Raw genomic sequence first — 57,671 nt, forward strand, 5'->3', positions numbered from 1 at the left:
GCACCTGGTCCTGCGTCGACACGTCCAACGCGGAGACCGGCTCGTCGCAGATCACCAGCTTGGGCCGCAGGATCAGCGCCCGCGCGATCGCGATCCGCTGCCGCTGACCCCCTGAGAACGCGTGCGGGAACCGGTTGTAGTGCGCCGCCTCCAGCCCCACCCGCTCCAGCAGCTCCTGCACCCGGCGCTGGATCTCCTTGGTGTTGCGCTCGCCCTGCACCCGCAGCGCCGACCCGATGGTGTCGCCGATGGTGACCCGGGGGTTGAGCGAGGAGTAGGGGTTCTGGAAGATCATCTGGATGTCGCGGCGCAGCGGGCGCAGGTGGCGCTCGGGCAGCCGGGTGATGTCGCGCCCCTCGAACACGATCTCGCCGGAGGTCGGGCTGAGCAGCCGGGTGATCATCCGCGACAGGGTGCTCTTGCCGGAGCCGGACTCCCCCACGATGCCCAGCGTCTCGCCCTGGTGCAGGTCGAAGGAGACGTCGTCCACCGCGTAGAAGTCGGTGGCCCGGCCCAGCAGGCCGCCGCGCACCTTGAACCGCATGCGGGCGTTGCGCACCGAAAGCAGCGGAGCGTCGCTGCCGTCGGCGGACTTCTCGGGCTTGGCGGTGGCGCCGGTGCGCTGCGGCGCGGGCGCCGGCGCGGCCGCGGCGGCGGAGCGCTCGGCGCGGACCTGGGCGCGGCGCTGGGCGCGGGAGACGTCCACGCGCGGCACGGCCGCCAGCAGTTCGCGGGTGTAGGGGTGCTCGGGGGAGGACAGCACCGTGCGGACGTCGCCGCGTTCCACGATCTTCCCGTGCTGCATGACCAGCACGTCGTCCACCGACCCCGCCACCACCGCCAGGTCGTGGCTGACCAGGATGAGCGACATCCCCAGGTCGCGGCGCAGGTCGTCCAGCAGGTCCAAAATCTGGGCCTGAACCGTCACGTCCAGCGCGGTGGTGGGCTCGTCGGCCAGCAGCACCTTGGGGTCGCACATCAGCCCCATGGCGATGAGCGCGCGCTGGCGCATGCCGCCGCTGAACTCGTGCGGGAAGGAGTTGACGCGTTTGGCGGCGTTGGGGATGCCCACCCGCTCCAGCGACTCCACCGCCCGCGCACGCGCCTGCGCCGCCGAGGCGTCCGGGCGGTGGATGCGGTAGGCCTCCACCAGTTGGTTGCCGATGGTGTACTGCGGGTGCAGCGAGGACATGGGGTCCTGGAACACCATCGCGATGTCGTTGCCGCGCATGGCCCGGACTTCGCGGTCGGGCGCGGTGGTGAGGTCCTTGCCGGCCACGCGGATCTGGCCGGTGACGTTGGCGGTGGTGCCCCGGTGCAGCCCCATGAGGGCCAGCGAGGTGGCGCTCTTGCCGGAGCCGGACTCCCCCACGATCCCCAGCGCGCCCCCGGCCGGGACCTCGAAGGAGATCCCGTCCACGGCGGTGATGCGCCCCTCCAGGGTGGGGAACGTGATGCGCAGGTCGCTGACGCTGACGACCGGGTCGGTCATGGCCGTTTCACCTTCGGTTGGGTTCGCCGCCGGGGGCGGCGTTGCGGAGCTGGGCGTGTCCATCGCGGTGCCTCCCGTGCCTCGTCAGGCGCCGACACGGACGCGCGGGTCCGCCCAGGCGTAGAGCAGGTCCACCACCAGGTTGGCGATCACCACGAACAGGGCGGTGAACATGGTGACGCCCAGGACCACCGGCAGGTCGTTGCCGCGGATGGCGTCCACCGCGAACTTGCCCAGGCCGGGCAGCGAGAACGTGCTCTCGGTGAGCACCGCCCCGCCCAGCATCAGCCCGAAGTCCAGCCCGAAGATGGTGATGATCGGGGTCAGCGCGGCGCGCAGGCCGTGCTTGGCGACCACGGTGCGCTCGGGCAGGCCCTTGGCGCGGGCGGTGCGGATGAAGTCCTCGCCCATGGTGTCGAGCATGCCCGCCCGGGTGAGCCGGGCGTACATCGCGGCGTAGAGGAACGCCAGGGTCACCCAGGGCAGGACCAGGCTGTGCGCCCAGGCCAGCGGGTTCTCCGTGAACGGCGTGTAGGAGCCGCCCGGCGGGAAGATCGGCAGGTAGTAGCTGAACAGCGCGAGCGAGACCAGGCCGGTGAAGAAGATCGGCAGCGACACCCCGGCCAGCGCGGTGATCATGGCGGCCCGGTCCAGGACGCTGCCCCGGCGCAGGGCCGACAGCACGCCGATGGACACGCCGACCACCAGCCAGATCACGGCCGCGCCGATCGCGAGTGAGGCGGTGACCGGCAGCCGCTCCAGCAACTGGGGCCACACCTCGGTGTTGGTCTTGAACGAGTAGCCGAAGCAGGGGGCGTCGCAGCGGATGACGTCGGTGCCGCTGTCGTAGTCCTGGCCCATCACGAGCCCGGACACGAACTCGTAGTACTGGACGGTGATGGGCTCGTCCAGGTTCAGCCGCTCCTTCACCGCGGCGATCGCCTCGGGGCTGGGCGACTTGCCGATGTAGCGGGCCGCCAGGCCGTCGGCGTCGACACCGGCCACCCGCGGCAGCAGGAAGAAGATCGCGAACACCACCATGCTGACGACCAGCAGCAGCACGGCGCCCGCGAGCAGGCGGCGGAAAATGTATGTGATCACAGCGGGCGGCCGGAGCCTTCACCTGCCTTGCTAAGCACGAGTAGGTCAGAGCCGGGGCGCGGGCGGCTTGTGGCCGGCCCGCGCCCGTGTCGAGCGCCGGCCGCCGCGCGTGCGCGGCGGCCGGCTTCGGCGGCTAGTTCTGCGCGCCGGACTCCAGGCCGAGGGCGGAGTAGTCGTACATCTTGTACGCCTCGCTGAAGTACACGTTGGTCAGGTCCTGGGGACGGAACAGCAGCGCCTTCTGGTTCAGGTAGGGCAGGAAGGTCGCGGATTCCATGGCCAGGGCGTCGACCTGGGCGTACATCTCCTCGCGCTCCTCGGCGGACTCGGTCTGGGCCGCGTCGTCGAGCAACTGGTTGACCTCGGGGTCGTCCAGCTCGGAGAGGTTGGAGTTGCCGGCCGGCTTGATGGCGTCGCCGTGCATGATCTGCTGGAGGAAGCCGTAGCCGGAGGGCCAGTCGGCACCCCAGCCGTAGGCCATGATGCCCAGTTCCTCGCGCTTGACGAACTCCGGGGAGCCCGCCTGCTCGCTGGTGTAGCTGCCGGCGGGGTAGCCCTTGAGCTGGGTCTCGATGCCGTACTGCTGGAGCGCTTGCTGGAGGGCCTCGGCCGCCTTCTTCTCCTTGTCGCGGTCGGAGCGGTAGGCGATGTTGGTGGAGAAGCCGTCGGGCATCCCGCACTCCTCCAGGGCCCGGTTGACGTCCTCCTCGCTGCCGGACTGGCCGGGGGTGCCGTAGGGGTCGATCTCCTGGTAGCCCGGGATGGAGGGCGGCAGCATGCTGGTGGCGATGTCGCCGGCCACGGAGCCGCCCCAGGCGCCCTGGAGGGCGTTCTTGTCGGCGCCGTAGAGGATGGCCTCGCGGCAGGCCTTGTTGTCGAACGGCTTCACGTTGGGGTTGATCGCGAAGTAGAGCAGGAAGCCGGTCTGCGGGTTGTCCGCGTTGGCGCTCAGCTCCTCGTCGCGCAGGATGTTCTGCCGGGCCGAGGCCTCGACGCCCAGGCCGGCGATGTCGGTGTGCAGGTCACCGTTGATGAGCCGGTTGTCCCGGTCGTTCTCCTCCTGCTTCCACTGCACCTCGATGCGGTCGGGACGGTTGCGGGTCAGGGGGTCGGTCTCGGGGTCGTACTCCTCGTTGCGGACGAGGTTGAGCTGCTGGCCGGGGTTCCAGGCCTCTTCGAACTTGTAGGGCCCGGACGACACGACCTCGGTCTGGTACTGGTCGCCGGTGTCGGCGTCGGCGGGGACCGGCGCGGTCTGGGGCATGGCCGCCAGGTAGTCGAACTCGGCGAAGGGCTCCTTGAGGTGGAACTCGATGGTGCGCTCGTCGGGGGTGCTGACGCCCTCGAAGTTGCCCAGGTCGTCGTCCTCGTAGGGGCCGGCGTAGTCCCCGGCCTCCAGGTGGAGGTTGAAGTAGGTCGGGCCCTTGTTGATGATGTCGGGCGCGTAGTTGCTGCGCGCGACCGCGTAGGCGATGTCCTCGGAGGTGATGGGGCTGCCGTCCTCGAACTTCAGCCCCTCCTTGAGGGTGTAGGTCCAGGTCAGGCCGTCCTCGCTGACCTCGCCGAGGTCTTCGGCGAGGTCGGGCACCAGCTCCAGGCCCTCCTCGCCGGGCGCCTGGGCGTAGGTCACCAGGGTGCGCGCGTAGAGCCGGGTGAAGTCCCAGTTGGCGGCGTAGTAGGTGTTGCCCGGGTCCAGCGAGTCGAACTGGTCGGAGTGGGCGAACTTGAGGGTGCCGCCCTGCTCGCTGCTCTCGTCGACGATGCTGGTGATGGCGGAGTCGTCGACGGAGACGTCGGCGCCGCCCTGGTCGCCTCCACCGCCACCGCAGGCGGTGAGGAGCATCGCCACCGATGTGCCGGCGGCGGCGAAGCCCAGCCATTTCTTGCTCACTGGCCTATGCCTTTCTCTACGCGAATCCGGTGGGGGCACCGATCGGGTGCCCCGCACCGATGTGGGCCGTTCGGGGTCAGGATTGGGTGCGGGGGTCAAGCGCATCGCGCAGGCCGTCGCCGAAGAGGTTGAACGCCAGGACGGTCAGGAAGATCGCCAGACCGGGGGCGAGCATGAAGTTGGGGGCCGAGTCGTAGTAGTCGACGGCCTCCGACAGCATTCCGCCCCAGGTGGGGGTGGGGGGCTCGACGCCGACGCCCAGGAAGGAGAGCGCGGCCTCGAAGAGGATGTTGGTCGGGATCAGCAGCGTGGCGTAGACCAGGATCGGTGCGACGAGGTTGGGCAGCAGCTCCTTGCGCAGGATGTAGAAGTTGCCGGCGCCCAGGCTGCGCGACGCCTCCACGAACTCCCGCTCGCGCAGGCTCAGCGTCTGGCCGCGGATGATGCGGCCGATGTAGGGCCAGTTGAAGAACCCGATGATGAACACCAGGATGGCGATCCGCAGGCCGTTGCCGCTCAGGCCGAAGGCGGCGTCGGGCAGGACGCCCACCATGGCCATGGCGAACAGCAGCAGCGGGAACGCCAGGAAGATGTCCATGAGCCGGCTGATGAGGGCGTCGACCCAGCCGCCGAAGTAGCCGGCGATGATGCCCATGACGGTGCCGATGACCACCGAGACCAGCGTGGCGAGGAAGCCGATGAGCATGGAGATCTGGGCGCCGTAGACGATGCGGCTGAAGATGTCGCGCCCGGTCACGGGCTCGACGCCGAGCAGGTGCTCGCCGCTGATGCCGCCCATCCCGCCCACGGGGGTGCCCAGGGCGGGGTCGATCATGTCCTGGTTCCAGGCGTCGGGCGGGTGCCCGAGCAGGTTCACGATCACCGGGGCGAGCGCGGCGATCAGGGCCATGAAGACGACGAACCCGCCGCCGAACATGGCGATCTTGTCCTTGCGGAGCCGCATCCACGCGATCTGGCCGAGGGACCGGCCGCGGTCGCGCGCACCGGCGGCCTGGGCGATCGCCTCGGGCTGGGCCTCTTCGGCCTTTCCGGGCACGTCCAACGGCGCGGTCATGGCACCACTACTCCCCCACTCGGCCCGCCCGGTGCGGCGGCACACTTTTCCGGTCGGGACGCCAGGGGTTGACCCCGGCGCCCAGGCGGTGGCGCGTTCGTCCGGCGCGCCGGCTCCCCCCGCCCGGGCGTGCGGCGGGACGGTCTCCCACCGCCCGCGAGGGCGGAGACGGGCGTGCGCGTCGGCGAACGGTGGACAGATGCACCGTTACCACGCGTCCAACGCGGCACGGCGATCAATGTACGCCGCAGTAACCCACCGATCGTCCAATTCACGGTGATGTATCCCAATCGTGACGCGAGCACCACAGTTCCGTCACCTACCGTCACGTGACACAGGGCACCCACGACACGACAGAGTGTGCACCACATGGGAAGACGGCGTTCAGCGGCACGCCCAGACCAACCTGCATCGGTTGCAGTCCGTACACATAATAAGCGGATAAAACAGACCAAACCGCGCAAAACACATTAAAAAACGCCCGCCCTGTTCAGGGGGGCGCTGGAGAGGCGCTCACGCGGCGGCCGCGCGGCCGCGGACCCGCGCCGGAAACCCCGGCGCGGGCCCGGCCCGGGCGGCGGCGCTACTCGATCCCGTGCTTGCGCAGCAGAGCCTCGATCTCGTCCAGTTCGGGGTCGGCGCCGCCCTTGCCGCCGCCCTTGGCGCCGCCCTTGGCGCCGGCGGGCTTGGCGCGGCCCTGGGGCGCGGGGGCGCTCTGGCCGGTGGGCGCGGCCGCCCCGCCGCCCAGGCTGCCGGCGGCCGCGCGGCCCTTGCCGGCGGCCGGCGGCTCGGCGGCCTTGCGCACGCCCACCCCGCGCGAGCGCATCACGCCCGAGGCCACCCACAGCACCACGGCCAGGCCGGCCACCGCCACGCCCGCCCACACCACCGGGTTGAAGACCAGCGAGGCGAAGAAGCCGGCCAGGTCGGCGACCAGCCGCCAGGCGATCGTCATCAGCCCCATCAGGCCGGCCGCCAGCGGCAGCAGCGACCAGGCGATCCCGCGCAGCCCGGCCGCGGCCCCCCTGCGGCGCCACACCACCCACGAGACGAGCAGTCCCACCAGGGTGAGGGCTGCTCCCAGCATCGGACCCGCGATCGGCAACTGTTCCTGCATGTCCCCAGTCTCGCACCGCAGGGCCGCCCCGCACATCCGGCGCGTCCCCTAGGGATGCGGGCCGGGGACGCGGGCGCGCCGGGCGCCGCTCAGTCGCCCCGCGCCAGCCGGTGGCGGTCGGCGCGCAGCCGGCGCGCCTCGTCGGGGTCGAGCACGGGCGCCGAGGCCAGCAGGCGGCGGGTGTAGGGGTGGGCGGGCGCGGTGTAGACGGCGTCGCCGGCGCCGGACTCCACCACCGCGCCCTCCTTCATCACCAGCACCCGGTCGCTGACCTGGCGCACCACCGCCAGGTCGTGGGCCACGAAGATGTAGGTCAGGTTGAAGTCGTCCTGCAACTCGTCCAGCAGCCGCAGCACCTGGTCCTGCGTCGACACGTCCAACGCGGAGACCGGCTCGTCGCAGATCACCAGCTTGGGCCGCAGGATCAGCGCCCGCGCGATCGCGATCCGCTGCCGCTGACCCCCTGAGAACGCGTGCGGAAACCGGTTGTAGTGCCCCGGCTCCAGCCCCACCCGCTCCAGGAGGTCGCCCACGCGGCGGCGGATCTCGGCGGGCGGGATCCCGCCGCCCTGGACGCGCAGCCCCGCGCCGATGGCCTCGCCGATGGGGCGGCGGGGGTTCAGCGAGGAGTAGGGGTTCTGGAACACGATCTGCATGTCGCGGCGCAGCGGGCGCAGGTGGCGCTCGGGCAGCCGGGTGATGTCGCGGCCCTGGAACACGACGCTGCCCTCGGTGGGGCGCAGCAGCCGCAGGACGACGCGGGCCAGGGTGCTCTTGCCCGACCCCGACTCCCCCACGATGCCCAGCGTCTCGCCCTGGTGGAGGTCGAAGGAGACGTCGTCCACCGCGTAGAAGTCGGTGCCGCGCCCCAGCAGCCCGCCGCGCACCGTGAAGCGCATGCGCACGTTGCGCACCGACAGCAGCGGCGCGTCGGGCGGGGCCGCCACGCCCGAGGAGGTGGCGGGATCGGCGGCCGGTCCGCCGGCGGGTGGGGAGGCCGGCGGCCGGGAGGCAGGAGGTTCGGGGGCGGGCGGAGCGGGTGCCGGGTCGGCGGCGGGTGCGGGCGGCGCGGCGGCGGGGGCGCCGGTGCCGTCGGCGGCTCCGGCGCGCGCCTCAGGGCGGGCGGCGCCGGCGCCTTCGGCCCGCTGTGCCCGTTCGGCGCGCATGCGGGCGCGGCGCTGGGCGCGGGAGACGTCCACGCGCGGCACCGCCGCCAGCAGCGCCCGGGTGTAGGGGTGCTCGGGCGCGGACAGCACCGTGCGGACGCCGCCGCGCTCGACGATCTTCCCGTGCTGCATGACCAGCACGTCGTCCACCGACCCCGCCACCACCGCCAGGTCGTGGCTGACCAGGATGAGCGACATCCCCAGGTCGCGGCGCAGGTCGTCCAGCAGGTCCAAAATCTGGGCCTGAACCGTCACGTCCAGCGCGGTGGTGGGCTCGTCGGCCAGCAGCACCTTGGGGTCGCACATCAGCCCCATCGCGATCAGCGCCCGCTGGCGCATCCCGCCGCTGAACTCGTGCGGGAAGGCGTTCACCCGCCGCGCGGCGTCGGGGATGCCCACCCGCTCCAGCGACTCCACCGCCCGCGCCCGCGCCTGCGCCGCCGAGGCGTCCGGGCGGTGGATGCGGTAGGCCTCCACCAACTGGTTGCCGATCGTGTACTGCGGGTGCAGCGACGTCATCGGGTCCTGGAACACCATCGCGATGTCGTTGCCGCGCATCGCGCGCAGCCGCCGGTCGGTGGCCGCGTTCACCGCCACGCCGGCGACCTCCACCTCGCCGCTGACCCGGGCCGTGGTGCCCCGGTGCAGCCCCAGCAGCGCCAGCGCCGCCGCGCTCTTGCCCGAGCCCGACTCCCCCACGATCCCCAGCGCGCCCCCGGCCGGGACCTCGAAGGAGATCCCGTCCACGGCGGTGACCTCGCCGTCGAGGGTGGGGAACACGATGCGCAGGTCGCGCACCGCCACCACGGGCGCCTCGGTTGCGGTGCTCATGCGCGGCCTCCCGTTCGCACCCGGGGGTCGGCCCAGGCGTAGAGCAGGTCCACCACCAGGTTGGCGAGGACCACGAAGAACGCGGTCAGCAGGGTGACGCCGAGCACGGCGGGCAGGTCGTTGCCGCGGATGGCGTCCACGGCGAACTTGCCCAGGCCGGGCAGCGAGAACGTGCTCTCGGTGAGCACCGCCCCGCCCAGCATCAGCCCGAAGTCCAGCCCGAAGATCGTGATGATGGGCGTGATGGCGGCGCGCAGGCCGTGCTTGGCCACCACGGTGCGCTCGGGCAGCCCCTTGGCGCGGGCGGTGCGGATGAAGTCCTCGCCCATGGTGTCGAGCATCCCGGCGCGCGTGAGCCGGGCGTACATCGCGGCGTAGAGGAACGCCAGCGTGATCCAGGGCAGCACCAGGCCGTGCGCCCAGGCCAGCGGGTTCTCCGTGAACGGCGTGTAGGAGCCGCCCGGCGGGAAGATCGGCAGGTAGTAGGCGAACAGGGCCAGCGACACCAGGCCGGTGAAGAAGATCGGCAGCGACACCCCGGCCAGGGCGGTCATCATGGCGGCCCGGTCCAGCAGCGAGCCGCGGCGCAGGGCCGACAGCACCCCCACCGCCACCCCGGCCACCAGCCAGATCACGGCGGCGCCGACCGCCAGCGAGGCGGTGACCGGCAGCCGGTCCAGCAGTTGCGGCCAGATCTCGCTGTTGGTGACGAAGGAGTAGCCGAAGCAGGGGGCGTCGCAGTGGATGACGTCGGTGCCGCTGTCGTAGTCGTAGCCGACGAACAGGCCGCGCACGAACCGGCCGTACTGCACGATGATCGGGTCGTCCAGGTTGAGCCGGTCGCGCACGGCGGCGACCGCCTCGGGCGTGGGCGCGCGGCCCACGTAGCGGGTGGCCAGGGAGTCGGGTGTGGCCCCGGCCAGGCGCGGGACCAGGAAGAAGATCGCGAAGACGACCAGGCTGACCACCAGCAGCAGTCCCGCGCCGGCGATGATGCGCCGGATGATGTAGTTCAGCACGTCGCGACGGCCGGAGCCTTCACCTGCCTTCGTGGGGCGTGGGCGGGGGATGCGGCGCGGGGGGGGGGCGGGGGGGCCCCCCCCCCCCCCGGGGGGCAACAGGGGCCCACCCCGGGGGGGGTGGTCGTACATTTCCCAGGCGGGGGTGACGTAGACGTTGGTCAGGCTCTCGGGCCGGTAGAGCAGCGCCTTGATGGTGACGGTGGGCAGCATGGTGGCGGTGTCCATGGCCAGCCGGTCGACCTCGCGGTAGATCTCCTCGCGCGCGGCGGGGTCCTCGGTGCGGATCGCCTCGTCGATGAGGTCGTTGATCTCGGGCTCGTCCAGCTCGGCGAGGTTGGAGTTGCCCGACTCGGCGATGGCGTCGCCGTGCAGGATCTGGGAGAAGAACCCGAACCCGCTGTTCCAGTCGGGGCCCCAGGCGTAGATCATGATGCCCAGCTCCTCCTCGGCGACGAAGTCGGGCGAGCCCGCCTGCTCACTGGTGTAGCTGCCGGCCGGGTAGCCCTTGATCTCGGTCTCGATGCCGTACTCGCGCAGGGTCTGCTGGAGGGCCTCGCCGGCGGCCACCTCGTAGTCACGGTCGGAGCGCACCGAGATGTTGGTGGAGAAGCCGTCGGGGTGCCCGCACTCCTCCAGCTTCTGGCGCACCAGGTCGGGGTCGCCCTCGTGGTCGGGGGTGCCGTAGGGGTCGATCTGCTCGTAGCCGGGCACGGTGGGCGGGTAGAGGCTGGTGGCGATCTCGCCGGCGGTGGGGCCGCCGTAGCCGGTCTGGATGGCGACCTTGTCGGCGGCGTACATGATCGCCTCGCGGCACGCCTTGTCGTCGAAGGGCTCCACCGAGGGCGAGATGACGAAGTAGCGGGTGAAGGCGGTCAGCGGGTTGTCGGAGTTGGCCAGGTGCTGCTCGTTCTGGAGGATGGTGGCCCGCGCGGCGGTCTGCACGCCCGCGCCGGCGGCGTCCACGTGCACCTCGCCCGACAGCAGCCGCTGGTCGAGGTCGTTGGCCTCCTGCTTGACCTGGAACTCGATCCGGTCGGGGCGGTTGCGGGTGAGCGGGTCGGTGTCGGGGTCGTACTCCTCGTTGCGCACCAGGGTGCCGCCCTGGCCGGCGGTGTAGCCGTCCTCCCAGCGGTAGGGGCCCGAGGACACCACCTGGGTGAAGTACTGGTCGCCGGTGTCGGCGTCGGCGGGGACCGGCGCGGTCTGGGGCATGGCCGCCAGGTAGTCGAACTCGGCGAAGGGCTCCTTGAGGTGGAACTCGATGGTGCGCTCGTCGGGGGTGGTGATGCCCTCGAAGTTGTCGAGGTTGTCGTCCTCGTAGGGCCCGGCGTAGTCGCCGGCGTCCAGGTACTGGTTGAAGTACTTGGGCCCCTTGGACAGCACGTCCAGGGCGTAGTTGCTGCGCGCCACCGCGTACTTGACGTCCTCGGAGGTGATGGGGGTGCCGTCCTCGAACCGCAGCCCCTCCTTGAGGGTGTAGGTCCAGGTCAGGCCGTCCTCGCTGACCTGGCCGAGGTCCTCGGCGAGGTCGGGCACGAGTTCCTGGCCCGCCTCGCCGGGCGCCTGGGCGTAGGTCACCAGGGTGCGCGCGTAGAACCGGGAGAAGTTGAGCGAGGCTGCGTAGTAGGTGTCGCCGGGGTCCACGGAGTCGAACTCGTCGGAGTGGGCGAAGCGCAGCGTGCCGCCCTGCTCGTCGCTGGGCCGGACGATCTCCTCCACGCCCATGTCGCGGGCGGCCTCTCCGCCGCCGCCGTCGTCTCCGCCGCCGCCGGAGCACGCCGAGAGCACGAGCACGGCGGCGGCGCCGGCGGCCGCGGCACCTTTGAGGCGGCTTCGCCCTGGCTGTGTCATGGTGGGGGCCTTTCTCGTGTGTCCGGGGGGTGTCCCCGGAGGGGGGATCGGGCGGCGGGGTGTGCGCCCGGGGGGTGCGGTGCGGGGCGGGGTGGGTCGCCCGGGGGCGACCGCGCGCGGGGGGTCGGCCCGGCGGGGCGGTCAGTGGGTGCGGGGGTCGAAGGCGTCGCGCAGGCCGTCGCCGAAGAGGTTGAACGCCAGGACGGTCACGAAGATCGCCAGTCCGGGGGCGAGCATGAAATTGGGCGCCACGCTGTAGAACTGCACGGCCGAGGAGAGCATCTGTCCCCAGGCGGCGGTGGGCGGATTGATTCCCACGCCCAGGAACGACAGCGCGGCCTCGAAGAGGATGTTCACCGGAATGAGCAGGGTGGAGTACACCAGAATGGGCGCCACCAGGTTGGGCAGCAGTTCCCGGAAGAGGATGTAGGCGTTGGACCCGCCGAGGCTGCGCGCGGCCTCGACGAATTCGCGTTCGCGCAGGCTGAGTGTCTGGCCGCGGATGATGCGCCCGATATAGGGCCAGTTGAAGAATCCGATGACGAACACCAGGATCGCCACCCGCAGGTTGTTGCCCTCCAGGCCGAACGCGGCGTCGGGGATCACCCCGGCCAGCGCCATGGCGAACAGCAGCAGCGGGAACGCCAGGAACACGTCCATGAGCCGGCTGATGAGGGCGTCGACCCAGCCGCCGAAGTAGCCGGCGACGATGCCCATGACGGTGCCGATGACCACCGACACCAGGGTCGCCAGGAAGCCGATGAGGATGGAGATCCGGGCGCCGTAGACGACCCGGCTGAACAGGTCTCGGCCGTTGACGGGCTCGACGCCGAAGGGGTGCTCGGCGCTGATTCCGCCCCAGGGGGTGTTGGCGGTGCCCAGCACGGGGTCGATGAGGTCGGAGTTGAACTGGTTGGGCGGGGTGCCCACGAACCGCACGATCAGCGGGGCGAGCACCGCGACGGCGATGACCAGGACCACCACCGCTCCCCCGGCCATGGCGACCCGGTCGCGGCGCAGCCGGTCCCAGGCGATGCGGCTCAGGGAGCGGGTGCGCGCGGCGGGCGGCGCCGCCGCGGCGGGGTCGGCCCCCACGGGGCCGGAGGGGTGTGCGGGGTCGGGGACGTCCAGCGGCGCGGTCATGGCAGACCCCCTGAGGGCGGCACGGTGCGGGGGAAACGGCACAGGGGTCGTGCCGTCACACGGGACACAGCGCAAATTTACGCCCCACGTGATCGCACAATGGCGGGGAGTTGGGGTTGTCGCCGAATTGTGACGCCATTCCTATGCGAATGTCATATTCACGCGCGCCGCATTTTTCGCACCATTATCAATTTCCCCGGAATTCCCGGTGGCCCCGAATTGGGCGTTGCCCGCCAGAGCGCAGCAGAAGGCCCCAAACCACGCGCACGCGCGGTCCGGGGCAGAGATCGCCGAACAGGGGTTTCGCCCGCCGTGTTTCTACCGGATGAACGGCGCGCTGATCAAATTGTTTTCGCGGAGACGAGGGAGTCGAGCCAGTCCAGCTCGATTCCGACCAGGGAGTCGCGCACGACGAGCCCGGGTGCTGAGGGCAGCTCCACCTGGTCGGGCACGGCCACCGTCACACACCCCGCCGCCATGGCCGAGGCCACCCCCACCGCGGAGTCCTCGAACGCCACGCACGCCCGCGGGTCCACGCCCAGCAGCCGGGCGGCCTTGAGGTAGGGGGCGGGGTCGGGCTTGTTGGCCTCGACCTCGTCGCCGGCCACCGACACGTCGAAGCTGTCCAGGCCGATGGCGTCGATGGCCCGCTCCACCAGCGCGCGGCGGGTGGAGGTGACCAGGGCGCTGGGCAGCGGGGAGGCCGCCACCAGCGCCACCAGCTCCTTGGCGCCGGGCCGCAGGTCGGCGCCGTCGTCCAGCGCGCGGGCGAACTCCGCCTGCATGCGCGCGGCGACCTCCTCGGGCGCGGCGTCGGCGCCGGTGAGGTCGAGGATGTAGCGCGCCACCTGCCCGGAGGCGCCGCCGATGTTGCGGCGGTGGTCCTCGTGGGTCCACACCCCGCCGAGGTCGGCCACCGTGGCGGACTCGGCCCGCCCCCACAGGCCCTCGCTGTCGATCAGGGTGCCGTCCATGTCGAAGAGGACGGCCTGGAGGGACGAGCCGGTACGGGTCATACGTTGAAGTATTTCGCCTCAGGGTGATGAATGACGATCGCGTCGGTGGCCTGTTCGGGAACGAGCTGGAACTCCTCGGACAACGTGACGCCCACCCGCTCGGGCTCCAGCAACTGCATGATCTTGGCCCGGTCCTCCAGGTCGGGGCAGGCGCCGTAGCCCAGGGAGAAGCGGGCGCCGCGGTAGCCCAGCTTGAAGAACGCGTCGAGGTCGGCGGGGTCCTCGCCGGCGAAGCCCAGCTCGGCGCGCACCCGGGTGTGCCAGTACTCGGCCAGCGCCTCGGTGAGCTGCACCGAGAGCCCGTGCAGCTCCAGGTAGTCGCGGTAGGCGTTCTGCTCGAAGAGCTTCTGGGTGGCGCGGCTGATCGCCGAGCCCACGGTCACGACCTGCAACGCCACCACGTCGGTCTCGCCGGACTCCTTGGGCCGGAAGAAGTCGGCCAGGCACAGGTGGCGGTCGCGGCGCTGGCGCGGGAAGGTGAAGCGGGTGCGCTCGCTGCCGTCGTCGTCCAGCACCACCAGGTCGTCGCCGTCGCTGTGGCAGGGGAAGTAGCCGTAGACCACGGCGGCCTCCAGCAGGCCGTCGGTCTGGATGCGGTCCAGCCACATCCGCAGCCGGGGGCGGCCCTCGGTCTCGACCAGCTCCTCGTAGGTGGGGCCGTCGCCCTTGGCGCCCTTGAGCCCCCACTGGCCCATGAAGGTGGCGCGCTCGTCGAGGTAGGCGGCGTAGTCGGCCAGCGGCACGCCCTTGCTGATGCGGTCGCCCCAGAACGGCGGGGTGGGCACCGGGTTGTCGGTGGCGACGTCGCTGCGGGCGGGCATGTCCTCGGGCTCGGTGACCTTGAGGCGGGCGCCGCCGGTGACGCGGCGCCGGCGCAGCGCGGGCAGCTCGGCGCCCTCCACACCGCGCTTGACGGCCATGAACGCGTCCATCAGCCGCAGCCCCTCGAACGCGTCGCGGGCGTAGCGGACGTCGCCCTCGAACACCTCGGCGAGGTCCTGCTCGACGTAGGAGCGGGTGAGCGCGGCGCCGCCCAGCAGCACCGGGTAGCGGCGGGCGATGCCCCGGGAGTTCATCTCCTCCAGGTTCTCGCGCATCACCACGGTGGACTTCACCAGCAGCCCCGACATGCCGATGACGTCGGCGCGGTTCTCCTCGGCGGCCTCCAGGATGGCCGACACCGGCTGCTTGATGCCGAGGTTGACCACGTCGTAGCCGTTGTTGGACAGGATGATGTCCACGAGGTTCTTGCCGATGTCGTGGACGTCGCCCTTGACGGTGGCCAGCACGATGCGGCCCTTGCCGTCGTCGTCGGTCTTCTCCATGTGGGGTTCGAGGTAGGCCACGGCGGCCTTCATGACCTCGGCCGACTTCAGCACGAAGGGCAACTGCATCTGGCCGGAGCCGAACAGCTCGCCGACCACCTTCATGCCCGCCAGCAGGGTGTCGTTGACGATCGCCAGCGCGGAGCGCTCGGCCAGCGCGGCGTCGAGGTCGGCCTCGATGCCCACCATCTCGCCGTCGACGATGCGCCGCTCCAGCCGCTCCCACAGCGGCAGCGCCGCCAACTCCTCGGCACGCGACGCCTTCATGGCCTGGGCGTCGACGCCCTCGAACAGCTCCAGGAACCGGGCGAGCGGGTCGTAGTCGGGGGTGCGGCGGTCGTAGATCATGTCCAGGGCGACCTGCCGCTGCTCCTCGGGGATCCGGTTCATCGGCAGGATCTTGGAGGCGTGCACGATGGCCGAGGTCAGCCCCGCCTCGACGCACTCGTGCAGGAACACCGAGTTCAGCACGATGCGGGCGGCCGGGTTGAGGCCGAAGGAGAGGTTGGACAGGCCCAGGGTGGTCTGCACCCCCGGGTAGCGCCGGGTGATCTCCTTGATGGCCTCCAACGTCTCCAGGCCGTCGCGGCGGGTCTCGTCCTGGCCGGTGGCGATGGGGAAGGTGAGGGTGTCGATGATGATGTCCTCAAGGCGCATGCCCCACTCGCCGGTCAGCTCCTCGATGAGGCGGACCGCCACGCGCACCTTCCACTCGGCGGTGCGGGCCTGGCCCTCCTCGTCGATGGTCAGGCCGACCACGGCGGCGCCGTGCTCCTTGATCACCGGCATCAGCCGCTTGATGCGGGAGTCGGGGCCGTCGCCGTCCTCGTAGTTGACCGAGTTGACCACGGCGCGCCCGCCCAACGTCTCCAGGCCGGCCTCGATCACGGCGGGCTCGGTGGAGTCCAGCATCAGCGGCAGGGTGGAGGCGGTGGCCAGCCGCGAGGCCAGCTCGCGCATGTCGGCGGCGCCGTCGCGGCCGACATAGTCGATGTTGAGGTCGAGCATGTGGGCGCCGTCGCGGATCTGGTCGCGGGCGATCTCGACGCAGTCGTCGTAGCGCTCCTCGATCATCGACTCGCGGAACTTCTTGGAGCCGTTGGCGTTGGTGCGCTCGCCGATGGCCAGGTAGCTGGTGTCCTGGCGGAACGGCACGCTCTGGTAGAGGGAGGCGGCCGCGGGCTCGCTGAAGGGGCGGCGCTCCTTGATGCCGCGCCCGGCCACGCGCTCCACCACCTGGCGCAGGTGCTCGGGCGTGGTGCCGCAGCAGCCGCCGGCCATGGACAGCCCGAACTCGGTGGTGAAGGTGTCGTGGGCGTCGGCCAGCTCGTGGGGCTGGAGGGGGTAGACCGCGCCGTCGGCGCCCAGCTCGGGCAGGCCGGCGTTGGGCATGCAGGTGATCGGCACGCGCGCGTGGTGGGAGAGGTAGCGCAGGTGCTCGCTCATCTCGGCGGGGCCGGTGGCGCAGTTGAGGCCGATGGCGTCGACGCCCAGCGGCTCCAGGGAGGTCAGGGCGGCGCCGATCTCCGAGCCCAGCAGCATGGTGCCGGTGGTCTCGATGGTGACCTGGGCGATGATCGGGACGTCCACGCCGGCGGCGCGGCGGGCGCGCTGGGCGGCGATCACGGCGGCCTTGGTCTGGAGGAGGTCCTGGCAGGTCTCGATGAGGATGGCGTCGGCGCCGCCCTCGATGAGGCCGCGGTGGCACTGCTCGTAGTAGTCGCGCAGCGTGGCGAAGGGCACGTGGCCCAGGGTCGGCAGCTTGGTGCCGGGGCCGACCGAGCCCAGGACGTAGCGGGGGTGGTCGGCGGTGGAGTACTCGTCGGCGACCTCGCGGGCCAGGCGGGCGCCGGCCGCGGCGAGTTCGTGGGTGCGGTGGGGGATGTCGTACTCGCTGAGGGCGGCGAAGTTGGTGCCGAAGGTGTTGGTCTCGACACAGTCGACTCCGACGTCGAAGAACGCGCCGTGGACGGCGCGCACGACGTCGGGGCGGGTGACGTTGAGGATCTCGTTGCAGCCTTCGAGCCCGTCGAAGTCGTCGAGGTCGAGGTCGTGGGCCTGGAGCATCGTGCCCATCGCGCCGTCGGCCACGATGACGCGCTGGGCGAGGGCATCTCGGAAGGAGAGTCGAGAACTCATAGCGTTCAACCTTAGTGTCGGTGCGGCGGCCCCGCCGGGTTCGGGGGTGCCCGGCGCCGTTCGGCGTGGCGGGGCGGCTGGTCAGGCGGTGGGGTCCACCGCTGCGGCCGGCGGGGGCTGCCCTCGGCGGGCATAACGCGGGCGGTGTAACGGTTATGCCCTGAGGCCCCGTGGTCATAGGGTGGTCATGGCCCTATGTCAGGTGCGGCCGCCGTCGGCGGCGGCCTGGGACGGCGGCCCGGTGGCTGTCGCCACCGCGGCCGGACGTGGTAGGGCTGGATGGCGCGCGGACCCGCGCGCGATTCGCCGAGGACACCAGACCGGGCCACCCGGCCCGGCGGAGACGAGGAGGCGGTCAGTGACCGAGCTCGACAGCGCGCCCGAGCTCGTCGAGCCTGTCATGGTTGCCGCGTTCGAGGGCTGGAACGACGCCGGTGAGGCCGCGAGCGCGGTCATCGAGCACCTGGCCGCCGCCTGGGACGCCGACGAACTCCTGGCGCTCGCGCCCGACGACTACTACGACTTCCAGGTGTCCCGCCCGCGCGCGACCGTCGTCGACGGCGAGCACCAGGGGCTGGCCTGGCCCACGACCCGGGTGTCGGTCGCCCGCCCCGACGGCGCGCCGCACGACGTCGTGCTGGTCAGCGGCCCCGAACCCAACATGCGCTGGCGCGGCTTCGCCGGCGACCTGCTGGCGATCGCCCGCGAGCTGGGGGTGCGCCGGATCGTGCTGGTGGGCGCCCTGCTGGCCGACTCCCCGCACACCCGCCCGGTGCCGGTGACCGGTATCACCTCGCCCGAGGCGCTGCGCTCGGTGCTGCATCTGGAGCCCACCACCTACGACGGCCCCACGGGCATCCTCGGCGTGCTGCACGAGGTGTTCCAGAGCGCCGGGCTGGAGGCGGTGTCGCTGTGGGCGGCGGTGCCCCACTACGTGGCGCAGCCGCCGTGCCCCAAGGGCACCCTGGCGCTGCTGCGCCGGGTCGAGGACGTCCTGGACACCACGGTGCCCATGGGCGACCTGCCCGAGGAGGCGCGCGCCTGGGAGCGCGGGGTGGACGAACTCGCCTCCGAGGACGACGACATCGCCGGCTACGTGCGCAGCCTGGAGGAGGCCAAGGACGCCGCCGACCTGCCCGAGGCGTCGGGCGAGGCCATCGCGCGGGAGTTCGAGCGCTACCTCAGGCGCCGCGGCCGGGGCTGATCCCGGGGGGCGCGCGGAAGGCGCGCCGCTCGCCTGTACCGCCGACCCGCCCGGCCGAATGGAGCGGGCGGAGACGGCTGAGAGAAGGCGGTGTGCCGCCGGGCGGCGGGGGCGCCGGCCCGGCGGCACACCGGTCGCAGAACGTGTCCCGGGATGGGGCTCGGGGCGTGCCGCAGGGCTTGAGCGAGCGCCACTCGCCGGTGGCGGCCACGGCGGCCCACGCGCCCGCGATCCGGGCCAGCCCGCGCCGCACCTCGTCCACCACCGCCGGGGCCAGCAGGCCCGCCGGGTCCTCGCCGGGCTCCAGCCGCACGGTCACCCGCAGTCCGTCCAGGACGCGCTGGCCGCGCGCGATCACGTCCTCGTCGGCGGGCGCGCCGTTGGCCCGCTGGAGCAGCGCGCGCATCGCGTCGCGCAGGGAGACGGCCTCCTCGAAGTCGGCCAGGGTGATGGGGATCGCGCCCTCGGTCACCAGCCGGTGCTCGCGCAGGAAGCGCGCGAGGTCGGCGCGGTCGGACAGGGTGTCTCCGGTCGCGACGAACGCTTGCACGAGCGCGGCGGCGGAGCTGGGCTGTGTGGGGGTGCTCATGGTCACCATCCCACCACGGCCGCGCCACCGCGGGTGACCGAACGGGCGCCGGCGGCCACAAGTGGCCGCCTACCGGCGGTGCGGCCCGACCGGGTGGCCGGGCGGGTGGTGGGCGGGTGCGCGGCGGGGGTGTCGCCCCCGCCGCGCCGGGAGGCTAGAGCCGCACCCCGAGCAGGGAGTCGACCGTGTCGCGCATCAGGGCGGGGGCGGCGGGGTCGTCGCCGCCCGAGGCCAGCGCGCGCTCGGCCCAGTCGTCCACGGCGGCCAGCGCGGTCGCGGTGTCGAGGTCGTCGGCCAGGGCGGCGCGCACCCGGTCCAGGAGGGGGCGGGCGTCGGGGCCGGCGGGCAGGTCGGCGGCCGCGCGCCAGCGCCCGTGGCGGCGGGCGGCGGAGTCGAGCTGGTCGTCGGTCCACTCCCAGGCGGCGCGGTAGTGGTGGGGCAGCATGGCCAGGCGCAGCACCATGGGGTCGACGCCGCGTTCGCGCAGCCGGGAGACGAACACCAGGTTGCCGCGCGACTTGGACATCTTCTCGCCGTCGAGGCCGACCATGCCCACGTGCATGTAGGCGCGGGCGTGGGGGCCGGTGTGGGCGGAGCCGGTGGCGGCGGTGACGCAGCGGGCCTCGGCGGCGCCCATCTCGTGGTGGGGGAAGACGAGGTCGTCGCCGCCGCCGCTGATGTCGAAGCCCATGCCCAGCTCGTTGAGGGAGATGGCGCTGCACTCCACGTGCCAGCCGGGGCGGCCCCGGCCCAGCGGGGAGTCCCAGGCGGGTTCGCCGGGGCGCTCGGCGCGCCACAGCAGCCAGTCCAGCGGGTCCTTCTTGCCGGGGCGGTCGGGGTCGCCGCCGCGCTCGGGGAACAGCTCCAGCATGGTGGCGCGGTCGTAGCCGCTGACCTCGCCGAAGTGCGGCGCGGACTCGGCGGCGAAGTAGATGTCGCCGTCGAGGTCGTAGGCGGCGCCGGTGGCGCGGATGCGCGCCACGAAGTCGGCGATGAGGTCGACCGACTCCACCACGCCGACGTAGGCGCGCGGCGGCAGGATGCGCAGGGCGGCCATGTCGGCGCGGAACAGGTCGGTCTCGCGCTCGGCCAGGGCGCGCCAGTCCTCGCCGGTGGCCTCGGCCCGCTCCAGCAGGGGGTCGTCGACGTCGGTGACGTTCTGCACGTAGTCGACGCCGTGGCCGGCGTCGCGCAGCACCCGGTTGACCAGGTCGAAGGTCAGGTAGGTGAAGGCGTGGCCCAGGTGGGCGGCGTCGTAGGGGGTGATCCCGCAGACGTACATCCGGGCGGTGGGCCCGGGATCGACGGTCCGCCGGCCGCCGGAGGCGGTGTCGTGGACGGTGAGCGGGCCGCCGCTGCCGGGCAGCCGGACGAGGTCGGGCGCGGGCCATGAACGCATAGCCAGAGGATATCCGCCGCTTTCGGCCGCAATACCCCCGCACCGCGCGTTGCGCGGCGCCGCCGCTCAGGCCATCGGCAGGGCCACGGTGAAGTCGGTGCCGCGACCGGGCGCGGAGTCCACCGCGATGGCGCCGTCGTGGGCGGCGACGAACGCGGCGCTGATGGACAGCCCCAGGCCCGCTCCCCCGCGCGAGCGCGCCTCGTCCACGCGGTAGAAGCGGTCGAACACGTGCGCCAGGGCGTCGGGGGCGATCCCCGGCCCGTCGTCGTGCACGGTGACCACGGCCACGCGCGCGGTGCCCGGCGGCAGCGCGCCGACGCCGGCCGCGCCGGGCGGGGGCGGCGCGGACCGCGCGGCGACCGACACCCGCACCGGGGTGCCGGGCGGGGTGTGCACGGCGGCGTTGCCGACCAGGTTCTCCAGCACCTGGCGGAGCCGGTCGGGGTCGCCGGTGACCGTGACCGGCTCGGGCGCGGCCACGGTGATGGGGGTGCCCGGGGAGCGGGCGCCGATGGCGGCGGCGACGCTCTCGGCGACCTCGCCCAGCTCCACCGGTTCGCGCTCCAGTTCGGGCGCCTCGTCGAAGCGGGCCAGCACCAGCAGGTCGTCCACCAGGCCGGCCATGCGCGCGGCCTCCTGCTCGATCCGCGACATCCAGCGGTCGGCGCGCTCGTCGGGGGTGACGACGCCCTGGGCGCGGCCCTGGCGGTACAGCTCGGCGAACCCGCGGATGGACGACAGCGGGGTGCGCAGCTCGTGGGAGGCGTCGGCGACGAACCGGCGGGTGGCGGCGGCCGAGCGGTCGCGGTCGCGCACCGCCCGCGCCAGCCCGGCGAGCATGGTGTTGAGCGCCGCGCCCAGCCGCCCGGTCTCGGTGCGCGGGTCCTGGTCGGGGATGCGGCGGTCCAGGTCGCCGCCGGCGATGGCCTGGGCCGTGGCCTCGATGGCGTGCAGGGGGCGCAACTGGACGCGGACCGTGGCCGCGGCGGCGGCGCCCAGCAGGGCCAGCACGGCCGCGCCGAGTCCGGCCTCGATCAGCAGGAGCTGGGTGAGCGTGCCGTCGACCTCGGCCAGGGACTGGGCGGCCACGCGCGCCCCGCCGTCGGCGTCGGTCGCGGTCAGCACCCGCCACCGGGTGCCGCCGGTGCCGGAGACGGTGAAGGGCTGCCCGGCGCGGTCGCGCAGCTCGGCCGCGCCCAGGGCGGCCACGTCGGGCATGGTGGCGTCGGTGCCGGTGCGCCCGACGACGTCGGACACCTCCCCTTCGGCGTCGACGGTGAGGGTGCGCAGGTCGGTGGGGAAGGGCGGGGGGCCGTCGCCGGCGGGCGGGCGCGGCGGCGGGCCGTCCTCGTGAGGGCCGCCGACCAGGGTGTGCAGCCGGTCGTCGGCCTCGTGCAGCAGCGAGCGGTACAGCAGGGCCGCGCCCGCCGCGCCGAACACGGCCAGGCACAGCGCGGCCAGGACGAGCACGACCAGGGTCATCCGCCGGGCCAGCCCCAGCGGCGGCAGCCGCCGGGCGCGGGGGGCGGGCGGAGTGGGCGGGGCGGACGGAGTAGGCGGAGTGGGCGCGGGGGGCGCGTCGGCCGGGCTCACCGCCGCCGCTCCGGGCTCAGCCGCAGGGTGTAGCCCACGCCCCAGACGGTGTGGATCAGCGGGACGCGGCCGGAGTCGATCTTGCGGCGCAGGTAGCTCACGTAGGTCTCCACGACGCGGGTGTCGCCGGTGTCGCCGCCCCACACCCGGTCCAGGATCTGGGCCTTGCTGACGATCCGGCCGGCGTTGAGGAGCAGGTAGCGCAGCAGCGCCAGCTCGGTGCGCGACAGCGGGATGGGGGTGCCGCCGCGCCGGGCCTCGTGGGCCTCCTCGACCAGTTCCAGGTCGGCGTAGCGCAGCGGCGGGTCGTCGGCGTCGGCGGGCTGGGCGCCGGTGCGGCGCAGGATGGCCTCCAGGCGCAGCAGGACCTCCTCCAGGCTGAAGGGCTTGGTGACGTAGTCGTCGGCCCCGGCCCGCAGGCCGGCCAGGCGGTCGGCCACGGTGCCGCGCGCGGTCAGCATCAGCACGGGCAGGTCGGCCAGCACGCCGCGCAGGTCGCCGACCAGGTCCAGGCCGCTGCGGCCGGGCAGCAGCACGTCCACGACGGCGATGTCGGGGGCGAAGCCGGTGAGGGCGCCCAGCGCGGCGTCGGCGTCGGCCGCGCCGCGCACGTCGTAGCCGCTGAGGTCCAGGGAGGCGGTCAGCAGCTCCAGGATGTTGGGATCGTCCTCGACCACCAGGACCCGCGCCGCCCGGTCCCGCGGACCGGTGTCGTCCCCGCGCATGTCGCCCCCCTTGCCTGCGTGGTGCACCGCCGGAGTGGTGGTGCACCGCCTGCGCCGTATGCGGCCGCGTCGTCGGCCCGCGTCGTGTACGGCCGGTACGCCGGGTGCCCGCCGTGCTCGGCGGCGCCGCGGCACCCGCGCGAGCGTAGACGGCCTCTACAAGAGGAACGTGAGAGGCGCGCCGGATTGTCCCAGGTCGCGGCGGCGCGAGGGGAGAACGCTCGGGAGCGGCGGGCCGCCACCCTGGACAGCTCCATTAGGCAAGGCTAACCTCATACGCCTGTCGTCCCCGTGCCGCCGCCTCCGGGCCGGCCCCGATGGAGGAGTGGTTGCCATGCCGGCCAACTGGCAGCGCGGCGTGCTGCGCGTGATGGGGGTGGCCAACCACCCCGTCACCGTGACCGCCGTGCGGGACTTCACCCCCTGGTACCGGCGGATCACCTTCGCCGCGCCGGAGTTCGTGCGCGGCCTGGACGTGTTCCCCACGCTGTGGCTGCGTTGTGGGTGCCCAACACCGCCAAGGGCGAGGGCCGCGTCAGCCAGCGCGGCTACACCCTGGTCGACGTCCGGCCCGACGACGGCACCTTCGCGCTGGACTTCGTGCTGCACACCACGCCGGGTCCGGCCGGGGACTGGGCGCGGGCGGCGGCCGTGGGCGACGAACTGGAGGTCGCGCTGACCCCGGCCCGCATCGGCCTGCCCCAGGGCACCTCGCACGTGCTGCTGGCGGGCGACGCCACGGCGCTGCCGGCGATCAACAGTTGGCTCGCCGCGATCCCGGCGGAGGTCCCGGTGCGGGTGCTGATCGAGGACGGCCACCCCGACACCGGCGCGCTGCCCCAGGCGCAGCGCCCGGCCTCGGCGGCCTCGGCCGACTGGCGGTGGGTGGCTCCCACGGCCGATCGCGGCGCCGCCCTGGCACGGGCCGTGCACGCGGCGGCGCCGAAGGGGGACGGCCCCGCGGAGGGCCGGGCGAACGGTGCGGCGGGCGGCCTGTACGTGTGGGCGGCGGGCGAACGCGCGCTCATCAAGCGGCTGCGCACGGTCCTGCGCGAGAGCCTGCGCCTGGAGCGGTCGCGGTTCCACACCCAGTACTACTGGATCGACGGCCGCTCAGCGGGTTGAGCGAGGACGAGAGGCAGAAGTGCCGGGCGGCCGGCCTCGGCCCCCGTGACAGGGGCCGAGCCGTCCGCCGCCGGAACCGCTCACCGCTGCTCCTGTCGCTCCTGCTCCTGCTCCTGCTCCACCTGGCGGTTCCACTCGCCCTTGCTGGACTGCCAGCCGTCCTCGTCCATGCCCAGCCGCCAGTAGCCCGAGATCGACAGCCGCTCGCGCGCCAATCCCCGGTCCTGGCGCAGGTGGCGGCGCAGCTCCTTGACGAACCCCGCCTCGCCGTGGACGAACGCCTGGACGTCGCCGGGCGGGAAGTCCAGCCCGGTCACGGCGGCCACCAGGCGGGCTCCCACCGGCTCGGCGCCGCGATGCAGCCAGGTGACCTCCGCACCGGCCGGAGCGGCGATCTTCTGCTCCTCCTCCGGTCCGGCCACCTCGATGAACGCGCGCGCCGCAGCCCCCGCCGGAAGGCCCTCCAGGGCGGCGGCGACGGCGGGCAGCGCGCTCTCGTCGCCGGCGAGCAGGTGCCAGTCGGCGGCGGGGTCGGGCGCGTAACCGCCGCCGGGCCCGGCGAAGTACATGGGGTCGCCCGGCCGCGCCCGCGCGGCCCACGGCCCGGCCAGCCCGCTGTCGCCGTGGTAGACGAAGTCGACGGTCATCTCGCCCGCCTCGCGGTCGAAGGCGCGCACGGTGTAGGTGCGCATGCTCGGCCACCGCTCGCGCGGCAGCTCGGCGCGGATCCGCTGGAGGTCGAAGGGCTCGGGGTAGTCCTCACCGGCGGGCGGGAACAGCAGCTTGACGTAGTGGTCGGTGTACTCCCCCACGGGCAGCTCCGCCAGTTGCGGGCCGCCCAGCACCACCCGGATCATGTGCGGGGTCAGCCGCTCCGAGCGCACCACGTGCGCCCGCCGCGCCCGCGGCCCCCGCCGCTGCCCCGTCCCCTGGCCCCGCGCACCCTCGTCACGCTTCTCCGGCTCGGCCATCGCGTCTCCTCCATCGGTGGATCCCACCCGCCGAGGGTACGCCGCGGCCGCCGCGCGCCGCGCCCCGCCGAAGCCTCAGCGGGACGGGAGATCCGCCACCCTCGACCGCCGAGCCGGTGGGCGGGTCAGGGGCGCCGGTGGGTGGCGGCGATGGCGGCGGCGCTGAGGATGGTCATGGCCGCGCAGGCGGCCGACAGGAACTCGTTGCCGGCGCGCCAGTGGAGGACGGCGGCGGCCAGGGCCACCACGTAGAGCAGCCAGTAGGCCGCGGCCTGCCTGAGCTGGGCGGCGCGGACGCGGGTCGGGACGCGCGGCGGTGGCGGTGCGGGGTCGGCGCGGCGGTTGCGCCAGGCGTATCGGGCCGTCACGGAGTCATCGTCGTCCCTTCGCCCCTTGGGCAGGCGCGCGTCCGGGCCGGGTGCGGCCGGGACGGCTCGGGTGGTGCTGGTCGGTACCGGGGGTCACGGTCCCGCGACAGTACGACGCCGCACCGCCCGCCCAGGTTTACCCGTGAGGCAAACACCACAGCGCAGTACCAGGTCAGCGGCCGGGGAAAGGACATGCGGAGCGACGAAGGAGAGACGAGGAGCGGAGGACACGGGGTGGCGGTCAGCGGACGAAGTACCAGCCGCCGGGGTCGCCGGGCTCACGGGTGAAGGCGTAGCGCAGGGTGTCGGCGGTGCAGGCGGCCAGGGTGATGGAGGAGGTGCCCCACACGCGGCCGTCGCCGAACTCCGAGCGGGCGATGAGGGAGGACGGGTCGTCGGTACCCGCGCCGTAGCCGCCGGTGCGGGCGCCGCCCCGGGCGGCGGCGTCCAGCAGGCCGGGCCACCGGCCCCACACGTCGGCGACGCTACCGGCTGTGCGCAACCGCTCGGCGTCGGGGCTAGGCCGGGACTCGGCGAACACCGGGGCGTGGCGGCGCGCGCGGGGCTCCTGGCCGTCGCAGCCGGTGTTGACCAGCACGGTGACCCCGACGGGCAGCCGCTGCTCGACCGCCTGGCGGCCGTCCCAGGAGTAGAGAACGGCGCGGGCGGCGTCGGCGAGCAGCAGGTGGAAGGGCTCGTAGCGGGCCAGTTCCGCGGGCGGCAGGTCGAGCTTGCCGGCCTCGGCCGCCAGCAGGGGCAGCCGCCCCCGGCTCAGGCGCAGGTCGGGCGGCACGATGGTGTCGGTGGGCGAGGCGGCGCCGGGCGGGATCCCGTTGAGCAGCGCGGCGACGCGGGGGCCGTCCGCCGGTTCGGCGCCGGTGCCGGCGGCCAGCCAGGTGCCGCCCTCGCGCTCGTCCCGGCCACCGACCAGGCGGGGGTGGTCGGGCCAGTGCGCGGCCGGCGGGCGCCAGGCCCGGTCCAGCATCTCGTCGCGCAGGGCCGCGATGACAACCGGCGTCGACTTCTCGGGGTCGAAGCCGACGATGACCGTACACATGACCGACCGCCTCCGCTCCTGGCCGCGCCCCGGCCCGGCCCGGTTCCGGCGCCGGGGGTGCGGGGTCCGGTGGCCGGGTTCGGGGTCGGGCTGGGGTCCGTTCTGTCGACGGTACGCCCGCGCGGCCGGGGCTGTTCCCACCGCCCCCGGCTTTGGCCCGGCGCCGCAGGCAGCGCCGCCGCCGGGGACGCGCGCGCGGCGTTCGCGGGGCGGCGGCGCGGTGGGCGCGGAGCCGCCGCACGGCACCCGCCGGGCGCCGTCCTGGGGCGGTCCCCACCCCGATTGGCGGGAGGGCACTACCGCGCCGGGCCGCCCGCTGCCCTAAGCTTCGGGCGAGCGGCCGGGCGCCGTGCGGCGGGCCGTGCGCCCTCCGCCGCCGCTCCGGCCCCTTTCCCCATCCCCCTCTCCCTTATTCTCCCTTGTCCCCCCTTGGAGCGTGCATGGCGTCGCTGGGCGACCGGCAGGACCGGGCGGCTGGGCCGCCCGCAGGGGTGCGCGGGCTGACGGCCGAGGAGGCCGCCCGGCGCGCCGCCGACGGACGGAGCAACGACGTGCCGGTGCGCGCCTCGCGCGGCGTCTGGCAGATCGTGCGCGGCAACGTCTTCACCCGCATCAACGCGATGGTGGCGGTGCTGTTCGCGGTGATCGCGGTCGTGGGCCCCGTCCAGGACGGCCTGTTCGCGCTGGTCATCGTGTTCAACACGCTGATCGGGATCGTGCAGGAGCTGCGCGCCAAGCGCACCCTGGACCGGCTGGCCATCGTCAACGCCGCCCGCCCCCGCGTGCTGCGCGACGGCGCCGTGGTGGCCGTCACCCCGCAGGAGATCGTCCTGGACGACGTGATCGCGGTGGGCCAGGGCGAGCAGGTGCCCGTGGACGGCGACGTGGTCGCGGCCTCCGCCCTGGAGATCGACGAGTCGCTGCTCACCGGGGAGTCCGACCCCGTGCTCAAGCGGGCCGGCGACACCGTGATGTCGGGCAGCTTCGTGGTGGCCGGCACCGGCTACTTCCGCGCCACCCGCGTGGGCCGCAACGCCTACGCCGCGCGCCTGGCCGAGGAGGCAAGCCGGTTCACCCTGGTCAGCTCCGAACTGCGCTCGGGCGTGGACCGCATCCTGCGGTTCATCACCTGGGCGCTGTTCCCCATCGGCGGCTTGCTCGTCTTCAGCCAGCTCGTGCTGGGCGGCCAGGTCACCGTCGAGGAGCCGGTGAGCGGCGGCGGGATGTCGGGGCCGGTGGCCGACGCGCTGCGCGGCATGGTGGCCGCCCTGGTGTCGATGGTGCCCGAGGGCCTGGTGCTGCTCATCAGCATCGCGTTCGCGGTGGGCGTGGTCCGGCTGGGCCGCCGCCAGTGCCTGGTGCAGGAACTGCCCGCCATCGAGGGGCTGGCGCGGGTGGACATCGTCGCCACCGACAAGACCGGCACCCTCACCGAGAACGGCATGCGCCTGACCGGGTTCCGCGACCTGGGCGGCGGCCGGGTGGCCGACCCCCGCGTGGAGCGCGAGGTGCTGGCCGCCCTCGCCGCCGCCGACCCCTCCCCCAACGCCAGCATGGCCGCCATCGCCGAGGCGTGCCCGAGTCCGCCCGACTGGGCGGTGGTGGCGCTGGCCCCCTTCTCCTCGGCGCGCAAGTGGAGCGGCGCGAGCTTCGCCACGCCCGAGGGCGAGCGGCACTGGGTGCTGGGCGCGGCCGACGTCCTGGCCGCGCCCGGCGCGCCTGAGGCCGCCGAGGCCGCGCGCCTGGCCGCCCAGGGCCTGCGGGTGCTGCTGCTGGCCCGCGCCGCCGAGCGGGTGGACGCCCCCGGCGCGCCCGGGCGCGTGGTGCCGGTGTCGCTGGTGGTGCTGGACCAGCGGCTGCGCGCTGACGCCGCGCCCACGCTGCGCTACTTCGCCCAGCAGGACGTGGCGGTCAAGGTGGTCTCGGGCGACCACCCGGCCGCCGTGGGCGCCGTGGCCCGCGAACTGGACCTGCCCGGCGGCGGCTCCCCCGCCGACGCCCGCGCCCTGCCCGAGGGCGAGGCCGAGCTGGGCGCGGCGGCCGAGCGCACCACCGCGTTCGGCCGCGTGGGGCCCGAGCGCAAGCGCGACATGGTGCGGGCGCTGCGGCGGCGCGGCCACACGGTGGCCATGACCGGCGACGGCGTCAACGACGTGCTGGCGCTGAAGGAGGCCGACGTGGGCGTGGCGATGGGCTCGGGCAGCCCGGCCTCGCGCGCGGTGGCCCAGATCGTGCTGCTGGACAACCGGTTCGCGACCCTGCCGACGGTGGTCGCCGAGGGGCGGCGGGTGATCGGCAACATCGAGCGCGTGGCCAACCTGTTCCTCACCAAGACGGTGTACTCGATGACGATGGCCAGCGTGGTGGGGGTGCTCGCGGTGGCCTACCCGTTCTTCCCCCGCCACGCCACCCTGATCAACGCGGTGACCTTCGGCATCCCGTCGTTCTTCCTGGCGCTGGCGCCCAACGTGGAGCGCGCCCGGCCCGGGTTCGTCGCGCGCACGCTGCGGCTGGCCGTGCCCGCCGGGCTGATCAGCGGGTTCGCCGCGATCACCACCTACCTGCTGGTGCTGGACGGCGCGGCGGTGCCGGCGCTGACCGACCGCACAGCGGTGGTGGTGACGCTGTGCGCGACCACGCTGTGGGTGCTGCTGCTGGTGGCGCGGCCGTTCGTGTGGTGGAAGGCGGTGCTGGTGGCGGCGATGGTGGGGCTGCTGCTGACGGCGCTGCTGACCCCGGTGGGGCAGGCGTTCTTCGCGCTGGACGTCAGCGACCCCGGCAAGATCGGCACCGCCCTGGTGGTGGCGGCGGTGGCGGCCGCGCTGATCACCGTGGTGCGGGTGGTGGACGACCGGTTCATCCGGCCGCGCGGCGCGCGCGCCCAGGCCGCGCGCGGGGAGTCGGCGGCCGACCCCGAGGCGGACCCGGCCGCCGTGTAGGCCGGGCCGTGGGGACAGCGGGCGGGCGGGGCGCGGTCGCCCCGCCCCGCCCGCTTTGGCGCTTCTCACACCGGCGGCCAGGGGATCGCCGGCCAGTCCGGCGAGGGGTAGGGGTGCACCTTGTGGTGCAGCAGCAGCCGCACCCGGTTGCGCACCGCGAAGTTCTCCGGCTCGGTGAGGTGGCGCCGCAGCTCCGCCGACACCGGGGTGTCGGGGTCCTCCAGCCGCTCGGCCAGCAGCGCCAGCCCGGCCAGCGCCTCCTCGGTCAGCGGCTCGCCCTGCCACTGCCACAGCACGGTGCGCAGCTTGTACTCCTCGGAGAAGCACACGCCGTGGTCGCAGCCGTAGAGGTGGCCCTGCCGGGTGGGCAGCAGGTGGCCGATCTTGCGGTCGGAGTTGTTGATGACCGCGTCGAAGACGGCCATGCGGCGCAGGCCCGCGTGGTCGGTGGCCCGCGCCAGCTCGATCAGGTCGACCTCGGGGTCGCCGTCGATCCAGAGCTGCACCATGCCCTCGCCGAAAGGGCCGTCGCGGTAGACGGTGGGCGGCACGATGTCCCAGCCCAGCGCGTCGGACACGGCGAACGCCGACAGCTCCCGGCCGGCGAGCGTGCCGTCGGGGAAGTCCCACAGCGGGCGCTCGCCGGCCACCGGCTTGTACACGCAGGCGGCCTCGGTGCCGCCGGCGGCGATGGTGCAGTACAGCGTGGCGTTGGAGGCGTCGGTCAGCCGACCCACCGGGGTCAGCTCGCCGGTGCTCAGCAGCTCAACGGCGTCGGTGGCCGAAAGCCCCTCGAACGACGCGGTCATGACCGCCCCCGTCCCCTCCTCCTCGACTCTGCTGGAACCGCCGGGCTACAGCCCGCCGGGCTTGTAGCCGTTCTGCCGGGGGCAGATGTGGCCGGCGGGGTCCAGCGGCTGCCCGCACAGCGGGCAGTTGGGCCGCCCCGCGGCCACCACGCGCATGGCCCGCCCCGCGAACGCGCGCGCGGCCGACGCCGTCAGGTGCACCCGCAGCACGTCGCGGTCGGCGGGCGCGTCCTGGGCGAAGACCTCGACCTCCTCGGCGTCCTCGGGCTCCTCGACCTCCTGGATCTGCTGGGCCTCGATGATCACGCGGGCGGACTCGGAGTCCCAGGCCAGGGCGAGCGTGCCCACCCGGAAGTCGGCCTCGATGGGCTGTTCCAGCGGGCCGTCGTCGACCTCGCCGACGCCCTCCTCGGGCGGCTCGCCGAAGCGGCGGCGCACCTCTTCCAGCAGCTCCTCGATGCGCTCGGCCAGCGCCGAGACCTGGGCCTTCTCGACGACGGCGCTGGTGACCCGGCCGCCGCCGGTGGCCTGGAGGAAGAAGGTGCGGTCTCCCGGCTGCCCCACCGTTCCGGCGATGAAGCGCTCCGGGGGGTCGTATTCGAACACGGACATGGAACGAACCCTAGATGATCCCGCCCAGCCTGGCGATTCGCCGCGGGGTGCGCCCTGCTCAGGCGCCGGCGGGACCGGCGGCGGGCGCCGGCGCGCCGCCGGGGCGGGCGGTGCGGGCGCCCCCGGCTCCCCCGCCCACGGCGGCCTCGCCGGAGGCGTCCTCGGGGGCGGGCACGAGCCCGGCCACCGACCCGCCGACGTCGTTGAGCCGCAGCACGAAGGGGCGCACGGCGGTGTAACGGATGGCGGTGAGCGAGCAGGGGTCGGCCTGGATGCGCTGGAACTGGTCCAGGTGCAGGCCCAGGGCGTCGGCGGTGATGGCCTTGATGACGTCGCCGTGGCTGCACACGACGTAGACCGGCGCCGCCGACTCCGCCGTCAGCCGCCGGTTCCACGCGCGCACCCCGGCCACGGCGCGCGCCGACATCTCGGTCATGGCTTCGCCGCCGGGGAAGCGGGCGGCGCTGGGGTGGGCCTGGACGGTGCGCCACAGCGGCTCGCGGGCCAGGTCGGTGAGGGCGCGGCCGGTCCACTCGCCGTAGTCGCACTCGGTGAAGGCGGCGTCGGTGGCCACGGGGCGGCCGGTGGCCTCGGCGATGGCGGCGGCGGTCTCCTGGCAGCGCTCCAGGGGGCTGGCGACGATCGCGGCGAGGTCGAGCCCGGCCAGGCGGGCGGCGAGGTCGGCGGCCTGGGCGCGGCCCCGCTCGTCCAGGTGCACGCCGGGGGCGCGGCCGGTGAGCGTGGCGCCGGTGACGGCGGTGAGGCCGTGGCGGACGAGCAGCAGGGTGGCGACGGGTTCGGGCGGCGGCGCGTCGGCGGGGCGCTCGGCCGGTTCAGGCGGTGCGGGCTGGTGCGACGGGTTCCCCATTCGCGCCACGATAGCGGCCGCCGGGGGTCGGCGGCGCCCCCGCTCCGGGACGCGGCGGAAGCGGCCCGGAGCAGGGGGCGGAGGGACGGGGCGGGTCGGGGGGCGGGGGCCTCAGCCGACGGGCTGCTGCTCCTGGCCGGTGGTCTGGCCCGCGCCGCCCTGGGCGTCGTCCTGGCGCGGGTCGTAGGGCTGGCCGGTGTAGGGGTCGATGGGCAGCCCGGTGTTGGGGTCGATCTGCACGTTCTCGCCGGTGTCGGGGTCGCGGTGCTGGCCGGTCTCGGGGTCCTGGGCCAGGCCGGTCTCGGGGTCGATCGGCCAGCCGGTGACGGGGTCCACCGACGCCGACGGCGAGGGCGAGGGGCTGGGCTCCGCCGAAGGGCTGGCCTCGGGCTCGTCGCGCGCCTCCTCCTGCTCGCTCTGCTCGCTCTCGGTGCCCACGGGCGCCTCGTCGCCGGTGGCGCCGGACTGGGGGGCGAGCACGCCGAAGCTGACCAGGGTGAGGATGAGCACGCCCAGGGCGATGCGGTAGTACACGAACGGCATGAAGCTGTGGGTGGAGATGAAGCGCATCAGCCAGGCGATGACCGCGTAGCCCACGGCGAACGCGACGACGGTGCCCACGATGGTGGCGGTCCAGCCGGCGTACTCGTCGCCGCCGATGTCGGTGAGCTGGTAGAGGCCCGAGGCGAACACGGCGGGCAGCGCCAGCAGGAACGCGTACTCGGCGGCGTCGGCGCGCTTGAAGCCCAGCAGCATGCCGCCGGTGACGGTGGCGCCGGAGCGGGAGACGCCGGGGATCAGCGCCAGGGTCTGGAAGAGGCCGAAGATCAGGCCGCGCCCGACGGTGAGGTCGCTCAGCTCGCGGTGCTTGCGGGTGTAGCGGTCCACGGCGCCCAGGATCACGCCGAAGACGATGAGGGTGAGGGCGATCAGCCGCAGGTCGCGGAAGACGCTCTCGATGTAGTCCTCCAGGGTCAGGCCCAGCACGCCGATGGGGATGGTGCCGATGATGACATACCAGCCCATGCGGGCGTTGATGTCGCGCCGCAGCTCGCGGTTGACCAGGGACCGCGTCCAGGTGGAGATGATCGCCCAGATCCGCTTGCGGAAGTAGAGGATCACCGCCAGCTCGGTGCCGATCTGGCTGACGGCGGTGAACGCCGCGCCGGGGTCGGGCCAGCCGAAGAAGGCGGAGAACACCCGCAGGTGCCCGCTGGAGGAGATGGGCAGGAATTCGGTCAGTCCCTGGATCAGTCCAAGGACGATCGCCTCAAAGATGGACACGGCGGGATCGGCTCCTGGGTTCTTCGGTTTGCGTGCGGGGCTCCTGGTGCCCTGGCGTTTCGCGATCCGGCGCACGGACGGGGTGGCTCGCGGCCGACCGTGGGAGCGGGCACGGCCGGGCGCCCGCACGTCGGCGCACGGACCGCGCGGCCACGCCGTCGCCGCACCGGGCGGCGAGGGACGCTCGCCGAGCGACGTGCAGGGGGCAGACCCCGGAAGCTTACTGGGATCACCGGGGTCGCGACATCCGGGCGAGGGCGGCGCCGCGCTGCCGGGGCGCCCGGCGCGGCGGGCGGCAACGGCCGCCGGGGCGCCCGGCGCGGGGCGGTGGCCGCAGGTGGTCGCGGGGTGCTGCGGTGCGCATCACCGTTTTCGACACCGTGACGGGGTAACCTCCGCGCCATGGAACAGCGACAGGTGGGTGGGTCGGGCCTGTGGGTGTCTCGCACCGCTCTGGGCACCATGACCTGGGGAAAGGACACCCCCGAGGACGAGGCCGCCGATTTGCTCACCGCGTTTGTGGATGCCGGCGGGACCCTGATCGACACGGCCGATATCTACGGCGGCGGCCAGAGTGAGCGGATCGTGGGCCGCCTGGTGAACGGGGTGGTCCGGCGCGACGATGTGATCATCGCCACCAAGTCCGGGCACACGCCCGAGGGGTTCCGCCCGTGCGACCTGTCGCGGCGCCACCTGCTGGCGGCGCTGGACGCGTCGCTGCGGCGGCTGGGCACCGACCACGTCGACCTGTGGCAACTGCACGTGCGCGACCCCGACACCCCGGTCGAGGAGACCCTGTCGGCGCTGGACACCGCGCTGGCCTCGGGCAAGGTCCGCTACGCCGGCACCGGCGACTTCACCGCCTGGCAGTTCGCCAAGTACGCCGCCTGGCAGCGCGCGGCGGCGGGGCTGTACCGCACCCCGATCGTGTCGGCCGGGTGCGAGTACTCCCTGCTCAACCGGAGCGCCGAGCGCGACCTGCTGCCGGCCGTGATCGACCACGGCGCCGGGCTCATCGCGTGGTCGCCGCTGGGGCGCGGCGTGCTGACCGCGCAGTACCGCAACGGCGTGCCCAGCGAGTCCCGCGCGGCGCGCAGCCACATGGCGTCCTACGTGGAGCCCTACCTGGGCGAACGCAGCCGCCGCATCGTGGAGTCGGTGTGCACCGCCGCCGAGGGCCTGGGCGTGTCCCCGCTGGCGGTGGCCTTGAGCTGGGTCCGCGACCGCCGCGGCGTGGCGGCGGCCACCGTCGGCCCGCGCACCCCCGCCCAGTTGGAGGAGATCCTGGCCACCGAGGGCGTCGAACTCCCCCGCGAGATCCGCGAGGCCCTGGACGACGCCTCCTCGGGCCCCGTGCGCTGACCGGTAGCCGGCAGGTGGTGGGCCGCGCGGCAGCCGCACCAAGAGGACATAGAGGGGGCCGCAGGCCGCAGGCCGCAGGCCGCAGGCCGCAGGCCGCAGGCCGCAGGCCGCAGGCCGCAGGCCGCAGGCCGCAGGCCGCAGGCCGCAGGCCGCAGGCCGCAGGCCGCAGGCCGCAGGCCGCAGGCCGCAGGCCGCAGGCCGCAGGCCGCAGGCCGCAGGCCGCGCAGCTTCCTCTTCCTTCCAGTTCCTTCAAAAGGGGTCATAAGCCGCGAAACCGGCGGTGCGGACTCGCGGCTGTGTGAAGCCGTCGTTGGTCCTCGCTAAGCTCCTGGGACGACCACCGCCGCCGGAGAGGAACCAGCAGCCATGCCCGAGGCGCCGACACCGACGCCGTCATCGCCGCAGTTCGCGGGCGCCGACCCGGAGGGCAGCGCGGTCGAGCGCACCGGCGAGGTCCTCGGTCGCATGGGCGCCCCCGACTCCCTGGCCGCTCCCCTGGTGGCGGCCCTCGGCCCCGGGGCGGCCGGTGAACTCGCGGCCGACCCCTGGCGGCTGCTCGCCCTGGGCTCGGTGACCCCCGAGCAGGCCGACTACTGCGCGCGGCGCGCCCTGGGCGCCGAGGCGTCGCCGGACGACCCCCGGCGCGGCCGGGCGCTGACCGCGCACCTGCTGCGCCGCGCCGTCCGCGAGGGCCACACCGCGCTGGAGGAGCGCCGCCTGGCGGGCGCGCTCCGGTCGCTGGGCGTGCGCTCGGTGGACGACGCCCTGACCGCCGCCCTGGACGACGGCGACGTCATGCTCTTCGAGATGTTCGACGAGCCCGAGGACGACTTCGCCGACGGCGACCCCGGCGAGATGCCCGACCCTGAGCGCTGGTACGCGCTGACCCGGGTCGGCCTGGCCGAGCAGGACCTGGGCGAGGGCGTGGTGCGGCTCATGGGCACCAGCGAGCCCATCATGGACTCCGCCACCGCCGCCGAGACGGTCGAGGCCACCGCCGAGCGCCTGGGCGCCGAGATCGACCCCCGCACGCAGGCGGCCCTGGTCACGGTGGCGCTGCGCGGCGTGTGCGTGCTGACCCACGGCGCGGGCGCGGCCGTGTCCGTCGCCCACACACTGGCGTGCGCGGCGGCCGTCGCGGCGGCGAGCGAGATCGGCCTCGCGGTGGCCGCGCCCACGGCCCAGGCCGCCGCGGCGCTCAACGCCGACCTGGCCGCCCTGGGCGCGGGCGAGGACGTCCGCGCCGTGTCGCTGTCGGCGCTGCTGGAGGCCCAGGCCCCCGGTGTCTACGCCCGTGGCGCCGAGCGCCCGCTGGAGGCCGGACTGGTGGTGGTCACCGGGGCGATGTGGCTGGACGTCGAGCGCGCCGCCGCGCTGGTCGACGCCTGCGCCGACGGCACGCACCTGGTGCTGGTCGCCGACCCCGCCCAGGCGCCCTCGGCGGCGCCGGGCCGGGTGGTGGCCGACCTGGTGGCCTCGCGCGCGGTGCACGTGGCGGAACTGCCCGACGGCCCGCGGCCCGGCCCCATCGCCCACCTGGCGGGGCTGGTGGCGGGCGGCGCGCTGGAGGAGGTGCCCGCGCCCGAGCGGGAGGTCGTGGTGGTCCCGGCGGACTCGGCAGCGGCGGCGGCGCACCGGGCGGTGCAGCTCATCACCGACTCCATCCCCCGGGCGCTGGGCATCCCGGCGGAGCAGGTGCAACTGGTGGCGGCCACGCGCGGCGGCGAGGCGGGCACCGAGGCGCTCAACCGCGCCTGCAAGGAGCGCTTCAACCCGGGGCCGGGCACGCACAACGGCCTGGACGTGGGCGACCGCGTCGTCATCACCGCCGACGGCCCCGGCTACGCGGCGGGCGACGTCGGCTACCTGCGCGCCGAGGGCTCGCCGGATGCGGCGGGGGCGACGGAGTCGGTGGAGGCGACGGAGGGAGCCGAGGCCGCCGCGTCACCCGAGGCGCCGGGAACCGCCGCGGCGGCGGAGGCACCTGGGGAGGCTGATGCGGTCGCGGCGGGCGCCGCCGGAGGCGGCAACGCCGGCACACCGGGCACGGGCACCGGCCTGTTCGTGGAACTGCCCGGCGGTTCGCGTGTCCCGGTCGCCGACCTCAGCCACCTGCGTCCCGGCTGGGCGCTCACCGTGGCCGCCGCCCACGGCGGCACCTGGCCGGCGGTGGTGGCGGTCTTCCCACCCGAGACCAAGGGGTCGCGCCCGCAGGTCTACACCGCCGTGTCGGCGGCCCGCCGCCACCTGTCCGTCGTGCAGGCGGCAGGCCCGTCCCTGGCCACGGCCGTGCGCGACAACGCGGCCATCAACCGCCACACCCGCCTGGTCCAGGTCCTGCGCGAGGGCTGAGACGCCGGGGAGCGAGCCCGCAAGGGCGGGGGCGCGGCGGGACCTCAACGTCGATAGCCCCACGGGGGCGGTTCAGCCGACCGAACCCAGCGCCACGTAGGCCACGACGAAGAGCCCGGCGACTGCGGCCGTGGCCGCCAGGGCGGTGGCGATGGGCAGGGCGCCGGCACCGCGCAGGCGGGTGGCGGTCATCGCGGCGAGCAGGGCGGTACCGGCCGCCGCCACCGCGATCCAGTAGACGGGGCTGGTGGTGTCGGCGATGTAGGTCAGGCCGTAGACGCCCTCACCGATACCGATTCCGCTCAGGAGGGCCGTCCCGGCGGCGGCCCTGGGCCGCGACCTCGACCGGAGCCAGGCCGTGGCGGTTCCGACGAAGGGGCCGACCACCGCCCCCACCGCGCCGAACAGCACCGGGCTGTAGAACAGCCCTTGCAGGTGGGCCGCTGCGGAGTAGCCCAGGACCAGCAGCACGAACCCCACCGCGCCGAGGACCGCCGACGCCGCCGTGTTCAGCCGCGCCGCGTGGATGAGCAGCACCGTCAGCAGGGTCCAGCCGCTGGCCGAGTTGGCGAACGAGGAGACGGCCTCGGGCAGGAACCCCTGGGCGAAGAAGGTCAGGCCGCCCAGGACGAAGCTCGCGGCGGCCACCGCGACCGCGCGGGCCGGGGCGGGCAGCGGGCGGGCGGGGGCGCGGGGATCGGCGGCGGGGCCGCTCATGCGCTGCACCTCCCGTTGTTTTGCGGGGTTTGGGGGACATTGGGGGATGCGGCCCCTGTTCCGGTGCCGAGTCCCGTGGCCGCCTACCATGCGGCCCCTGGCGGGCGCGGCGGGCACACCGGTCAGACGCGGTCGACGAACCCGCCGTCCACGACCAGGTTCGCCCCCGTGGTGAACGACGCGGCGGGCGAGGCGAGGAACACCACGGCGCGGGCGATCTCCTCCGGGCGGCCCATCCGCCCCATGGGGATGCGGTCGCGCACACTGGTGTAGAACTCCGGGTCGGCCGTGCGGCGGCGCGCCCAGCCTCCGCCCTCGAACTCCACCGGGCCGGGCGAGACCGTGTTCACCCGGATCCCCTGGGGGGCCAGGGACCGGCCCAGCGCGGCCGCGTGGTGGTTGAGGGCCGCCTTGAGCGCGCCGTAGGACTTGGGGCCGGACGGGCGGCCCGAGTGCAGCGCCGAGGTGGTGGAGATCAGCACGATCGCGCCGCCCCGCTCGGAGGCGGCCAGGCGCGGGACCGCGTGCTCGGCCATCCGCACGAACGGCAGCACGTCGGTGGCGAAGCCCTGCTCCCAGGACGCCGAACTCCCGCCCGACACGTTGGACACCAGCACGTCGAGCCCGCCCAACTCGTCGGCGGCGCGGTCCAGGAAACCCGTCAGCGCGCCGGTGTCGGCCACGTCCACCGGCTCGGCGACCACCCGCGCCCCCAGTTCCCGCAGCTCCCCCGCCGCCCGCTCCAGGGGCTCGGGCGAGCGGGCGCACACCGCCAGGTCCGCGCCCTCCTCGGCGAACGCCTGCGCGATGGCGCGTCCGATCCCCCGGCTCGCGCCCGTGACCACGACGCGGGCTCCCCGCAGTCCCAGATCCATGCTGCCGCTCCCTCTCCGCTTCCTACCGGCCTGCCTCGGCCGGCCCTCGGTCTGCTCCGCTCTGCCAAGCCCTCCGGCGAGCGGCCCGCCGCTGCGCGCCGCCGCGACCGCCCCCTACCCCGGACAGCACCGCTACCCGGACAACACGGCGGGCGCCCCCTCCTCCCGGTACCGGTGAGGGGGCGCCCGCGTCGGCGCCGTGGGCGCGGGGCAGGCTAGGCGCCGGTGGAGTGGAAACCGCCGTCGACGTGCACGACCTCGCCCGTGGTGGCCGGGAACCAGTCCGACAGCAGGGCCACGACCGCGCGCGCGGCGGGCTCGGGGTCGGTGGTGTCCCAGCCCAGCGGGGCGCGCTGCGGCCACATGTCGGCCAGCTCCTCGAAGCCGGGGATGCTGCGCGCGGCCATGGTACGCAGCGGACCGGCCGAGACCAGGTTCACCCGGATGCTGTCCTTGCCCAGGTAGCGGGCGAGGTAGCGGGCCGTGGACATGAGCCCGGCCTTGGCCACGCCCATCCAGTCGTAGACGGGGAAGGAGACGCTGTGCTCGAAGTCCATCGCCACGATCGAGCCGCCGTCCTTCATCAGCGGCAGCAGGGCCGTGGACAGCGCCTTGAGGGAGTACGTCGAGGTGTGCATCGCCGTGGCGACGTCCTCCCACGACGTGTTGAGGAAGTTGCCGCCCAGGGCCTCCTGGGGGGTGAAGCCGATGGAGTGCACGATGCCGTCGAGGCCGTCGACGTGCTCGCGCACGCGGTCGGCCAGGCTGTCCAGGTGCCCGGTGTCGGTGACGTCGAGTTCGAGCACCGGCGGGGTCTCGGGCAGGCGCTGGGCGATCCGCTCGACGAGGGAGAGGCGGCCGTAGCCGGTCAGGACCACGGTGGCGCCCTGCTCCTGGCACAGGCGGGCGATGTGGAAGGCGATCGAGCTGTCGGTGATCACCCCGGTGACGAGGATGCGCTTGCCCTCAAGGATTCCCATGAAGTGTGTTCGTCCTGTTCTTGTTCGGTTGCTCTGGGGGGCGTTGCGGGAGCGGGGGGCGGTGCGGCGGGGGCACGGGCCACGGGCACGGGCGCCTCAGGCGGGCGGCCGTCGGCGGCGACCGGTCCCGGCCGCTCGCGGAGGCCGTCCCGGGCACCGGCCCGGATGCCCGGTGCGTCAGTGCCCCATGCCCAGCCCGCCGTCGACGGGGATCACGGCTCCGGTGATGTAGGCGCCGCCCTCGCCGGTGAGGAAGCGGACGGCGCGGGCGACGTCCTCGGGGGCGCCGAAGCGGCCCAGGGGCACGTTCTTCTTGATGTCGGCCTGGCGCTCCTCGGGCAGCACCGAGGTCATGTCGGTGTCGATGAACCCGGGCGCGATGACGTTGACGGTGACGTTGCGCGAGCCCAGTTCGCGGGCGAGCGAGCGGGCGAACCCGACCAGGCCGGCCTTGGAGGCGGCGTAGTTGGTCTGCCCGCCCGAGCCGGCCAGGCCCACCACCGAGGAGATGAGGACGATCCGGCCGCTGCGCTGGCGCATCATGGTGCGCACCGCGCGCTTGGCCACCCGGAAGGCCCCGGTGAGGTTGGTGTCCAGGACCGAGGAGAAGTCCTCCTCGCTCATCATGGCCAGGACCTTGTCCTTGGTGATGCCGGCGTTGGCCACCAGCACCTCCACCGGCCCCTGCTCCTCCTCGACCTGCTTGAAGGCGGCGTCGACCTGCGCGCTGTCGGTGATGTCGCAGCGCACCCCCAGCAGGCCCTCGGGGGGCTCGCCGGAGCGGTACGTCACGGCGACCTGGTCTCCGCCGGCCGACAGCTCTCGGGCGATCGCCAGCCCAATCCCCCGGTTCCCACCGGTGACCAGTGCCGAGCGTGACATGTAAGGCACCTCCGTGCGCCGGATGCGGCGCGTTCGCGACGGTTCGTCAGACAGAATGCACAGCAGCGTACCGAGCTACCGGCCGGTACCGGGAACCGAGTGCCGGTGTTTGACCCCACTGCGATCAGCGGCGTCGCCGGTGGTGGACGGCTCGGAAACCGCCCGGAGACGCCCGGCCCACGGCGCTTTCGCGGGTGTTTGACACCCCCCTCGGCACACCTCCGGCTCCCCCGGTGACACCCCCGCCGCAGCGGGCTGGCGCGCGCCCCCGGTGTCGGGTATGCAGGGGTTTGGGCGCCCGCGCCGGGCGGGCCGCGCCGAGGCACCGGGAGGCTCACCGTGGACACCGCCATCGTCGCCACGCCCGTCGACTTCGCCGTCTACGGCGAGTACGGCGGAAGCATGACCGCGCCCAAGGGCAAGACCTTCCAGCGCCCCACCTACCCCTTCCAGGACCGCGTCGGCGGCGAGCGCTTCCCGGCCGAGCCCGGCCGCTACCGCCTCTACGCCTCCTACGCCTGCCCGTGGGCCCAGCGCAGCCTGATCGTGCGGCGCCTCAAGGGCCTGGAGAAGGTGATCTCGGTGGCGATCGTGGACCCGGTGCGCGACGGCCGGGGCTGGGCGTTCCGCGAGGGCCCCGGGCACGGCCCCGACGAGGTCGGCGGGTTCGCGCTGCTGCGGGAGCTGTACGAGGCCACCGAGCCCGGCTACGACGGCCACATCTCGGTGCCGGTGCTGTGGGACACCGCCACCCGCCGCATCGTCAGCAACCACTTCCCCGACATCACCCCCGACCTCAACGCCCGCTTCAACGCCTGGGCCGAGCACGACGTGGAGCTGTACCCCGAGCACGCGCGCGCCGAGATCGACCGCCTCAACGAGCGCGTGTACGCGGCGGTCAACAACGGGGTCTACAAGTGCGGGTTCGCCCCCGGTCAGGACGCCTACGACTCCGCTGTGGCCGAACTGTTCGCGGCGCTGGACGAACTGGAGGGGCTGCTGGCCGACCGCCGGTTCCTCACCGGCGACCACGTCACCGAGGCCGACGTCCGGCTGTGGGTGACCCTGGTGCGGTTCGACACCGTCTACTTCACCCATTTCAAGACCAACCTGCGGCGGCTGGCGGACTACCCCAACCTGTGGGGCTACACCCGCGACCTCTACGCGCTGCCGGCGTTCCGCGAGACCACCGACTTCGACCACATCCGGCGGCACTACTACATCACCCACGGCAATCTGAACCCGCGCCGGATCGTGCCCGCCGGGCCGCTGCCCGACTTCGACGCGCCCCACGACCGCGCCCGGCTGAGCGGCGGCGGCCCCGACGCCCCGGTGCTCAGCCGCCGGTCAGGTACTTGAGCCCGCCCTCGACCAGCCGGGGCACGACCTCGCCGATGCGGTCGAAGTCGGCGCCCACGGTCTTGCCCTGGCGGTAGCGATAGTGGATCCCCTCCAGGATCACCGCGAGCTTGAAGAACGCCAGGCCCACGTACCAGTCCAGGTGGGTGATGTCGCGGCCCGAGCCCGCCGCGTAGCGGGCGATGATCTCGTCGGCGTCGGGGTAGCCCTCGGCGGTGTGCGCGTCGCTGACCCCGGTGCTGGCGCGCATGGCCTCGCTGTTGTAGGTGAGGATCAGCGCGAGGTCGGTGAGCGGGTCGCCCAGGGTGGACATCTCCCAGTCGATGACGGCGCGGATGCGGTCGTCGGGACCCACCAGGAGGTTGTCCAGCCGGTAGTCGCCGTGCACGATCGCCGGCGCGGTGCCCGCCGGGATGTTCTCGGCCAGGCGTGCGCGCAGTTCGTCGATGCCGGGCAGCTCGCGGCTGCGCGACGCCTCCAACTGCTTGGACCAGCGGCGCACCTGGCGCTCCAGGAAGCCCTCGGGCCGCCCGAAGTCGGCCAGGCCCACGGCCGCCGGGTCGACCGCGTGCAGCGCCACCAGGGTGTCGATCATGGTCATGGCGACGGCGTGGGTGCGCTCGGCGCCGATGGCGTCGAGTTGGCGGGCGGTGCGGTAGGGCACGCCCTCGACGTACTCCATGACGTAGAACGGCGCGCCGACCACCTCGGGGTCGGTGCACAGCAGCAGGGTGCGCGGCACCGGGACCTCGGTGTCGGCCAGGGCCGAGACCACCCGGTGCTCGCGGGCCATGTCGTGGGCGGTGGGCAGCACGTGGCCCAGCGGCGGGCGGCGCACCACCCAGCGGGTGCGGCCGTCGGTGACCGCGTAGGTGAGGTTGGACCGGCCGCCGGCGATCACCTCGCCCGACAGCGCGCCCTGGACCACGCCGGGGAGCCGGTCGGCCAGGTGGTCCTCCAGCCGCCGCAGGTCCAGCCCCGGTGGATTGGCGGTCCCGCCGTTGTCGCCCATGCGCACTCCCTGGTGGTGGTTCGGCCGCGGCGCGGCCCATGGCGCCCAGCGCGCCGCGCGCGGCGGCACGGCCGAGCGGCCCCGCTCGACGTAAACGACCACAACATACCATCCGGTCGGTTTCTCGGCGCGGGAGTGGCCGGGTGCGAAGGCGCTCGGGCGCGGGCGTGGAACGCGGGGCGCGGCACGGGGACAGGCGCGCCCCGCGCACGCCGGGCCGCCCGGCGGGGCCCCCCGGGGGGGGCGGGGGGGCGGGGGGCCGCGCCCCGCCGGGGAGGTTAGCCGGCTAGTAGGTGATGGCCTCGGCCCCCAGCAGCGACTTCAGGTCGCCGGCGAGTTCGGGGCCCACCCGCACCGCGTACCCCGGGATGTCGTAGACCCGCGACTTCAGCGGGTGGTCGACCCGGATGGTGAGCGGGGTGTCGCCGGGGTGGGCCTTGAGGATCTGCTTCAGCTCGTCCACGAGGTCGCCGGTGACCCGCTGCTCCTGCATGGTGATCAGCATGGGCGGCGGGCCCTCGGTGACGTGGCTGATGTCCAGCGGGGTCAGCTCCATGGCCTGCACGGAGTACTCGCCCTCGCGCTCCTTGACCCGGCCCCGCACCGACACGGCGGTGTCCTCGGTCAGGACCTCGGAGTAGAGGGTGTAGGCCTCGGCGAAGAAGAGGACGTCGATGCTGGCGTCGAGGTCCTCGATGGTGACCTTGGCCCAGGGGTTGCCCGACTGCTTGCTGACCCGGCGCTCCACCGACGAGATCAGCCCGGCGATCTGGACCTCGGAGCGGTCGCGGCGCTCGCCGCTGTTCAGCTCGGGGATGGAGACGTCGCTGTTGCGGGCCAGGATGCGCTCGGCGCCGGCCAGGGGGTGGCTGGAGACGTAGAGTCCCAGCATCTCGCGCTCGAAGGCGAGCTTGGCCTTGCGGTCCCACTCCTTGTCCGACCAGGCGATGTCCAGGCCGATGGGGCCGGAGTCGGCGGAGTCGCCCCCGCCGAACAGGTCGAACTGGCCGTGGGCCTCCTGCTTCTTGGCCGAGATCATGGCGTCGACGGCGTGCTCGTGGTGGTTGAACAGGTCCATGCGCGGCTGGCCCAGGCTGTCGAAGGCGCCGGCCTTGATCAGGGACTCCACCACGCGCTTGTTGCAGGCGGTCAGCTCGATCTTGGAGACGAAGTCCACGAACGAGGTGAACTCGCCCTTGGCCTTGCGGGTGTTCATGATCGACTCCACCACGTTGGCGCCGACGTTGCGCACGGCGCCCATGCCGAAGCGGATGTCGTTGCCGACGGCGGAGAACCGCAGCCCGGACTCGTTGACGTCGGGCGGCAGCACCCGGATGCCCATCTTGCGGCACTCGGCGAGGTAGACCGCCATCTTGTCCTTGTCGTCGCTGACCGAGGTCAGCAGCGCGGCCATGTAGGAGGCGGGGTGGTTGGCCTTGAGGTAGGCGGTGCGGAAGGACAGGATGGCGTAGCCGGCGGCGTGGGACTTGTTGAAGGCGTAGCCGGAGAACGGGAGCATGACCTCCCAGAGCTTGTCGATGGCCTCCTGGGAGAACCCGCGCTCCAGCATGCCGGCGCTGAACTTGCCGTACTCCTTCTCCAGCGCCTCCTTCTTCTTCTTGCCCATGGCGCGGCGCATGAGGTCGGCGCCGCCCAGGGAGTAGCCCGCCAACTGCTGGGCGATCGCCATGATCTGCTCCTGGTAGACCAGCACGTGGAAGGTCTCGGCCAGGATGGGGTCCAGGGCGTCGTACAGCTCCGGGTGGATCGAGGTGATCTCCTGGCGCCCGTTGGAGCGGTCGGCGTAGTCGTTGTGGGCGTTGGCCGCCATGGGGCCGGGCCGGTACAGCGCGTTGACGGCGACGATGTCGGCGAAGCGGGTGGGCTGCATGCGCCGCAGCAGCGCCCGCATGGCCGTGCCGTCGAGCTGGAACACGCCCAGGGTGTCGCCGCGCGCCAGCAGCTCGTAGGTCTTCTTGTCGTCGAAGGGGATGTTCGACCAGTCGAGGTCGAGGCCCTCGTTGGACTTCACGTTGCGGATCGCGTCATCGATGATCGTGAGGTTGCGCAGACCCAGGAAGTCCATCTTCAGCAGGCCCATCTCCTCGCACTGAGGGAAGGGGAACCCGGTGATGATGGCGCCGTCGGTGTCGCGCTTGTGCAGCGGCACGACGTCCAGCAGCGGCTCGGCCGACAGGATGACGCCGGCGGCGTGCACGCCGGTGCCGCGGGTCAGGCCCTCCACGCCGCGCGCGGTCTCCATGACCTTGCGGACCTGGGGGTCCTTCTCCATCAGGTTGCGGAGTTCCACGGCCTCGGCGTAGCGCTCGTGGGAGGAGTCCTCGACGGCCGAGAGCGGGATCTCCTTGCCGCCCACCGCCGGGGGGAACGCCTTGGTGATCTGGTCGCCCAGGGCGTAGGGCAGGCCGTGGATGCGGGTGGAGTCCTTGACGGCGGCCTTGGCCTTGATGGTGCCGAAGGTGAGGATCTGGGCGACGCGCTCCTCGCCGTACTTGCGGGTGACGTACTCGATCATCTCCCCGCGCCGACGCTCGTCGAAGTCCAGGTCGATGTCGGGCATGGTGACGCGTTCGGGGTTGAGGAACCGCTCGAACAGCAGGCCGTGGTCGATGGGGTCGAGGTCGGTGATGCCCAGCACGTAAGCCACCATCGACCCGGCGGCCGAACCGCGGCCCGGCCCCAGCGCGATGCCGTTCTTGCGGGCGTACTGGCAGATGTCGGCGACCACGAGGAAGTAGGCCGGGAAGCCCATGGCCTCGATGATGCCGACCTCGCGGTCGACGCGTTCGCGCACGGCGTCGGTGACGCCGTCGGGGTAGCGCACGGCGAGGTGGCGCTCGATCTCCTTGCGCAGCCAGGACGCCTGGGTCTCGCCCTCGGGGACGTCGAACTTGGGCATGAGGTCGCGCGAGGCGAAGACCTCGTCGTAGCAGCCGTCCTCGACCTGCTCGGCGACCCACAGGGTGTTGCGGCAGCCCTCGGCCCATTCGTCGAGGGTGAGGATGGACCGCATCTCCTCGGCGGACTTGATGTAGTAGCCGTCGCCGTTGAACTTGAAGCGGTTGGGGTCGTCGAGGTTCTTGCCCACGCCGATGGCCAGCAGGGCGTCGTGGGCCTCGGCCTGGTCCTGGGTGACGTAGTGGGAGTCGTTGGTGACCAGGGGGCGGAGGTTGAGCTGGCGGCCGACCTTGAGCAGGCCCTCGCGGACCTCGCGCTCGATGCCGATGCCGTGGTCCATCAGCTCCAGGAACACGTGGTCGCGGCCGAAGATGTCCTGGAGGCCGGCGGCGTACTCGATGGCCTCCTGCTCCTGGCCCAGGCGCAGCCGGGTCTGCACGCCGCCCGAGGGGCAGCCGGTGGAGACCATGACGCCCTCGGAGTGCCGGCTCATCAGCTCCAGGTCCATGCGGGGCTTGCCGTAGTAGCCCTCGATGCTGGCCAGGGAGGACATGCGGAAGAGGTTGCGCAGGCCGGTGGCGTTGCGCGCCCACATGGTCATGTGGAGGTAGCGCCCGCCGCCGGAGATGTCCTTGCCGCCCTCGGCCTGGTCGTCGGAGTCGCCGCGGCCCCAGCGCATGCGCTTCTTGTGGAAGCGGGAGTCGGGCGCGACGTAGGCCTCGATGCCGATGATGGGCTTGACCCCCGAGCCCTTGGACTGCTCCCAGAACTCGTAGGCGCCGAACATGTTGCCGTGGTCGGTCATGGCCACGGCGGGCATCTGCTGGCGGGCCGCCTCGGCGAAGAGGGGCTTGAGTTTGGCGGCACCGTCGAGCATGGAGTACTCGGTGTGCACATGCAGGTGAACAAAGGGGTCGGCCACAGCTCGTGCTCTCTGTAGGTCGGAACGGGTCGGGATGTGTCGAGGATGTCGGTCGGTCGGCTCGGACTCGGCCGCGGGTCGGCGGCGGCGCGCGGCCACTGGAGTTTCTCACCCTAACTCCGGACCCGGCGGCCACGTCCTGCTCATCCACAACTCCCAGCTCAGCGGCGTGCGGGCGTGTCGCGGCGGGCCCGGGGCGGGTGGCGGGCCGGCCCTGACCCACCTCGCTGTTCTCTCTGCGCACGACTGTGCGGAGCGACCAAGAACCCCGCGGGTTTTTGTCCGCGGGGACGAACACCCCGCTGTTCACCCGCCCGTAGGATTCCGCCACCGCTCACCGGCGCGCCCCGACCACCACTCGGCGGCAGGCCGCGCCGCGGCGGCGTCCGCACCGGCCACACCCCGGCGCGCACGCGGCCGCCACCCCCCTCCCCCGGCCCAGCCGCGCGTGCCCGGCACGCGGCGGCGACGCCGTTCGGCCCGCGCCGCGCCGCCTCCGCGGCGACCCGAGCACCGGGCCGATCCCCCGTCCGCCCTTTCGGGGCGGAACCTCCGCGAGACCAGGAGCCTGCTATGAGCGTGGCGAACCCGCCCACACCGCCCTCGACGCCGCCCGGCCCCACCCGGACCAAGGTCCTGGTGGCGAGCCTGACCGGCAGCACGATCGAGTGGTTCGACTTCTTCCTCTACGGCACGGCGGCGGCCCTCGTCTTCGACGAGCTGTTCTTCCCCTCCGACGACCCGTTCGTGTCGCTGATGCTGTCCTACCTGACGTTCTCGCTGACGTTCTTCATCCGCCCGCTGGGCGGGATCGTCTTCGCCCACATCGGCGACCGCGTCGGCCGCAAGCGCACCCTGGTCATCACGCTGTCGCTGATGGGCGGCGCGACCATGCTCATCGGCCTGCTGCCGACCTATGAGACCGCCGGGCTGCTGGCGCCGGTGCTGCTGGTGGCGCTGCGCGTGGTGCAGGGCATGGGCATCGGCGGCGAGTGGGGCGGCGCGCTGCTGCTGGCCTACGAGTACGCCCCGCGCGGCCGGCGCGGCCTCTACGGCAGCGTGCCGCAGATGGGCATCACCAGCGGCATGCTGCTGGCCAGCCTTGCGCTGTCGGCGATGAGCCTGCTGGACGACGCCCAGTTCGCGGCGTGGGGCTGGCGGGTGCCGTTCATCGCCAGCGTCGTGCTGGTGGCGGTGGGCCTGTGGATCCGCTCGGGCATCGACGAGACACCGGCGTTCCGCGCCGCCAAGAGCGAGGGCCGGGTGGCCAGGCTGCCGATCGTGGAGACCCTGCGCCACCACTGGCGCGCGGTGCTGATCGCGGTGGGCGTCAAGGTGGTCGAGACCGCGCCGTTCTACATCTTCGGCACGTTCGTGGTGAGCTACGCCACCGGCACCCTGGACTACTCCAACACCGTGGCGCTGAACTCGGTGACGGCGTCCGCGGTGGTGGCCACGGTCGCGATCCCGCTGGCCGGGCGGCTCTCGGACGCCTGGGGCCGCCGGCGCGTCTACGTCATGGGCACCGTGGCGCTGGCCGCCTTCGCCGTGCCCTACTTCCTGATGCTCCAGACAGGGTCGGGGCTGATGCTGGTGGCCGCCACGGTGATCGGGCTGGGCATCCTGTGGCCGCCGGTGACCGCCACCATCGGCACGCTCAGCTCGGAGATCTTCTCGACCCGGGTGCGCTACACCGGTGTCACCCTGGGCTACCAGGTCGGCGCCGCCCTGGCCGGCGGCACCGCGCCGCTGATCGCCACGTGGCTGCTGTCGCGGTTCGCCGAGTCGTGGGTGCCCATCGCGGTGTACCTGGTGGCGACGGCGGCGATCTCGCTGGCGGCGGTGGCGCTGGCCCGCCGCGCCGCCTCGGCCGAGACCCGCGCGGAGGCCGAGGAGGAGGCAGAGGAGGCCGGGCGGCGTCCGGCCGCCTAGCCGGGCACGTCCAAGGCGGGCCGCGACCGCGCGCACGGGCGCGCGGCGGCGGCCCGCCGCGCGTTCTCCCGATTCTCTCCGAAAACCGGCCCCCGCCCCCGGACCGGCGGCGGGGCGGCCCGGTCCGCTTCTAGGACCGCAGGGCGGTCAGCAGCAGGTCGGCGTAGTAGTCGCCGATCTGGGCGGGGCTCAGCTCGCCGTCGGGGCGGTACCACGTGCTGAGGTGGTGCACGCTGCCGAAGTAGAAGTCGACCACCAGGTCGGCGGGCACGCGGTCGGTGAACACGCCCGCGCGCTGGCCCTCGGTGATCAGCGAGCGGAACAGCTCGTGGTAGCGGCGGCGCTCCAGGCGGACCTCGCGCTGCTTCTCGGCGGTGAGCTGGTGCAGCGAGCGGAAGGAGATCGTGGCGTCGTCGAGGTTGTCGATGGTGCTGACCACCACGTCGGCGGCGGCGCGGCTGACGCGGTCGGCGACCGGGCCGCCCGAGGCGGCGATCTGCTGGAGCCGGCTCATCTGGAGCCGCAGCACGCGCGCGTAGATCTCGGCGAGCAGGTCGTCCTTGGAGTCGAAGTAGTGGTACATCGCCCCCTTGGTGACGTTGGCGGCGTCCACGATCTCCTGCACGGAGGTGCGGTCGAAGCCCTTCTCGGCGAACAGCCGGGTGGCGACGGCCAGCAGCCGGCGGGGGACCGACTGCTCGGCGGACTCGGTGGACACGGGTCCGGTGGGGCCGGTGGGTCCGGGTTCGGGAGCGGCGGCGGTCCCGGCCGGCGTCCCCAAGCCCCCCTGGGTGCGAACGGCCACGGCTCGGCCTTTCTACGACGAACAAAGGTGGCTGCGCGAAGCGCCCGGGTCTGGGACACGTGACTGCGGACCCCGAAGCGGCGCTGCATCCACAATAGACCGCGCGGGCGCCCCGCCTCGGGTGAACCACGTCACCCCGGCGCCCGGCGCGCACCGCCCCGCCCGGGTGCGCGGTGCGCCGCTCAGGCCCACCCGGCGTCGTGGGCCAGGATGGCGGCCTGCACCCGGTTGCTCAGCCCCAGCTTGGCCAGGATGCTGCTGACGTGCGCCTTCACCGTGGCCTCGCGCATGCCCAGGCCGCGCCCGGCCTCGGCGTTGGACATCCCCTTGGCCACCGCCACCAGCACGTCGCGCTCGCGCTCGCTGAGCACCGACAGGCGCTGGGCCGCCGCGGCGGCGGCGCCGGTGCCCGAGGCCGCGAACCGCTCCAGCATCCGCTTGGTGATGCTGGGCGCCAGCATGGCGTTGCCCTCGGCGATGGTGCGCACGGCGGCGATGAGGTCGCGCGGCGGGGTGTCCTTGAGCAGGAACCCCACGGCGCCCGCGCGCAGCGCCCGGTGCACGTACTCGTCCAGGTCGAAGGTCGTCAGCAGCACCACCTTGGGCGGGCGCGGCAGGTCGGCCAGCGCGGCGGCCGCGGTGAGGCCGTCGGTGCCGGGCATGCGGATGTCCAGCAGCGCCACGTCGGGCTCGACGCGGGCGGCCAGCTCCACCGCCTCGGCGCCGTCGCCGGCCTCGCCCACCACCTCGACGTCCTCGGCGGAGTCCAGGATCATCCGCAGGCCCGAGCGCACCAGCCGCTCGTCGTCCACCAGGATCACGCGGATCACCGGTTCGCCCCCTCGCCGTCGTCAACGTGCTCGCCCCCGCCGCCGCCTGCCGCGCCCTCCGGGGCGGGCAGCACGGCGCGCACCCGCCAGCCGCCGCCGGGCCGGGGTCCGGCGGTGAGCGTACCGCCGATCAGCACCAGCCGCTCGCGCAGCCCGGCCAGGCCGTAGCCGCTGCCCGGCGGAGGCTCGGCGGGCGGCCCCTCGGGCGGGTCCTCGTTGTCGACGGTGACCGCCAGGGTGCCGGGCCGGTGCTCCAGCTCCACCCGCACCGCGCCGCCCGGGGCGTGCTTGCCCGCGTTGGTCAGCGCCTCCTGCACGGTGCGGTAGGCGGTGCGCTCGGTCTGGGCGGGCAGCGGCGCGGGCGTGCCCGACACCCGCCACTCCACCGGCATGCCCGCGCGCCGCCACTCGCCGATGAGGCGGGCGAGGTCGGCCAGCACCGGCTGGGGCGCGGTGGGCGCTGCCTCTCCGGGCTCCTCGCGCAGTACGCCGAGGATCCCGCGCAGCTCGGCCAGCGCCTCGCGGCCGGTGGTGCGGATCAGCCCGGCGGCGGCCACGGTGCGCTCGTCGGCGGCCGAGACCTCCAGGCCGCCGGCGTGCAGCACCATCAGGCTGACCCGGTGGGCGACCACGTCGTGCATCTCGCGGGCGATGCGGGTGCGCTCGGCGGTGATGGCCTGGTCGGCGAGCAGGTGCTGCTCGCGCTCCAGGCGTTCGGCGCGCTCGTGCAGGTTGGCGATCAACTGGCGGCGGGTGCCCACCCACAGGCCCACGGTCAGCGGCATGCCCTGGAACATCAGCACCAGCGTCACCGCCGCGCCGGGCACGACGGCGCTCGTGGAGCCGAGCAGCACGGCGGTGGCTCCCATGAGGCCGACCGCCCAGGCGGCCAGCCGCCGCCGGTCCTCCTGCCAGGCGGCGTAGCTGAACAGCGCCAGCCCCGGGGTGCCGAAGTCGCCGACGCAGAGCATGAGCACGGCCGAGGCCGCCAGCAGCCAGCCCGGCCGCGTGCGGCGCACCAGCACCAGGGCGGCGACGCCGGCGGGCACCAGGAAGGTGAGGGCCGCCATGGACAGCACGCGCGTCATCGAGCCCGACGCCTGGAGGGCCGTTCCGCCGAAGGGGCCGGCCGGCGCCACGGCGATCATCAGGGCGCTCCAGGGGTAGACCATCGCCGCCAGCGCCCAGTCGGCGGCCGTGTCCCGGCGCGCCCACCAGCGCCGCGCCCAGGCCGGCGCGGCCTGTTCCCGTTCCTCCACCGCTCCTGCCCCCCGTGCCGGGGCCGCCCCGGCTGGCGGCGGCCCGTGCCTGCGGCGGAGTCTATGCGCCGCCCGCGCGCGCGTCGCCCCTGGTGGCGGGCGCCGCGGGCGCCTCCGCCGAAAGTCGGTGCCCACCGCCCGGCCCAGGTCAGGGCGGGTGGCGCGGCGCGGGGGCGGCGCCGCGCGCGGGCGGCCGGGCGCCGGCGCCCCCGACGAAAGTCGGTGCCCGGACCCCGACCATGTGCGGCCGCCGGGCGCCGGCGCCGCGGCTTTCGCCCATGCGCCAATCGCCATCGCGGCCGATGCCCCCGCCACCTGGGCGGACCTAGCGTTGCACCGTGCCGCGCCGCTGCCGGGGACGCCCGGGGCGCGGCCCGTGGACCGGTCCCCCGTCGTCGTTGTCCCGCACCGTGCTCGGCACGGTGTCCCGCACCTGTTTGGAGATCCGAGTGAGCGAGTACGCGGCCGCGGCCGCACCGCAGCCCTCCCCCGCCCCGCCCGTGGTGGCGGCCCGCGACCTGACCAAGGTCTACGGCGGCGCGGGATCGACCGTCCGCGCGCTGGACGAGGTCAGCGTGTCCTTCTCCCGGGGCGCCTTCACCGCCATCATGGGTCCCTCGGGCTCAGGGAAGTCGACCCTGATGCACTGCCTGGCCGGGCTGGACACGGTCACCTCCGGCACCGTGCACCTGGGCGACACCGAGATCACCCGGCTCAAGGACCGCGAGCTGACCCTGCTGCGCCGCGACCGCATCGGGTTCGTCTTCCAGTCGTTCAACCTGCTGCCGATGCTCACCGCCGAGCAGAACATCCTGCTGCCGGCCCGCATCGCCCGGCGCCGCACCGACCCCGCCCGCCTGGCGCGCATCGTGGAGGTGGTGGGCCTGGGCAAGCGCCTGCACCACCTGCCCTCGGCGCTGTCGGGCGGCCAGCAGCAGCGCGTGGCGGTGGCCCGCGCGCTGCTGGGCGACCCCGAGGTCGTCTACGCCGACGAGCCCACCGGCAACCTGGACTCCCGCTCCGGTGCCGAGGTGCTGGGGTTCCTGCGCGACTCCGCGCGGGAGCTGGGCCAGACGGTCGTGATGGTCACCCACGACCCGGTCGCCGCCGCCTACGCCGACCGCGTGGTGTTCCTGCGCGACGGCCGGCTCGTGGACGAGGTGTACGGCCCCACCGCCGAGACCGTGCTGGACCGCCTCGTGAAGCTGGAGTCCTGAACCGATGCTGCGCACCACACTGGCCGGCCTGCGGCTGCACAAGGGCCGGCTCGTCACCACCGCCCTGGCCATCGCGCTGGGCGTCATGTTCGTCGCGGGCACCCTGGTCTTCACCGACACCCTGCGCGCCTCCTACAGCGCCCAGGTGATGGGCTCGGCGGAGCGGATGGACGCCGTGGCGCTGCCCGAGGGCGAGTCCGAGCGGCCGCTGCCGCCCGGGCTGCTGGAGGAGATCCGCGACCTGCCCGAGATCGACCGCGCCGAGGGCATGGTCCGCGCCGAGGCGCCGCTGCTGGACCCCGACGGCCGCGCGGTGGGCACGCTGCCCACCCTGGCGGTGTCGGTGGGCGACCCCAGCCGCTACACCGCCGCCCAGGGCGAACTGCCCGACGCCGACGACGAGGCGGCCCTGGCCACCTCCACCGCCGAGACCGCCGGCTACGCCATCGGCGACACCGCCGAGGTGCTCGACGCCGACGGCGAGCGCCACACCGTCACCATCACCGGCCTGGTCGACTTCGGCGTCGACCCGCAGGTGGGATACCAGGGCGCGGTCGTGCTCACCCCCGAGGCCGCCTCGCGCGTGACCGGTGTGGAGGGGTTCGCCGAGATCGACGCCGTCGCCGCCGAGGGGGTGTCGGCCGAGGAGGCCGTGGCGGCCGTGGACGCGGTCGCCGGCTCCGGCACCGAGGTGATCACCGGGCGCACCCTGGGCGAGCGGCTGGCCGACCGGGCCGGCGTCGAGGCCGACAGCATGGCCACCGCGCTGCTGCTGTTCGCGGTGGTGTCGGTGGTGGTGGCCGCGATCGTCATCCAGAACACGTTCGCGATCCTGGTCGCCCAGCGCCGGCGCGAGATGGCGCTGCTGCGCTGCGTGGGCGCCCGGCGCGGGCAGGTGTTCGCCAGCGTGGTGCTGGAGGCGCTGGTGGTGGGCCTGGCCGCCTCGGCGCTGGGCGTGCTGGCCGGGATCGCCCTGGCCGCGGTGGGGTTCCGCGTGGGCGGTGAGGCGCTGGACGCCGGCACCGGCGCGGCGCCGCTGGTGCTCACCCCGACGGCGGTGCTGGTCAGCCTGGCCGTGGGCACCCTCACCACCCTGGTCGCCGCGGCGCTGCCGGCCCGCCGCGCCACCTTCACGCCGCCGCTGGCGGCGCTGCGCGACAGCGACGTCGCCACGGGCCTGGACCGGCGCACCGGGTGGCTGCGCACGGGGGCGGGCGCGGTGCTGCTGGGCGCCTCGGCGCTGCTGGTGTCCTACGCGGTGGCGACCCCCTCGGGCCAGCAGGGGCTGGTGGTCGTGGCGCTGGCGGGGATCCTGGCGTTTATCGGCGTGGTGGTGTGGAGCCCGCTGCTGGTGCGCCTGGCCGTGGCCGCGCTGGCACCGCTGCTGCGGCTGCTGGGCGCCTCGGGCGCGCTGGCCGCCGACAACGCCCGGCGCAACCCGCGGCGGGCGGCCACCGCCATGGTGGCGCTGACCGTCGGCGCCACGCTGATCAGCGGCTACTCGGTCATCAACGCCTCGATGCAGGCCACCACCGACGACATGCTGGACCGGCAGTTCCCGTTCGACTACCAGCTCAGCGCCCAGCTCGACGGCGAGGGCACCGGCACCGTGCCGGCCGAGGTCACCGCCGAGCTGCGCGACTCCCCGGCGGTGGGGTCGGTGATCGCCGACCGCTCCGCCTTCCCCGAGGCCGAGGGGCGGCCCGCCGGCTACCGGGTCGCCACCTACCGGGGCGCCGACCTGGGCCGCGACCTGGAGTCGGAGATGGTCGCCGGCGACCTGTCCGACGTGGGGCCGGGCCGCGCCGCCGTGGACGAGGAGGTGGCCGCCGGCCGCGGGATCGGCGACACCATCACCGTGGAGACCTCCCGGGGCGAGCGCGACTTCGAGATCGCGGCGATCGTGCCCACCAGCAGCCAACTGTGGGGCGTGACGCTGGTGCCGCGCGACTTCGCCGCCGCCTTCCCCGAGATCACCGAGGACTCCACCGTGCTGGTCACCGGCGCCGAGGACGCCGAACCCCGGGAGGTCCGCGCGGCCGTCGACGCCGCCCTGGCCGACCACCCCACCGTGCAGGTGGTCTCGATGAGCGACATGCGCGCCCAGTTCGACGGCGTGCTGGCCGCGGCGTTCCTGGCGATCATGGCCATGCTGGGGCTGGCCGTGGTGATCGCGGTGTTCGGCATCGCCAACACCCTGGCGCTGTCGGTGCTGGAGCGCACCCGGGAGTCGGCTCTGCTGCGGGCGCTGGGCCTGCGCCGGGGCCAACTGCGGGTGATGCTGGCGCTGGAGGCGGTCGTGCTGTGCCTGACCGGCGCGCTGGTGGGCGTGGCCCTGGGCGTGTTCTTCGGGTGGGCGGCCGGTGTGGCGGTGCTGCGCGGCCTGATCTTCCAACTGCCCACGGGCCAGATCGCGGCGTTCTTGGCGATCGCCGTGGCGGCCGGCCTGCTCGCCTCGGTGCTGCCGGCCCGCCGCGCCGCGCGGGCCTCCATCACCGCCGCGATGGCCGGGCGCTGACCGGCCCGGTGCGACACACGCGGCGCGGGCCGCCCCGGCGGGCGGCCCGCGCCGTAGGGTGTCCCTGGCGCCGACGCGACCCGCCCGAGGGGCGGTGTGCGGCGGCGGCGACGGAGCGGGGGTGGCGTGTGGCGGCCGGAGGGGGACCGGGCGGCGGCGAGGTGGCGTGGGGGACCCCGGCTGCCCGCTGGATCCTGACGGCCACGGTACTGGGGTCGGGCATGGCGTTCCTGGACTCCACCGTGGTCAACGTGGCGCTGCCGGCGATCGGCGGCGACCTGCGCACCGGGGTGGCCGGGCTCCAGTGGATCGCCAACGGCTACATGGTCACGCTCTCGGCGCTGATCCTGCTCAGCGGCTCGCTGAGCGACCGGTTCGGCCGGGTGCGGCTGTTCACCCTGGGCGTGGCGTGGTTCGCGGTGGCCTCGGCGCTGTGCACGGCCGCGCCCACCCTGGGCTGGCTGATCGCCGGGCGGGTGTTGCAAGGGGTGGGCGGCGCGCTGCTGACCCCGGGCAGCCTGGCCATCTTGCAGGCGAGCTTCCGCAGGGGCGACCGGGCGCGGGCCATCGGCGCGTGGTCGGGGCTCACCGGGGTGGCCTCGGCGATCGGGCCGTTCGTGGGCGGGTGGCTGGTCGACATCGGGTCCTGGCGGCTCATCTTCCTGATCAACCTGCCGCTGGCGGCGGCGGTGCTGTGGATCGCCCGGCGGCACCTGCCGGAGTCGGTGGACGACCAGGCGCCCGCGCACCTGGACTACACAGGCGCGCTGCTGGGCATGGTCGGCCTGGCCGCGCTGACCTACGCGATGATCGCCTCGGGCGAGGAGGGCGCGCCGACGGCGGGCACCGCCGCGGCGGCCGTGCTGGCGCTGGCGGCGCTGGCGGCGTTCGTGTGGGTGGAGCGGCGCGGGCCGCACCCCATGCTGCCGCTGGACATCTTCGCCTCCACCCCCTTCACCGTGACCAACGTGGTGACGGTGCTGATGTACGGCGCGCTGGGCCCGCTGCTGTTCCTGCTGGTCATCTACTTGCAGGAGGTGCTGGGCTACTCGGCGGTGGCGGCGGGCGCGGCCTCGCTGCCGATCACGCTGCTGATGCTGGCGCTGTCGGGGCAGTCGGGGCGCCTGGCCGAGCGGATCGGGCCGCGCTGGCAGTTGGCCGCCGGGCCGCTGCTGGTGGCCGCCGGGCTGGTGGTGCTGGCGCGGATCGGGCCGGGCGACACCTACCTCACCGCCGTGCTGCCGGGCGTGCTGCTGGTGGGGCTGGGGCTGTCCACGGCCGTGGCGCCGCTGACCGCCACCGTCCTGGCCTCGGCCGCCGAGCGGCACGCCGGGGTGGCCTCCGGGGTCAACAACACGCTGGCGCGCACCGCGCAACTGGTGGGCGTGGCGGCGGTGCCGGTGCTGGCCGGGATCACCGGCGGCGCCGGGGTGGCCGGCGGGTTCGCCCCCGCGATGCTGATGATCGCGGGGCTGGCCGCGGCGGCGGGGCTGCTCGCCCTGGTCCTGCTGCGCCGGGTGCCCAGGCCCAGCGGCCCGGCGGCACCCACCGAACCCGAGGCGGCGCCCGCGCCCGAGCGCCCGGTCGCGCCCGGGCCCGCGCCGGAGGCGGCCGCCGACCGGATGTTCTGCGGGGTGTGCGGGCCCCCGCTGAGCGCCTGCCCGCACTCCTCGGCCGGGCGGCCCGCTTCGCCCGACGCCTGAGAGGTCCTAGAGTCGGTGGCATGGGACATCCGGCCTCCGATGGCGCAGCGCCGGCCGTCGTGTTCGCGGGCGGCGGAACCGGCGCCGCGCTGACCGCGATAGCGCTGCTGCGCGCCACCACCTGGCTGCGGCTGTCCTACCGGATCGTGCTGCTGGACGAGCACGGCCGCTTCGCGCGCGGGCGGGTGTACGGCGCCGCCGGCGGCGACTGCCCGCTGGAGGCCCCCGTCAAGGACATGTCGGCGCTGCCGGACCGCCCCTGCCACCTGCTGGAGTGGCGGCGCGCCACGGGCGCGGCGTGCGGGCCGGGCACGGTGCTGGCCCGCCGCGTCTACGGCGACTACCTCGCCGACACCCTGGCGGCCACGGCGGCGTGGGCGGCGCCCTATGCGGCCCTGGACACCCGCGCGGCGCGGGTGGCGGCGGTGGCGGCCGACGACGCGGCCGCGCGCGTGCTGCTGGCCGGCGGTGAGCGGGTGGAGGCGGCGGCGGTCGTGGTGGCCACCGGCGACCCGGCCGAGGCGGCGCCGCCGCCCGTGGCCGGAGCGGTGCGGGGCGAGGCGGGCGCGGGGCTGGCCGCGTGCCGGTGCGGCGCGGTGCTCACCGGGGCGGGCGAGCCGGCGCGGCGGGTGTTCGCGGTGGGCGCGGTGCGCGGCGACGGCGGTCCGGCCACGGTGCCGCGCATGCGCGAACAGGCCGAGGCGCTGGCCCAGCGCATCGCCGACACCGTGCTGCGCACCCCGCCGGGCCGCGCGCGCTGACGCCCTCGGCGGTCCGCGCGGCGGCGAGGCGGGCGGCGTCGTTCGGGGCGGAGGCGGCCGGCCGGCGGGGATAGGGCCGGGGCGGTGGTGTCCGGAGGTGCCGGCAGCGGGGCCGGGGTCAGTGCGGGCCGCGCCGGGCCCGCCGCTCGCCGGCGCGCAGCCGGAAGGGCCGCAGCGCCGACTCCATCTGCACGGCCAGGTCCATCTTGCTGGAGCCCTCGCGGCGGTCCTCGAAGTGGATGGGGATCTCCACGATCTTCTGCCCGCGCGCGAACGCCCGGTAGTGCATCTCGACCTGGAAGCTGTAGCCGCTGCTCTGGATGCCCGGCAGGTCCAGCACCTCCAGGGCCTCGCGCCGCCAGATCTTGAACCCGGCGGTGACGTCGCGGATGGGCAGCGCCAGGATCGCCTTGACGTAGGCGTTGGCCCAGCCGCTGAGCAGCCGCCGGTGGGCGCGCCACTGGTCGGAGAGGCTGCCACCGGGCACGTAGCGGCTGCCGATCACCACGCCGGCGCCGGTGGAGAGCATGGTCCCCAGGAGCTGGGGCACG

At 74.1% G+C, this 57,671-nt stretch carries 41 protein-coding genes and 2 pseudogenes (1 of these 43 running past the window's edge); 11 read left to right on the forward strand and 32 right to left on the reverse strand.

Going from position 1 to position 57,671, the window contains the following annotated elements; genetic code table 11:
- The 11 genes and pseudogenes from LG943_RS20405 to metH form a co-directional block, all read right to left on the reverse strand.
- Positions 1 to 1,492, reverse strand: a 1,492-nt coding sequence (locus LG943_RS20405; protein WP_270073933.1) for a dipeptide ABC transporter ATP-binding protein, incomplete at its 3' end; no start/stop codon positions are given.
- Between the two features lie 84 nt (positions 1,493 to 1,576).
- Entirely contained in the window at positions 1,577 to 2,593 is a 1,017-nt protein-coding gene (locus LG943_RS20410; protein WP_270073934.1) for an ABC transporter permease, read from the reverse strand.
- A 133-nt stretch (positions 2,594 to 2,726) separates the two neighbouring features.
- Positions 2,727 to 4,484 (reverse strand): ABC transporter substrate-binding protein, encoded by a 1,758-nt coding sequence (locus tag LG943_RS20415; protein WP_270073935.1) that lies wholly within the window; start codon positions 4,482 to 4,484, stop codon positions 2,727 to 2,729.
- Between the two features lie 76 nt (positions 4,485 to 4,560).
- Positions 4,561 to 5,559: an ABC transporter permease gene (locus LG943_RS20420; protein WP_270073936.1), complete on the reverse strand. Its 999-nt coding sequence runs from the start codon at positions 5,557 to 5,559 to the stop codon at positions 4,561 to 4,563.
- A gap of 583 nt (positions 5,560 to 6,142) precedes the next feature.
- Positions 6,143 to 6,676, reverse strand: a complete 534-nt coding sequence (locus tag LG943_RS20425; RefSeq protein ID WP_270073937.1) for a cellulose synthase — start codon at positions 6,674 to 6,676, stop codon at positions 6,143 to 6,145.
- A gap of 89 nt (positions 6,677 to 6,765) precedes the next feature.
- Positions 6,766 to 8,673 (reverse strand): dipeptide ABC transporter ATP-binding protein, encoded by a 1,908-nt coding sequence (locus LG943_RS20430; RefSeq protein ID WP_270073938.1) that lies wholly within the window; start codon positions 8,671 to 8,673, stop codon positions 6,766 to 6,768.
- Positions 8,670 to 9,692, reverse strand: coding sequence for an ABC transporter permease (locus tag LG943_RS20435; RefSeq protein WP_270073986.1), 1,023 nt, complete (start codon positions 9,690 to 9,692; stop codon positions 8,670 to 8,672). Before LG943_RS20435 ends, LG943_RS20430 begins: the two co-directional genes overlap by 4 nt.
- Positions 9,693 to 10,064: 372 nt before the next feature.
- Positions 10,065 to 11,546: pseudogene (locus LG943_RS20440) on the reverse strand (ABC transporter substrate-binding protein); the annotation flags it as partial.
- Between the two features lie 141 nt (positions 11,547 to 11,687).
- On the reverse strand, positions 11,688 to 12,689 hold the full coding sequence (locus tag LG943_RS20445) for an ABC transporter permease (RefSeq protein WP_270073939.1): 1,002 nt from the start codon (positions 12,687 to 12,689) through the stop codon (positions 11,688 to 11,690).
- A 341-nt stretch (positions 12,690 to 13,030) separates the two neighbouring features.
- The gene (locus tag LG943_RS20450; RefSeq protein ID WP_270073940.1) at positions 13,031 to 13,705 is read right to left on the reverse strand and encodes an HAD family hydrolase; all 675 of its coding nucleotides are present in this window, start codon (positions 13,703 to 13,705) and stop codon (positions 13,031 to 13,033) included.
- Entirely contained in the window at positions 13,702 to 17,169 is a 3,468-nt protein-coding gene (metH, locus tag LG943_RS20455) for a methionine synthase (protein WP_270073941.1), read from the reverse strand. The genes LG943_RS20450 and metH overlap by 4 nt, the downstream gene beginning before the upstream one ends.
- A gap of 358 nt (positions 17,170 to 17,527) precedes the next feature.
- Between metH and LG943_RS20460 the strand changes: the two genes are divergently transcribed.
- Complete coding sequence (locus LG943_RS20460) at positions 17,528 to 18,373, forward strand: PAC2 family protein (protein WP_270073942.1); 846 nt, start codon at positions 17,528 to 17,530, stop codon at positions 18,371 to 18,373.
- A 178-nt stretch (positions 18,374 to 18,551) separates the two neighbouring features.
- Here LG943_RS20460 and LG943_RS20465 read toward each other — a convergent pair.
- From LG943_RS20465 to LG943_RS20480, 4 genes and pseudogenes are all read right to left on the reverse strand, one after another.
- Positions 18,552 to 18,962 (reverse strand): annotated as a pseudogene (locus tag LG943_RS20465) (ABATE domain-containing protein); the annotation flags it as partial.
- A gap of 154 nt (positions 18,963 to 19,116) precedes the next feature.
- Complete coding sequence (gene mshC / locus LG943_RS20470) at positions 19,117 to 20,367, reverse strand: cysteine--1-D-myo-inosityl 2-amino-2-deoxy-alpha-D-glucopyranoside ligase (protein WP_270073987.1); 1,251 nt, start codon at positions 20,365 to 20,367, stop codon at positions 19,117 to 19,119.
- Positions 20,368 to 20,427: 60 nt separating this feature from the next.
- Entirely contained in the window at positions 20,428 to 21,957 is a 1,530-nt protein-coding gene (locus tag LG943_RS20475) for a sensor histidine kinase (RefSeq protein ID WP_270073943.1), read from the reverse strand.
- Positions 21,954 to 22,682, reverse strand: coding sequence for a response regulator transcription factor (locus LG943_RS20480; RefSeq protein WP_270073944.1), 729 nt, complete (start codon positions 22,680 to 22,682; stop codon positions 21,954 to 21,956). Before LG943_RS20480 ends, LG943_RS20475 begins: the two co-directional genes overlap by 4 nt.
- 291 nt (positions 22,683 to 22,973) lie before the next feature.
- Between LG943_RS20480 and LG943_RS20485 the strand changes: the two genes are divergently transcribed.
- Entirely contained in the window at positions 22,974 to 23,807 is an 834-nt protein-coding gene (locus tag LG943_RS20485) for a siderophore-interacting protein (protein ID WP_270073945.1), read from the forward strand.
- Between the two features lie 80 nt (positions 23,808 to 23,887).
- On the opposite strand, the gene LG943_RS20490 is transcribed toward LG943_RS20485, so the two are convergent.
- From LG943_RS20490 to LG943_RS20500, 3 genes are all read right to left on the reverse strand, one after another.
- Positions 23,888 to 24,778 (reverse strand): siderophore-interacting protein, encoded by an 891-nt coding sequence (locus LG943_RS20490; protein WP_270073946.1) that lies wholly within the window; start codon positions 24,776 to 24,778, stop codon positions 23,888 to 23,890.
- Between the two features lie 125 nt (positions 24,779 to 24,903).
- On the reverse strand, positions 24,904 to 25,146 hold the full coding sequence (locus LG943_RS20495) for a hypothetical protein (protein ID WP_270073947.1): 243 nt from the start codon (positions 25,144 to 25,146) through the stop codon (positions 24,904 to 24,906).
- A 241-nt stretch (positions 25,147 to 25,387) separates the two neighbouring features.
- A complete protein-coding gene (locus LG943_RS20500; RefSeq protein ID WP_270073948.1) occupies positions 25,388 to 26,203 on the reverse strand; it encodes an NRDE family protein in 816 nt (271 codons plus the stop codon).
- 440 nt (positions 26,204 to 26,643) lie between these two features.
- Between LG943_RS20500 and LG943_RS20505 the strand changes: the two genes are divergently transcribed.
- Positions 26,644 to 29,142 carry an HAD-IC family P-type ATPase gene (locus LG943_RS20505; RefSeq protein WP_270073949.1) on the forward strand — a complete coding sequence of 833 codons (2,499 nt, stop codon included), beginning with the start codon at positions 26,644 to 26,646 and terminating at the stop codon, positions 29,140 to 29,142.
- 65 nt (positions 29,143 to 29,207) lie between these two features.
- Here the strand turns inward: LG943_RS20505 and LG943_RS20510 are convergent, their stop codons facing one another.
- The 4 genes from LG943_RS20510 to LG943_RS20525 form a co-directional block, all read right to left on the reverse strand.
- Positions 29,208 to 29,951: an SCO1664 family protein gene (locus LG943_RS20510; protein ID WP_270073950.1), complete on the reverse strand. Its 744-nt coding sequence runs from the start codon at positions 29,949 to 29,951 to the stop codon at positions 29,208 to 29,210.
- 45 nt (positions 29,952 to 29,996) lie between these two features.
- Complete coding sequence (locus LG943_RS20515; RefSeq protein WP_270073951.1) at positions 29,997 to 30,563, reverse strand: DUF3090 domain-containing protein; 567 nt, start codon at positions 30,561 to 30,563, stop codon at positions 29,997 to 29,999.
- Between the two features lie 58 nt (positions 30,564 to 30,621).
- On the reverse strand, positions 30,622 to 31,431 hold the full coding sequence (locus LG943_RS20520) for an MSMEG_4193 family putative phosphomutase (RefSeq protein WP_270073952.1): 810 nt from the start codon (positions 31,429 to 31,431) through the stop codon (positions 30,622 to 30,624).
- Positions 31,432 to 31,542: 111 nt separating this feature from the next.
- The gene (locus tag LG943_RS20525; protein ID WP_270073953.1) at positions 31,543 to 32,715 is read right to left on the reverse strand and encodes an undecaprenyl-diphosphate phosphatase; all 1,173 of its coding nucleotides are present in this window, start codon (positions 32,713 to 32,715) and stop codon (positions 31,543 to 31,545) included.
- A gap of 402 nt (positions 32,716 to 33,117) precedes the next feature.
- On the opposite strand from LG943_RS20525, the gene LG943_RS20530 reads away from it, so the two are divergent.
- Positions 33,118 to 34,077, forward strand: coding sequence for an aldo/keto reductase (locus LG943_RS20530; protein ID WP_270073954.1), 960 nt, complete (start codon positions 33,118 to 33,120; stop codon positions 34,075 to 34,077).
- Positions 34,078 to 34,443: 366 nt separating this feature from the next.
- Positions 34,444 to 36,429 carry an AAA family ATPase gene (locus LG943_RS20535; protein ID WP_270073955.1) on the forward strand — a complete coding sequence of 662 codons (1,986 nt, stop codon included), beginning with the start codon at positions 34,444 to 34,446 and terminating at the stop codon, positions 36,427 to 36,429.
- Positions 36,430 to 36,501: 72 nt separating this feature from the next.
- On the opposite strand, the gene LG943_RS20540 is transcribed toward LG943_RS20535, so the two are convergent.
- The 4 genes from LG943_RS20540 to fabG all read right to left on the reverse strand — a co-directional run bounded on the left by LG943_RS20540 (position 36,502) and on the right by fabG (position 39,883).
- Positions 36,502 to 37,146, reverse strand: a complete 645-nt coding sequence (locus LG943_RS20540) for a DUF6518 family protein (protein ID WP_270073956.1) — start codon at positions 37,144 to 37,146, stop codon at positions 36,502 to 36,504.
- Between the two features lie 122 nt (positions 37,147 to 37,268).
- Complete coding sequence (locus LG943_RS20545; RefSeq protein WP_270073957.1) at positions 37,269 to 38,021, reverse strand: SDR family NAD(P)-dependent oxidoreductase; 753 nt, start codon at positions 38,019 to 38,021, stop codon at positions 37,269 to 37,271.
- Positions 38,022 to 38,236: 215 nt separating this feature from the next.
- On the reverse strand, positions 38,237 to 39,001 hold the full coding sequence (fabI, locus tag LG943_RS20550) for an enoyl-ACP reductase FabI (protein WP_270073958.1): 765 nt from the start codon (positions 38,999 to 39,001) through the stop codon (positions 38,237 to 38,239).
- A gap of 177 nt (positions 39,002 to 39,178) precedes the next feature.
- Entirely contained in the window at positions 39,179 to 39,883 is a 705-nt protein-coding gene (gene fabG / locus LG943_RS20555) for a 3-oxoacyl-[acyl-carrier-protein] reductase (RefSeq protein WP_270073959.1), read from the reverse strand.
- 402 nt (positions 39,884 to 40,285) lie between these two features.
- Here fabG and LG943_RS20560 point away from each other — a divergent pair, with 402 nt between their 5' ends.
- Entirely contained in the window at positions 40,286 to 41,242 is a 957-nt protein-coding gene (locus tag LG943_RS20560; RefSeq protein WP_408648623.1) for a glutathione S-transferase family protein, read from the forward strand.
- On the opposite strand, the gene LG943_RS20565 is transcribed toward LG943_RS20560, so the two are convergent.
- Both LG943_RS20565 and dnaE read right to left on the reverse strand, forming a co-directional pair.
- On the reverse strand, positions 41,220 to 42,254 hold the full coding sequence (locus LG943_RS20565; RefSeq protein ID WP_270073961.1) for a phosphotransferase family protein: 1,035 nt from the start codon (positions 42,252 to 42,254) through the stop codon (positions 41,220 to 41,222). The genes LG943_RS20560 and LG943_RS20565 overlap by 23 nt on opposite strands.
- A gap of 286 nt (positions 42,255 to 42,540) precedes the next feature.
- The gene (dnaE, locus tag LG943_RS20570) at positions 42,541 to 46,095 is read right to left on the reverse strand and encodes a DNA polymerase III subunit alpha (RefSeq protein WP_270073962.1); all 3,555 of its coding nucleotides are present in this window, start codon (positions 46,093 to 46,095) and stop codon (positions 42,541 to 42,543) included.
- Positions 46,096 to 46,668: 573 nt separating this feature from the next.
- Here dnaE and LG943_RS20575 point away from each other — a divergent pair.
- Positions 46,669 to 48,027 carry an MFS transporter gene (locus LG943_RS20575; RefSeq protein ID WP_270073963.1) on the forward strand — a complete coding sequence of 453 codons (1,359 nt, stop codon included), beginning with the start codon at positions 46,669 to 46,671 and terminating at the stop codon, positions 48,025 to 48,027.
- 130 nt (positions 48,028 to 48,157) lie between these two features.
- On the opposite strand, the gene LG943_RS20580 is transcribed toward LG943_RS20575, so the two are convergent.
- The 3 genes from LG943_RS20580 to LG943_RS20590 all read right to left on the reverse strand — a co-directional run bounded on the left by LG943_RS20580 (position 48,158) and on the right by LG943_RS20590 (position 50,921).
- Positions 48,158 to 48,745, reverse strand: a complete 588-nt coding sequence (locus LG943_RS20580) for a TetR/AcrR family transcriptional regulator (protein WP_270073964.1) — start codon at positions 48,743 to 48,745, stop codon at positions 48,158 to 48,160.
- Between the two features lie 269 nt (positions 48,746 to 49,014).
- Complete coding sequence (locus LG943_RS20585; protein WP_270073965.1) at positions 49,015 to 49,662, reverse strand: response regulator; 648 nt, start codon at positions 49,660 to 49,662, stop codon at positions 49,015 to 49,017.
- Positions 49,659 to 50,921 (reverse strand): sensor histidine kinase, encoded by a 1,263-nt coding sequence (locus LG943_RS20590; RefSeq protein WP_270073966.1) that lies wholly within the window; start codon positions 50,919 to 50,921, stop codon positions 49,659 to 49,661. Before LG943_RS20590 ends, LG943_RS20585 begins: the two co-directional genes overlap by 4 nt.
- A 449-nt stretch (positions 50,922 to 51,370) precedes the next feature.
- Between LG943_RS20590 and LG943_RS20595 the strand changes: the two genes are divergently transcribed.
- The 4 genes from LG943_RS20595 (at position 51,371) to LG943_RS20610 (ending at position 57,120) form a co-directional block, all read left to right on the forward strand.
- Positions 51,371 to 52,138 carry an ABC transporter ATP-binding protein gene (locus LG943_RS20595; protein ID WP_270073967.1) on the forward strand — a complete coding sequence of 256 codons (768 nt, stop codon included), beginning with the start codon at positions 51,371 to 51,373 and terminating at the stop codon, positions 52,136 to 52,138.
- Positions 52,139 to 52,142: 4 nt separating this feature from the next.
- Positions 52,143 to 54,656, forward strand: a complete 2,514-nt coding sequence (locus LG943_RS20600; RefSeq protein WP_270073968.1) for an ABC transporter permease — start codon at positions 52,143 to 52,145, stop codon at positions 54,654 to 54,656.
- Between the two features lie 128 nt (positions 54,657 to 54,784).
- The gene (locus tag LG943_RS20605) at positions 54,785 to 56,359 is read left to right on the forward strand and encodes an MFS transporter (protein ID WP_270073969.1); all 1,575 of its coding nucleotides are present in this window, start codon (positions 54,785 to 54,787) and stop codon (positions 56,357 to 56,359) included.
- 20 nt (positions 56,360 to 56,379) lie between these two features.
- Positions 56,380 to 57,120 (forward strand): FAD/NAD(P)-binding protein, encoded by a 741-nt coding sequence (locus tag LG943_RS20610; RefSeq protein ID WP_270073970.1) that lies wholly within the window; start codon positions 56,380 to 56,382, stop codon positions 57,118 to 57,120.
- A gap of 118 nt (positions 57,121 to 57,238) precedes the next feature.
- Here LG943_RS20610 and LG943_RS20615 read toward each other — a convergent pair whose 3' ends face one another.
- A protein-coding gene (locus LG943_RS20615; protein ID WP_270073971.1) for a polyprenol monophosphomannose synthase crosses the window boundary here: on the reverse strand, positions 57,239 to 57,671 show its 3' portion. The gene runs 356 nt beyond the window's last position; only the last 433 of its 789 coding nucleotides appear in the window; its start codon lies beyond the right edge, outside the window; the stop codon is at positions 57,239 to 57,241.

The organism is Streptomonospora mangrovi (assembly GCF_027604915.1).
Taxonomy (GTDB): domain Bacteria; phylum Actinomycetota; class Actinomycetes; order Streptosporangiales; family Streptosporangiaceae; genus Streptomonospora; species Streptomonospora mangrovi.

What these genes read in the sequence shown, in the direction of transcription:
- LG943_RS20420 (WP_270073936.1), bottom strand. Translation starts at nt 5,559, where the DNA reads ATGACCGCGCCGTTGGACGTGCCCGGAAAGGCCGAAGAGGCCCAGCCC.
- LG943_RS20425 (WP_270073937.1), bottom strand. Translation starts at nt 6,676, where the DNA reads ATGCAGGAACAGTTGCCGATCGCGGGTCCGATGCTGGGAGCAGCCCTC.
- LG943_RS20430 (WP_270073938.1), bottom strand. Translation starts at nt 8,673, where the DNA reads ATGAGCACCGCAACCGAGGCGCCCGTGGTGGCGGTGCGCGACCTGCGC.
- LG943_RS20445 (WP_270073939.1), bottom strand. Translation starts at nt 12,689, where the DNA reads ATGACCGCGCCGCTGGACGTCCCCGACCCCGCACACCCCTCCGGCCCC.
- LG943_RS20450 (WP_270073940.1), bottom strand. Translation starts at nt 13,705, where the DNA reads ATGACCCGTACCGGCTCGTCCCTCCAGGCCGTCCTCTTCGACATGGAC.
- metH (WP_270073941.1), bottom strand. Translation starts at nt 17,169, where the DNA reads ATGAGTTCTCGACTCTCCTTCCGAGATGCCCTCGCCCAGCGCGTCATC.
- LG943_RS20480 (WP_270073944.1), bottom strand. Translation starts at nt 22,682, where the DNA reads ATGCGCGGGGACGACACCGGTCCGCGGGACCGGGCGGCGCGGGTCCTG.
- LG943_RS20490 (WP_270073946.1), bottom strand. Translation starts at nt 24,778, where the DNA reads ATGGCCGAGCCGGAGAAGCGTGACGAGGGTGCGCGGGGCCAGGGGACG.
- LG943_RS20500 (WP_270073948.1), bottom strand. Translation starts at nt 26,203, where the DNA reads ATGTGTACGGTCATCGTCGGCTTCGACCCCGAGAAGTCGACGCCGGTT.
- LG943_RS20505 (WP_270073949.1), top strand. Translation starts at nt 26,644, where the DNA reads ATGGCGTCGCTGGGCGACCGGCAGGACCGGGCGGCTGGGCCGCCCGCA.
- LG943_RS20510 (WP_270073950.1), bottom strand. Translation starts at nt 29,951, where the DNA reads ATGACCGCGTCGTTCGAGGGGCTTTCGGCCACCGACGCCGTTGAGCTG.
- LG943_RS20515 (WP_270073951.1), bottom strand. Translation starts at nt 30,563, where the DNA reads ATGTCCGTGTTCGAATACGACCCCCCGGAGCGCTTCATCGCCGGAACG.
- LG943_RS20520 (WP_270073952.1), bottom strand. Translation starts at nt 31,431, where the DNA reads ATGGGGAACCCGTCGCACCAGCCCGCACCGCCTGAACCGGCCGAGCGC.
- LG943_RS20530 (WP_270073954.1), top strand. Translation starts at nt 33,118, where the DNA reads ATGGAACAGCGACAGGTGGGTGGGTCGGGCCTGTGGGTGTCTCGCACC.
- LG943_RS20535 (WP_270073955.1), top strand. Translation starts at nt 34,444, where the DNA reads ATGCCCGAGGCGCCGACACCGACGCCGTCATCGCCGCAGTTCGCGGGC.
- LG943_RS20540 (WP_270073956.1), bottom strand. Translation starts at nt 37,146, where the DNA reads ATGAGCGGCCCCGCCGCCGATCCCCGCGCCCCCGCCCGCCCGCTGCCC.
- LG943_RS20545 (WP_270073957.1), bottom strand. Translation starts at nt 38,021, where the DNA reads ATGGATCTGGGACTGCGGGGAGCCCGCGTCGTGGTCACGGGCGCGAGC.
- fabI (WP_270073958.1), bottom strand. Translation starts at nt 39,001, where the DNA reads ATGGGAATCCTTGAGGGCAAGCGCATCCTCGTCACCGGGGTGATCACC.
- fabG (WP_270073959.1), bottom strand. Translation starts at nt 39,883, where the DNA reads ATGTCACGCTCGGCACTGGTCACCGGTGGGAACCGGGGGATTGGGCTG.
- LG943_RS20560 (WP_408648623.1), top strand. Translation starts at nt 40,286, where the DNA reads ATGACCGCGCCCAAGGGCAAGACCTTCCAGCGCCCCACCTACCCCTTC.
- LG943_RS20565 (WP_270073961.1), bottom strand. Translation starts at nt 42,254, where the DNA reads ATGGGCGACAACGGCGGGACCGCCAATCCACCGGGGCTGGACCTGCGG.
- LG943_RS20575 (WP_270073963.1), top strand. Translation starts at nt 46,669, where the DNA reads ATGAGCGTGGCGAACCCGCCCACACCGCCCTCGACGCCGCCCGGCCCC.
- LG943_RS20600 (WP_270073968.1), top strand. Translation starts at nt 52,143, where the DNA reads ATGCTGCGCACCACACTGGCCGGCCTGCGGCTGCACAAGGGCCGGCTC.
- LG943_RS20610 (WP_270073970.1), top strand. Translation starts at nt 56,380, where the DNA reads ATGGGACATCCGGCCTCCGATGGCGCAGCGCCGGCCGTCGTGTTCGCG.